Origin of the sequence: Allobosea sp. 47.2.35 (assembly GCF_024655635.1) — a bacterium.
In the GTDB taxonomy this organism is placed as follows: Bacteria; Pseudomonadota; Alphaproteobacteria; order Rhizobiales; family Beijerinckiaceae; genus Allobosea.
In genome coordinates, this window is the sequence record NZ_JANLGI010000021.1 from 1 (window position 1) to 57,118 (window position 57,118).

General features: G+C 66.6%; 46 protein-coding genes and 1 pseudogene. 29 read left to right on the forward strand and 18 right to left on the reverse strand.

The annotated features are described in order from the left end of the window. The 6 genes and pseudogenes from NUV79_RS21085 to NUV79_RS21110 all read right to left on the reverse strand — a co-directional run. Positions 1 to 372, reverse strand: a pseudogene (locus tag NUV79_RS21085) (hypothetical protein); the annotation flags it as partial. 226 nt (positions 373 to 598) lie between these two features. Continuing rightward, a complete protein-coding gene (locus NUV79_RS21090) occupies positions 599 to 1,765 on the reverse strand; it encodes an alpha/beta hydrolase (RefSeq protein ID WP_257735032.1) in 1,167 nt (388 codons plus the stop codon). Between the two features lie 638 nt (positions 1,766 to 2,403). Further along, positions 2,404 to 3,429 (reverse strand): amino acid ABC transporter substrate-binding protein, encoded by a 1,026-nt coding sequence (locus tag NUV79_RS21095; RefSeq protein WP_257735033.1) that lies wholly within the window; start codon positions 3,427 to 3,429, stop codon positions 2,404 to 2,406. A 35-nt stretch (positions 3,430 to 3,464) separates the two neighbouring features. After that, positions 3,465 to 4,088, reverse strand: a complete 624-nt coding sequence (locus NUV79_RS21100; RefSeq protein ID WP_374679307.1) for a L,D-transpeptidase — start codon at positions 4,086 to 4,088, stop codon at positions 3,465 to 3,467. A 14-nt stretch (positions 4,089 to 4,102) separates the two neighbouring features. Continuing rightward, positions 4,103 to 4,552: a hypothetical protein gene (locus tag NUV79_RS21105; protein WP_257735034.1), complete on the reverse strand. Its 450-nt coding sequence runs from the start codon at positions 4,550 to 4,552 to the stop codon at positions 4,103 to 4,105. A gap of 756 nt (positions 4,553 to 5,308) precedes the next feature. After that, positions 5,309 to 5,575: a YMGG-like glycine zipper-containing protein gene (locus tag NUV79_RS21110; protein WP_257735035.1), complete on the reverse strand. Its 267-nt coding sequence runs from the start codon at positions 5,573 to 5,575 to the stop codon at positions 5,309 to 5,311. Positions 5,576 to 6,345: 770 nt separating this feature from the next. Between NUV79_RS21110 and NUV79_RS21115 the strand changes: the two genes are divergently transcribed. The 3 genes from NUV79_RS21115 (at position 6,346) to NUV79_RS21125 (ending at position 9,637) form a co-directional block, all read left to right on the forward strand. Next, on the forward strand, positions 6,346 to 7,224 hold the full coding sequence (locus tag NUV79_RS21115) for a LysR substrate-binding domain-containing protein (RefSeq protein ID WP_257735036.1): 879 nt from the start codon (positions 6,346 to 6,348) through the stop codon (positions 7,222 to 7,224). A gap of 92 nt (positions 7,225 to 7,316) precedes the next feature. After that, positions 7,317 to 8,501 (forward strand): trans-sulfuration enzyme family protein, encoded by a 1,185-nt coding sequence (locus NUV79_RS21120; RefSeq protein ID WP_257735037.1) that lies wholly within the window; start codon positions 7,317 to 7,319, stop codon positions 8,499 to 8,501. 113 nt (positions 8,502 to 8,614) lie between these two features. After that, on the forward strand, positions 8,615 to 9,637 hold the full coding sequence (locus NUV79_RS21125) for an amino acid ABC transporter substrate-binding protein (RefSeq protein WP_257735038.1): 1,023 nt from the start codon (positions 8,615 to 8,617) through the stop codon (positions 9,635 to 9,637). A gap of 51 nt (positions 9,638 to 9,688) precedes the next feature. On the opposite strand, the gene NUV79_RS21130 is transcribed toward NUV79_RS21125, so the two are convergent. From NUV79_RS21130 to NUV79_RS21145, 4 genes are all read right to left on the reverse strand, one after another. After that, a complete protein-coding gene (locus NUV79_RS21130) occupies positions 9,689 to 11,278 on the reverse strand; it encodes a copper resistance CopC/CopD family protein (RefSeq protein ID WP_257735039.1) in 1,590 nt (529 codons plus the stop codon). Positions 11,279 to 11,325: 47 nt separating this feature from the next. Continuing rightward, a complete protein-coding gene (locus tag NUV79_RS21135; protein WP_257735040.1) occupies positions 11,326 to 11,838 on the reverse strand; it encodes a YcnI family copper-binding membrane protein in 513 nt (170 codons plus the stop codon). A 293-nt stretch (positions 11,839 to 12,131) separates the two neighbouring features. Continuing rightward, the gene (locus NUV79_RS21140) at positions 12,132 to 12,524 is read right to left on the reverse strand and encodes a hypothetical protein (RefSeq protein WP_257735041.1); all 393 of its coding nucleotides are present in this window, start codon (positions 12,522 to 12,524) and stop codon (positions 12,132 to 12,134) included. Between the two features lie 85 nt (positions 12,525 to 12,609). After that, complete coding sequence (locus NUV79_RS21145; protein WP_257735042.1) at positions 12,610 to 14,964, reverse strand: xanthine dehydrogenase family protein molybdopterin-binding subunit; 2,355 nt, start codon at positions 14,962 to 14,964, stop codon at positions 12,610 to 12,612. Positions 14,965 to 15,423: 459 nt separating this feature from the next. Between NUV79_RS21145 and NUV79_RS21150 the strand changes: the two genes are divergently transcribed. From NUV79_RS21150 to NUV79_RS21160, 3 genes are all read left to right on the forward strand, one after another. After that, positions 15,424 to 16,671 carry an MFS transporter gene (locus NUV79_RS21150; protein WP_257735043.1) on the forward strand — a complete coding sequence of 416 codons (1,248 nt, stop codon included), beginning with the start codon at positions 15,424 to 15,426 and terminating at the stop codon, positions 16,669 to 16,671. Positions 16,672 to 16,917: 246 nt separating this feature from the next. Beyond that, a complete protein-coding gene (locus NUV79_RS21155; RefSeq protein ID WP_257735044.1) occupies positions 16,918 to 18,057 on the forward strand; it encodes a GNAT family N-acetyltransferase in 1,140 nt (379 codons plus the stop codon). A gap of 10 nt (positions 18,058 to 18,067) precedes the next feature. Next, complete coding sequence (locus tag NUV79_RS21160) at positions 18,068 to 19,066, forward strand: glycosyltransferase family 2 protein (protein WP_257735045.1); 999 nt, start codon at positions 18,068 to 18,070, stop codon at positions 19,064 to 19,066. A 3-nt stretch (positions 19,067 to 19,069) separates the two neighbouring features. On the opposite strand, the gene NUV79_RS21165 is transcribed toward NUV79_RS21160, so the two are convergent. Then, complete coding sequence (locus tag NUV79_RS21165) at positions 19,070 to 20,332, reverse strand: lipopolysaccharide biosynthesis protein (protein WP_257735046.1); 1,263 nt, start codon at positions 20,330 to 20,332, stop codon at positions 19,070 to 19,072. Positions 20,333 to 20,596: 264 nt separating this feature from the next. Here NUV79_RS21165 and NUV79_RS21170 point away from each other — a divergent pair, with 264 nt between their 5' ends. The 8 genes from NUV79_RS21170 to NUV79_RS21205 are packed head-to-tail and all read left to right on the forward strand — an operon-like array spanning position 20,597 to position 29,818. Further along, positions 20,597 to 22,021 (forward strand): GumC family protein, encoded by a 1,425-nt coding sequence (locus NUV79_RS21170; protein ID WP_257735047.1) that lies wholly within the window; start codon positions 20,597 to 20,599, stop codon positions 22,019 to 22,021. Further along, complete coding sequence (locus NUV79_RS21175) at positions 22,018 to 23,337, forward strand: O-antigen ligase family protein (RefSeq protein WP_257735048.1); 1,320 nt, start codon at positions 22,018 to 22,020, stop codon at positions 23,335 to 23,337. The genes NUV79_RS21170 and NUV79_RS21175 overlap by 4 nt, the downstream gene beginning before the upstream one ends. Next, positions 23,330 to 24,145: a polysaccharide deacetylase family protein gene (locus NUV79_RS21180; protein WP_257735049.1), complete on the forward strand. Its 816-nt coding sequence runs from the start codon at positions 23,330 to 23,332 to the stop codon at positions 24,143 to 24,145. The genes NUV79_RS21175 and NUV79_RS21180 overlap by 8 nt, the downstream gene beginning before the upstream one ends. After that, the gene (locus tag NUV79_RS21185) at positions 24,142 to 25,368 is read left to right on the forward strand and encodes a glycosyltransferase family 4 protein (protein WP_257735050.1); all 1,227 of its coding nucleotides are present in this window, start codon (positions 24,142 to 24,144) and stop codon (positions 25,366 to 25,368) included. The genes NUV79_RS21180 and NUV79_RS21185 overlap by 4 nt, the downstream gene beginning before the upstream one ends. Further along, positions 25,368 to 26,579 carry a glycosyltransferase family 4 protein gene (locus NUV79_RS21190; RefSeq protein ID WP_257735051.1) on the forward strand — a complete coding sequence of 404 codons (1,212 nt, stop codon included), beginning with the start codon at positions 25,368 to 25,370 and terminating at the stop codon, positions 26,577 to 26,579. The genes NUV79_RS21185 and NUV79_RS21190 overlap by 1 nt, the downstream gene beginning before the upstream one ends. Positions 26,580 to 26,581: 2 nt before the next feature. Next, positions 26,582 to 27,487, forward strand: a complete 906-nt coding sequence (locus NUV79_RS21195) for a methyltransferase domain-containing protein (protein WP_257735052.1) — start codon at positions 26,582 to 26,584, stop codon at positions 27,485 to 27,487. Then, positions 27,484 to 28,725, forward strand: coding sequence for a glycoside hydrolase family 5 protein (locus NUV79_RS21200; RefSeq protein ID WP_257735053.1), 1,242 nt, complete (start codon positions 27,484 to 27,486; stop codon positions 28,723 to 28,725). Before NUV79_RS21195 ends, NUV79_RS21200 begins: the two co-directional genes overlap by 4 nt. 7 nt (positions 28,726 to 28,732) lie before the next feature. Further along, positions 28,733 to 29,818 (forward strand): acyltransferase family protein, encoded by a 1,086-nt coding sequence (locus tag NUV79_RS21205; RefSeq protein WP_257735054.1) that lies wholly within the window; start codon positions 28,733 to 28,735, stop codon positions 29,816 to 29,818. Here the strand turns inward: NUV79_RS21205 and NUV79_RS21210 are convergent. Further along, positions 29,788 to 31,440, reverse strand: a complete 1,653-nt coding sequence (locus tag NUV79_RS21210) for a glucan biosynthesis protein G (protein ID WP_257735055.1) — start codon at positions 31,438 to 31,440, stop codon at positions 29,788 to 29,790. The two genes, NUV79_RS21205 and NUV79_RS21210, sit on opposite strands and share 31 nt — an antisense overlap. Before the next feature lie 251 nt (positions 31,441 to 31,691). Between NUV79_RS21210 and bglX the strand changes: the two genes are divergently transcribed. Next, the gene (gene bglX, locus NUV79_RS21215; RefSeq protein ID WP_257735056.1) at positions 31,692 to 34,088 is read left to right on the forward strand and encodes a beta-glucosidase BglX; all 2,397 of its coding nucleotides are present in this window, start codon (positions 31,692 to 31,694) and stop codon (positions 34,086 to 34,088) included. 44 nt (positions 34,089 to 34,132) lie between these two features. Here bglX and NUV79_RS21220 read toward each other — a convergent pair whose 3' ends face one another. Further along, positions 34,133 to 34,579: a VOC family protein gene (locus tag NUV79_RS21220; protein WP_257735057.1), complete on the reverse strand. Its 447-nt coding sequence runs from the start codon at positions 34,577 to 34,579 to the stop codon at positions 34,133 to 34,135. A gap of 263 nt (positions 34,580 to 34,842) precedes the next feature. Here NUV79_RS21220 and NUV79_RS21225 point away from each other — a divergent pair, with 263 nt between their 5' ends. The 8 genes from NUV79_RS21225 (at position 34,843) to NUV79_RS21260 (ending at position 45,884) form a co-directional block, all read left to right on the forward strand. Beyond that, positions 34,843 to 36,441: an acyl-CoA carboxylase subunit beta gene (locus NUV79_RS21225; protein ID WP_257735058.1), complete on the forward strand. Its 1,599-nt coding sequence runs from the start codon at positions 34,843 to 34,845 to the stop codon at positions 36,439 to 36,441. Between the two features lie 5 nt (positions 36,442 to 36,446). After that, entirely contained in the window at positions 36,447 to 38,441 is a 1,995-nt protein-coding gene (locus tag NUV79_RS21230) for an acetyl/propionyl/methylcrotonyl-CoA carboxylase subunit alpha (RefSeq protein ID WP_257735059.1), read from the forward strand. 91 nt (positions 38,442 to 38,532) lie between these two features. Then, complete coding sequence (locus tag NUV79_RS21235) at positions 38,533 to 39,453, forward strand: GntR family transcriptional regulator (RefSeq protein WP_257735060.1); 921 nt, start codon at positions 38,533 to 38,535, stop codon at positions 39,451 to 39,453. Between the two features lie 105 nt (positions 39,454 to 39,558). Beyond that, positions 39,559 to 40,884: an omega-aminotransferase AptA gene (gene aptA / locus NUV79_RS21240; protein ID WP_465246827.1), complete on the forward strand. Its 1,326-nt coding sequence runs from the start codon at positions 39,559 to 39,561 to the stop codon at positions 40,882 to 40,884. A gap of 40 nt (positions 40,885 to 40,924) precedes the next feature. After that, positions 40,925 to 41,764, forward strand: coding sequence for an alpha/beta hydrolase (locus NUV79_RS21245; protein WP_257735061.1), 840 nt, complete (start codon positions 40,925 to 40,927; stop codon positions 41,762 to 41,764). Between the two features lie 69 nt (positions 41,765 to 41,833). Next, complete coding sequence (locus tag NUV79_RS21250; protein WP_257735062.1) at positions 41,834 to 43,387, forward strand: ABC transporter substrate-binding protein; 1,554 nt, start codon at positions 41,834 to 41,836, stop codon at positions 43,385 to 43,387. A 191-nt stretch (positions 43,388 to 43,578) separates the two neighbouring features. Next, positions 43,579 to 44,790 (forward strand): MFS transporter, encoded by a 1,212-nt coding sequence (locus tag NUV79_RS21255; RefSeq protein ID WP_257735063.1) that lies wholly within the window; start codon positions 43,579 to 43,581, stop codon positions 44,788 to 44,790. 146 nt (positions 44,791 to 44,936) lie between these two features. Then, complete coding sequence (locus NUV79_RS21260) at positions 44,937 to 45,884, forward strand: N-carbamoyl-D-amino-acid hydrolase (RefSeq protein WP_257735064.1); 948 nt, start codon at positions 44,937 to 44,939, stop codon at positions 45,882 to 45,884. Positions 45,885 to 45,903: 19 nt separating this feature from the next. Here the strand turns inward: NUV79_RS21260 and NUV79_RS21265 are convergent, their stop codons facing one another. From NUV79_RS21265 to NUV79_RS21285, 5 genes are all read right to left on the reverse strand, one after another. Next, complete coding sequence (locus tag NUV79_RS21265) at positions 45,904 to 46,578, reverse strand: amino acid ABC transporter permease (protein ID WP_257735065.1); 675 nt, start codon at positions 46,576 to 46,578, stop codon at positions 45,904 to 45,906. Then, positions 46,578 to 47,252 carry an amino acid ABC transporter permease gene (locus NUV79_RS21270; protein WP_257735066.1) on the reverse strand — a complete coding sequence of 225 codons (675 nt, stop codon included), beginning with the start codon at positions 47,250 to 47,252 and terminating at the stop codon, positions 46,578 to 46,580. Before NUV79_RS21270 ends, NUV79_RS21265 begins: the two co-directional genes overlap by 1 nt. Before the next feature lie 8 nt (positions 47,253 to 47,260). Beyond that, on the reverse strand, positions 47,261 to 48,010 hold the full coding sequence (locus tag NUV79_RS21275) for an amino acid ABC transporter ATP-binding protein (protein ID WP_257735067.1): 750 nt from the start codon (positions 48,008 to 48,010) through the stop codon (positions 47,261 to 47,263). Positions 48,011 to 48,024: 14 nt separating this feature from the next. Continuing rightward, positions 48,025 to 48,900, reverse strand: coding sequence for a substrate-binding periplasmic protein (locus NUV79_RS21280; protein ID WP_257735068.1), 876 nt, complete (start codon positions 48,898 to 48,900; stop codon positions 48,025 to 48,027). A 142-nt stretch (positions 48,901 to 49,042) separates the two neighbouring features. Further along, on the reverse strand, positions 49,043 to 49,969 hold the full coding sequence (locus NUV79_RS21285) for a LysR family transcriptional regulator (protein WP_257735069.1): 927 nt from the start codon (positions 49,967 to 49,969) through the stop codon (positions 49,043 to 49,045). A 114-nt stretch (positions 49,970 to 50,083) separates the two neighbouring features. Here NUV79_RS21285 and NUV79_RS21290 point away from each other — a divergent pair, with 114 nt between their 5' ends. The 6 genes from NUV79_RS21290 to NUV79_RS21315 all read left to right on the forward strand — a co-directional run bounded on the left by NUV79_RS21290 (position 50,084) and on the right by NUV79_RS21315 (position 56,851). Then, positions 50,084 to 51,181, forward strand: a complete 1,098-nt coding sequence (locus NUV79_RS21290) for a DUF917 domain-containing protein (protein WP_257735070.1) — start codon at positions 50,084 to 50,086, stop codon at positions 51,179 to 51,181. Between the two features lie 44 nt (positions 51,182 to 51,225). After that, complete coding sequence (locus NUV79_RS21295) at positions 51,226 to 52,575, forward strand: dihydroorotase (RefSeq protein ID WP_257735071.1); 1,350 nt, start codon at positions 51,226 to 51,228, stop codon at positions 52,573 to 52,575. A 5-nt stretch (positions 52,576 to 52,580) separates the two neighbouring features. After that, positions 52,581 to 53,825, forward strand: coding sequence for a Zn-dependent hydrolase (locus NUV79_RS21300; protein ID WP_257735072.1), 1,245 nt, complete (start codon positions 52,581 to 52,583; stop codon positions 53,823 to 53,825). 5 nt (positions 53,826 to 53,830) lie between these two features. Further along, positions 53,831 to 54,493, forward strand: a complete 663-nt coding sequence (locus NUV79_RS21305; protein ID WP_257735073.1) for a flavin reductase family protein — start codon at positions 53,831 to 53,833, stop codon at positions 54,491 to 54,493. After that, complete coding sequence (locus NUV79_RS21310) at positions 54,490 to 55,173, forward strand: aspartate/glutamate racemase family protein (protein ID WP_257735074.1); 684 nt, start codon at positions 54,490 to 54,492, stop codon at positions 55,171 to 55,173. The genes NUV79_RS21305 and NUV79_RS21310 overlap by 4 nt, the downstream gene beginning before the upstream one ends. A 1,360-nt stretch (positions 55,174 to 56,533) precedes the next feature. Next, positions 56,534 to 56,851, forward strand: a complete 318-nt coding sequence (locus tag NUV79_RS21315; protein WP_257735075.1) for a VanZ family protein — start codon at positions 56,534 to 56,536, stop codon at positions 56,849 to 56,851. Positions 56,852 to 57,118: the final 267 nt, after the last annotated feature.

The following is a 57,118-nucleotide window of genomic DNA, read 5'->3' on the forward strand; positions in this document are numbered from 1 at the left end:
AGGGGGGCTAGCCTTCAACGCGATAAGGGGGCTGCGCTTCAATGCGATTTGACAGAAGGGCAGCGCCAGGGACCGGAAGCTCAGATCCTCGCACGGCGTGCCATCTGCCATCATCGTCCGCGCCAGCACGACGCACCAGTGATCCAGATAGGATTTGGGACGGTGCCGCCACTGGCGGCCCGGCGCACCCGCGTAGACGACATGCGTCAGAACGAGTTCCCCCAGGTTCCAGGACGAAAACTCGGCGACGAATCCCGCAGATGCCTCCCCCGTCGGAAGAAGCTCAATCGTATCCTTGTGCAGGGAACGCCAGGCGTCGAACTGATCCTGCGTCCGTAGCCCTGCCGTGCGCAAATGCGGCACCGCAAACATATCGATGTTCCTTCTCACGCCGCCCCGAGAGAAAGCCGGTATCAGTGCCCGGGATCATGATGCATTTCGCGCAAAATGCGAAATGCAGGATCAGAGCCTAACACCTGACGAATTCGTACAAAATTGACCTATATCAAGCTATCCACAACAGACAGTAATCATCAAATTATACATTAAACTTGAATATACCCCCGATTATCGCTTCCAACCTCCAGCATCGTCAAGCCTATGGTGTTGTTGCAGTATCGAAGACCCGGATCGGCGCGGTGACCAGCATCGTCGCGGCCGAACCGATCACGCCTGCTGCCGCCACAGGAGCCGGAACGTCGGAATCGGTAATGACCTGCCCCTGCAGGAGCCGCCCGCCGATCAGGCGCACGGCATCGGGGCTCGCGGCGAAAAGGTCGTGGTTCAAGCGATCGCCGGCGTTGACCGCGGACAGATCGATCACCGTTATCCCGGCCTGGCCGGCGAACTGACGGCGGTACTCCTCCTGCGTCGGATCGATGCCGCCGAGCCGCGTCGCCCCGCGCGCGATGAAACGGGAGACTTGCAAGGCCCGGTCGTGCTGCGCCGTGAACAGCGTGATCTGCGGGCGCTTCGGCCCCATATCCTCGACCTGCCGGCGGAAGACACCGACATCGAGATCGGGTGACGCCAGGATGAGATTGCTGATCTTGCGCGGGACGCCGCCCTTCCGCAGCGCGATCTGCCTGACCGCCTCGACGGCGGGCCAGCTTCCCATCGAGTGAGCGAGGATCACCACCTCGCGGACCTCGGGGCCGGCAACGGCCACTTCGAGCAGATCCGCAAGATCGGACCGCGAATAGGAGGCGTTGTCGAAATCCCGACTGTAGTCGAGCAGATAGCCGCGCGAGGGCCAGGAGAAGAGGACCGGGGCAGCGTCGGCGTCGGCGTCATGCGCCAATTGCGCGAAGCGGAAGACCGCGCGGTCGAACGGCGTGTTGAAGCCATGAACGAAGACGAAGACGCGCTTCCCGCGCCCGCTGGTCGACCTGAACCAGCTGGCGAGCCCGGCTTTCGACACGGGTGTGGAGGCCGTCACGACGAAATCCCTGGCAGGATCGCCTGGAACCGATCGCGGCAGCTGGATGGTGCCGGGCTCGCGGCCCGGCGGAATCGAGACGACGATGTTCCTGAACGAAACCTGCTCACCCCGCTCGCCGGTGAAGAGAGTTCCGGGATCGTCGGATGGCGCGCGCGTCGTCGCCGCCAGCATGTTGACGCTGTTCGTGCCGGGAGCAGGAGCGACCGGCAACAGCAGCCCTTGCGGCGTCGAGGCGCAGGCCGCCAGCCCGGCCGCGAGCGCGGCCGGCAGGATCACCCGGGAGCGGAGCCACGCCGCGCCAAGCCGGCCGCCTATCGACGTCAAGAATCTCATGCGGGACGGACCGTAGGTAACCGCTCCGGTGCCGACAAGCTCAGGTTTGCTGCACCGCGATGCCGGATCGGATTTTGGGACAGAAGATCAAGAATTGAGATTCTCTGCCAATAACCCGCCCACCACAAGCCCCTCACGGCCCTTCCGCAAGGACTGGAACTCTAAAAAATGCAATCGGCCACGAACGAAGCGTTCAGCCGGAGGACGATCGGCGCTTGCGCAACGATGACAGACATGCCCAACGTATCGCACCGCCACGATGCGGCTTAAATAGCAAAACTATACTTAAGGTTGCAGATGGAACGCAGGGCATTTCTGACCGCACTCTTCGGCGGCATATTGATCGCCGCGACCGCCGAAGCCGCGCCGCGCGACGAGCGATCGATCGGGGCGGCAAGCGCGCTCGACGCGCTGGATGCCGAATTCACGCAAGGACCGCCGCAGCCAAGGGCACCCGGCGCGGCAACGCTTCCGGCCAGCCCACGCGATACAAGGCCGCGGCGAAAGAACTGGCATCGCTATCGCCAGCGCACCCGCCGGCCGCTCCCGCCGCCGCCCTGGCGTCGCGGGCGCTGAGGATCAGCCAGCGCCGCGCGTGAGAAAGCGCGGCGCTACTCCGCTCTCTCGCCCTATCGCAGCGGCGGGGCGTAGAGAACGCCGCCCATGCTCCAGAGCTGGTTGAGCCCGCGCGGAATGCCGAGCTTCGAGCCGGTGCCGAGATTACGCTCGTAGATTTCGGCGTAGTTCCCACCCGCCTTGACGGCGCGGACGGCCCAGTCGGCCTCCAGGCCGAGCGCCTTGCCGAAACCGCCTTCCGCACCGGTGAAGCGGCGTGCATCGGGCTTCTGGGACTTGAGGGCCTCGTCGAGATTACCTGCGGAAATCCCGAGTTCCTCGGCATTGACCAGCGCGAAATTCACCCATTTCACCAGCGTGAACCAGGGGAAATCGTCGCTGCGCACGACCGGTCCGAGCGGTTCCTTCGAGATCACGTCGGGCAGCACGATCGCCTCGGCAGGCGTCGCGAGCCTCAGCCGCTCGCCATGCAGAGCCGACTGGTCGCGGGTCAGCACATCGCATTGCCCGGACTGGAAGGCGGAAAGCGCCTCGGCCGCGCTCGGATAGACCTTCTCCTCATAGGTCATCGAATTGGCCTTGAAGAAATCCGCGAGATTAAGCTGCGTCGTGGTGCCGGCCTCGACGCAGATCTTCGCCTTGTCGAGCGACAGCGCCGTATCGACCTTGAGCGCACGCTTCGCCAGGAAACCCTGGCCGTCGTGATAGGTGATGCCGGCGAAGGCGAGGCCGAGTTCAGCTTCGCGGCCCAGCGTCCAGGTCGAGTTGCGCGCCAGCAGATCGACCTTGCCGCCCTTCAACGCATCGAAGCGCTGGCTCGCCGAGAGCGGGGTGAAGGCGACCTTGCCGGGATCGCCCAGCACGACCGCAGCCACCGCGCGGCAGAAATCGACATCGAAGCCGCGCCAGTTGCCTTGCGCATCCTTCTCGGAGAAGCCGATCACACCTTCGCTGACGCCGCATTGCAGCGTACCGCGCTGCTTGACGCTCTCGAGCGTGCCGGCGCCGGCGGGAAGGGCGAGGCCGAGGAGGGTCGCGAGACCGAGACCGCCGCGGCGAAACCAGGAAACCTTCGACATGTCTGTCCGTTCCTTCTGCGATTCAGCGGTAGCGGTTACAGCGTCGCCTTGTGGCGGATGACGACCTTAGTCCCGACGGGCACGCGGTCATAGAGATCGGCGATGTCGCCATTGGCGAGACGGAAGCAGCCCGACGAGATCGCCTGGCCGATCGTCTCGGGCTGGTTGGTGCCGTGGATGCGGAAGACCGTCGAGCCGAGATAGAGCGCGCGCGCGCCCATCGGGTTGCCCGGGCCGCCAGCCATGAAGCGCGGCAGATAGGGCTGGCGCTGCAGCATCTCCGGCGGCGGGCGCCAATCCGGCCACTCCGCCTTGCGGCTGACCTGGACCTGGCCAGACCAGGTGAAGCCCTCGCGGCCGACGCCGATGCCGTAGCGCAGGGCCCGTCCATTGCCCTGCACCACGTAGAGGAAGCGCTCGGCCGAATGGATCACCACCGTGCCCGGCGCCTCGTTCGAGCGGAACAGCACCATCTGGCGGGCATAGGGCCCATCGGTGATGGTGGCTTCCTCGGTCGAGACGCGGCCCGGCTCGTCGCCGATATCCATGGTCTCCTGGATCGCGGCGGGCGGGCGCGGCTGTGCCGCCGCCGGCATGACGAGAAGCGGCGCCAAGCCGAGGCTGGTGGCGAGCAGAACGGTGCGGATGCCGTGGTTCATCTCATCGCCTCCGGTCAGCCGCAGCGGCTGTAGATGAAGGTGCCGTAGCGGGCATTGGCATCGGGATCGACGAAGCGCGTCACGATCTCCTTCGGCTTCACCGAGAGCAACTCGCGATCCTGCGGATCGCCGGCCGGAGCCTCGAAGCCGAGATAGTTCTTGCCGCCGGGACCGGCCTTCAGCCTGAGCTCATAGAGCTTGGGGTCATCCGCGACATGCATCATCACCCCGTCACCGGGGCCTTTGGCGATCACATAAGGCTGCTTGCACTGGCCCCGCGCCTCGGCCTCCGTGCGCTTGCGGTCCTTCTCGGTATGGAAGGAGGCGACGCCCCAGCGCCCGACCAGGGCATCGCGCGAAATATTGGCCGGGGCCGGGGCAGATGCCCCCACCGCGCTGCCGCTGGCGACCGGTGGCAGGTTCTCCCCTCCGCCGCAGCCCGCAAGAAGAAGCGGCAGCGCCACGCTGCAGGCCACCGCACCGACGGACGGCCACCGAGCGCTGCGAGAACATGCGGGCTTGCTTTTCATCGTCCCTCCTTGCGGCCTGGTCTGCGTCGAGGACAGACCGATTGCCTGCGGCTGTTGCAACCACCTTCCCGCTGTCCACCGGAGCCAAGCGGAACGCCCGGCATGAGAGCCGCAAATCCGGAGCTGATCAACCCCGCTTTGGAGCGACACCCTCCGGTGCTCTCTCGCAGCGCTGAGATCACCTGAGGCCGCTCCCAGGCGGACCCCGGCGCTTTGCAGTCGATCGAACAGGCGCGGGAGGTCGTGCCGGCGAATGGAATGATGGGATGCCGGAGGCAGGCGTTGCGCTGGCCTCGCCGCAAACCATCAGGGCGATGCCGGCCGCTGCGCGGGCCGCCATCTGCGCCGTGAACGGCGCGGGTCCACGCGCGGCGGACGCTCCGGCCGGGCATGGGACTGCCGGCGGAGTTGCCGCTGGCGATTATAGTAGAGTTGCGGCCGCTGGCTGAATTCGACTTCGGCCCGGTCGAGAGCACCTGCCGTCTCGGTCGCCAAGGCCTCTCCATCCGCGGCCACCGCATGGCCGGGAGAGCTGGGCAGCAAGGCCGCCCCGGCCAACCCGAGAAACCCCGCCAGCACCGATCGCCTGCTCGTCATGCCATGCCCCTTCCGGTCCGGCGCATCACGGATCATGCGGCGGGGCGGCGTCGCTTCGCAACACCGCCCGACAGCTGAAACCGATATGCAGCCTCAGGGGCAGCGCGCCTCGAAGACGCGACCCTGCCGGTCACGGTAGAGGCAGTTATTGGGCGTGGTCGCCCGGCCGATCACGGCACCCGTGACACCACCCACCGCAGCGCCGATCGCCGCGCCGCGGCCGCCACCGGCAATGCCACCGACGATGGCCCCCGTGCCAGCGCCGATCGCGGCACCGCCGAGCGTCCGCTGGTCCGCCGAATTGGGGTTGCAGCCTGCTAGAGCCAGACCGATGGCGACGACGGCGAATTTCAACCGCATCTGTGACTTTTCCTCTCGAAGTCGACGCATTTCAGACCATGCCCGAGACCCGACCGACAACGAGACGTCATCGTCGCATTCGAGCACCTGAATCCAGCCGAGCCTAGGCCGCGGGGCCGGGAATGCATCCTCCGAGAATCCCAAAATATGTACTCGCAATCCCAAATGCAGCGCCCGTTTCGTTTTCAAGGCCAATCGACTTGACACAAGAAGAAACCAACCTCGTGATTGCGCCGATAAATCAAAATCAACTACCAACAAAATTGTATTGAGCAGCGGCACCTAAAATCAGATCCTGATTTTCTGCCGATCCGACACACGTCAGGAAATATTTCCATGGACAGGCGATCATTTCTGCTTGGCATGCTTGCCGCCGGATCGGGACTTGCCGGAGCATTGGCGAGTGGAGATGCAGCCGCAGCCCCAGCGGTTTGCTCTGCGGTACCGCCCTCCTGCCCGGACGAGATCGTGGCGGCGCTTCCTGACAACACCCAGGCGGACTGGTCACAGGTCCATCGCGGCCGGCATCGTCATGGCCCGCCGCACCATCGCCGCCGGCACGCACGCCGCCAGACGCGGGTTTGCCGCACGTTCCGCGATCGTTTCGGCCGGCGCGTCCGCCGTTGCCATTGGGTCTGGGTCTGAGCCGATCCTCGCGTCGGGCAGCCTGTCCCAGCGCCTTTGCCTGTTCGCCTTAGTCAATCGGACGGTCCGCTTTCCCGTGGGATGCGCTAGCATCACGCCGATTGCATGGACCGGACGCGCGAACCTTGAACAGCCGCCAGATCGAAGTCTTCGCCGCCGTTATGAAGGCCGGGACCGTGTCGCGCGCGGCCGAAATCCTGGGCGTCACCCAGCCCGGCGTCAGCCGACTGATCGCCGAGCTTGAGCGGTCTCTGGGCTTTGCCCTGTTCGACCGGGTGCGCAATCGCATCGTGCCCACGCCGGAAGGGCGAACCTTCTTCGCCGAGGTCGAGGCCAATTTCCGCGGCATGGACCGGCTGCGCGCCGGCGCCGCCCGCATCCGCGACTATGGCGCCGGGCAGTTGCGGGTCGCGACGCTGTCGGCGCTGAGCTCATCCATCGTCCCGAATGCCGTTCTGCGCTTCCGCAGCCTGCGCCCCGACGCAACCGTGACCCTGATGGTCCTGCCCTCCCGCGACGTGCGCGACGGCGTTGCCTCCGGCATCTACGATATCGGGCTTGCCGCCGATGAGATCGATGTCACCGGGGTCGTGCATCAGCCCTTCGTGCAGCCGCGCGCGCTCTGCGCCATGCCGCTCGGCCACCCGCTCGCCGAGCGCGAGAGCATCGGCCCGCATGATCTGTCCGGCGTCGATTTCGTCGCCTATGTCCCGGAGGATCGCGCCCGCCAGCGCTTCGACATGATCATGTCGGAGGCCGGGGCGCCGCCGCCCCGCGTCGTCGTCGAGACGATCTATGCTGCGACCGTCTGCGCGCTGGTCGCTCAAGGCGTCGGCGTCGGGCTCGTCAGCCCCTATGCGATCGCGGGCCATGACCAGAGCCGGATCGTGCTGCGCCCGTTCGAACCGGCCGTGCAGAGCCGCAGTTTCCTCATCCTGCCGCCGGATCGGCCGAAGTCGCAGCTGGTGCGGGACTTCATCGACTGCCTGATGGCCGCGCGCTGAGACCATAACAACCCGGCATCGAGCCATGCCTTTCGACTGATTGCCCCCTTTTGTCAGGTGCCTGAGGATTTCCCGAGCGAGGGAAACCCACCATGCATGACCTGACACTTTGCGTTCACCACCCGGCCGTCAACGAGGAGGGCTATGCCTCGCTCGCCGTGCCGACGCACCGCGCCTCGACCATCGTCTATCCCGATGGCGCGAGCTTCATGGCCCGTAAGTACCGCGGCTTCGACGGCTATACCTATGGGCTGCACGGCACCCCGACGACGCGCACGCTCGAAGCGCAACTGACGGTGCTGCACGATGGCGCCCGCACCGTGCTCGTGCCCTCCGGGCAGGCGGCGGTCACCATCGTCATGCTGTCGGTGCTGATGCCCGGCGACAAGGTGCTGATCCCCGACCATGTCTATCCGCCGGTACGCAGCTTCTGTGCCGAGTATCTCGAACCGCGCGGCATCGCCTATGGCGTCTACGATCCGCTGATCGGGGCCGGCATCTCCGATCTCATCGACGAGACGGTCAAACTGGTCTGGGTCGAGTCTCCCGGCTCGAACACGATGGAGGTGCAGGACGTTTCCGCCATCGCCGCGGCGGCCAAGGCCAAGGGCGCGCTCGTCGGCTGCGACAACACCTGGGCGACACCGCTGATCTTCAAGCCGCTGGAGCATGGCGCCGATTTCGCCTGCGAGGCGCTGACCAAATATGTCGGCGGCCATTCCGACCTGCTTCTGGGCTCGGTGACGGTCAGGGATATGGCGCTGCGCCAGAAGATGAAGGAGGTCCTGCGCGGCTTCGGCGTCGGCGTCTCACCGGACGAATGCCAGCTCGCGCTGCGCGGCATCGAGACCATGGGCTTGCGCGTCGCCCATATGGGCGGGGTCTCCGAGGATTTCGCCCGCCGGCTCGTCGATCATCCGATGGTCGAGCGCGTGCTGCATCCGGCCCTGCCCTCCAGCCCCGGCCACGCGATCTGGAAGCGCGACATGGGCCGCTCGTCCGGCCTGTTCAGCCTCGTGCTGAAGCCTGTCGATGACGACACCATGAGCGCGGCCCTGAGCGCGCTCCGCGTCTTCGCGATCGGCGCCTCCTGGGGCGGCACGCGCAGCCTCGTCGCGCCGCAGGCGATCGCGCCGGACCGGACCGCCACTGCCTGGACCGCGAAAGGTCCGCTGCTGCGCATCAGCATCGGGCTCGAGGAGCCGAACGAACTCTGGGCCGATCTAAGCCGATTGCTGTCGGTGCTCGGGCAAGCCTCCGCAAGCAAGGCCGCCTGACGAGAAGCAGCGTCAAGACTGCAACGACGAGGTCACGGCGCGACGCCCGCGCCGTGACCGGAGGATTTGCCCGAAGACGGCCTCCGAACCACAAAAAGCGAAGGGGAATGACCATGAAGACGCTCTTCACCGGGCTGGGCGCAGCCCTCACGGCGGCCTGCCTCGCGGCGCAGCCCGCGGCCGCCGACACGCTCAAGACGATCCGCGACCGCGGCAAGATCATCTGCGGCACCAGCACCGGCGTCGCCGGTTTCTCGACTCAGGATGCCAATGGCCGCTGGCAGGGCTTCGATATCGATATCTGCCGCGCGCTCGCGGTCGTGATCTTCAACGACACGGAGAAAGCCTCGTTCGTGCCGCTGACCTCGAAGGATCGCCTGATCGCGTTGCAAGCCGGCGAGGTCGACGTGCTGCCCCGTACGACGACCTGGACGCTGGCGCGCAATTCCGGCCAGGGCGTCACCTTCACCGGCGTGAACTACTATGACGGCCAGGGCTTCATGGTGCCGAAGAAGCTCGGTGTCGCCAGTGCTAGCAAGCTCGACGGCGCCTCGATCTGCGTCGCGCAGGGCACGACGAGCGAGCTCAACCTCGCCGATTATTTCCGCCGCACGAAGATGAAATACGAGGTCGCGGCCTTCGGCACCTCGGAGGATGCTCTGAAGGCGTATGAGTCCGGGCGCTGCGACGCCTATACGACCGACGTGTCCGCCCTCTCGGCCAATCTGCTGAAGTTTCGCGACCCGGGCGAGCATCTGGTGCTGCCCGAGGTGATCTCGAAGGAGCCGCTCGGCCCCTGGGTGCGCAGCGGCGACGATACCTGGTTCAACCTGGTGCGCTGGACGCTGTTCGCCCTGATCAATGCCGAGGAGCTCGGCGTGACCAAGGCCAATGTCCGGGAGCTGGCGGAAACTTCGGCCAATCCCGAGATCCGCCGCTTCCTCGGCAAGGACGGGAAATATGGCGAAGCGCTCGGCGTCTCCAATGACTGGACTATCAGGATCATCGCCGCCGTCGGCAATTATGGTGAGAGCTTCGAGCGCAATCTCGGCATGAATTCGCCGATGAAGCTCCAGCGTGGTCCGAACGCACTCTGGACGGAAGGCGGACTGCAATACTCGCCCCCGTTCCGCTAAGCGATCCGGCGCAGTGAAAAGCGGGCGAGGCTGCCTCGCCTGCTCTTCACCTCAAGGGCGGATCACGACGACATCCTTGATCCGCCGCATCTCGAAATCCGAGATCAGGATTTCGAGCTCGACCTCCCAGCGACCGGCCACCGGCAAGGTCAGGGCGTCGATCCGCCAGATGCCGTCCTGCCCCAGCCGCGCCCGGCGCTCGATCGGCTCGATGCCGGCCGCAGCGTTGCTGAAGCCGAGGTTCAGTTCCTTCGCCGGCAAGGGGCCGAATTCACCATTCATCAGGACGATCTCGACCGCGACAGGCCCTGCCCGGCCGGGCGTGACCGTGACATCCGCCATCGCCTGCAAGGTGTGGATATGGACGGCAGCCGGCTGCGCCTGCGCCGCCAGGATCGCCCGCGGCGGCGGCGTGAAGCGCCAGAGCGCCGCCGTGCCGAGGATCACGACCAGCGCCGCCAGCTCGACGGCGATGATGCGGGTCATGACGCGCGCAGCCGGGAGCTCGCCGGCCTCGACCTGCCGCGTCAGGCGCCAGCGGTTGAAGCCCGCCAGCAGGAAGACGAAGCCGACGAGTGCGAGCTTGGCGAGAAGGACCCGGCCATAGGCCGTCGCGAGCAGCGCGGCCGGCGTCTCAACCTGCACCCAGGCCAGGACCGCGCCGCTGAGCAGAAGCGCGGCGACGACGAACGCGATGCCGGAGGAGAAGCGCCGCAACGCGCCTCTTCCCGCCTCGCTCCGTAAAGTCAGCGCGAGCGGGAACAATGCCCCGACCCAGGCGGCGATCGCGCTCGCATGCAGGAACACGGCCGGGCGCATCAGCCATTGCGGAGACGCGGCGCTGGCATGGCCACTGCTCGCGAGTGCGAGGCCGACGAACAGCACCGAGAGGAGGCCGACTCTGCTCGCTCCCGTTGCCGGTCGGCGGATGCCGACGAAGGCCAACGCCAGGGCGATGGCCGCAAGAATGACGGTCCAGAGATAGCTGGTCGCCGCAGCGGCTTTCCAGATAGCCGGTTGGAAGAGGGCACCAAGCGAAGCCCCGAGCGCGTCGAGCCCCTGAGCACCGAGTGCGACCGGCAAGCTGAGCATGCCGATACTTGCCATCGCCGTTGCGAAAACTCTGGCCCCACCGCCGAGCGGCCCGACCCATGCCCGGCTCGCCGCCGCTCCGCAGCCAAGGAACAAGCCGAGATAGAGCCCGAAGCGGCTTAGCCAGACCAGAAACCGGACCGACCTGTCGGCTTGCTCGCCGAGATCGGGCGCCGCGCCGCCGGGCGCGCCGACCGCGAAGACCAGTGCGCCGCCGACGGGGTGGCCGTCCTCAGAGACCACGCGCCAGCTCAGTGCATAGGTGCCGTTGGCAAGCGCGGCGGGAAGCTCGATCGCAACGGTACGGTCCTTCAGGGCGAAGCGGCCGAGAACCTGCGATCCGCCATCCGGCCCGACGAGCCGCAGCGCCAAAGGCGAGACAGGCTCGCTAAAGACGAGATTGATCTGCTGCGGAGCAGCGGCGAGCACGCTGCCATCGGCCGGCGTCGCGCTGTTCAGCGCGGCATGGCTCCAGCCGAGGCGAGGCGCTCCGGCGCAGGCCAGCAGGACGAGAACGAACAGCACGCAACGGTTCAATCGGATCGACATGGCGCATCCTCGTGGTGGAGCGCCGGAGCGCTCCACCACTGACGGGGTCACTTGGCGGGCGTGAGCTTCACGCCGGGAGCGGGGAACTTGTAATCGTCCGCGACCTTGCCGGTGGCGGGGATCTCGATCCAGCGCTCGGCGGCGCCGCCCTCGCATTCCTGCACGACCGGAACGTAAAGCGTGGTGTCGGCCTTCAGATCCTTGGTGAGATAGCCGCGCAGCACGAACTCGTCATAGTGCTCGTCGAGCAGCTTGCCGCCGCTCCAGACCACTTCCTTCACACCCTCAGCGGTCGGCGTGCCGTAATAGTCATAGGACTTCTCGTACTTCCCCTTGACCGTTTCGAGGGTCCAGCCGGGCTTCGGCATCGGCTTCACCGCGATGACCCCCTCCGGAATCTGGACGCGAACCTTCGTGGTCGCAGCGCCCTTGCAGCCATGCGGCACGCGCAGCACCGCCTTGTAGGTCGCGCCCACGGGGGCCGACTGGTTTTCGAGTGTGACATGGGCCAGCGCCGGGCCGGCCGCGACGAGACCCGCGAGGGCGAGAAGATACTTCATGACATATATCCTTGGTGAGGAAAGCCGCTCACGCGGCGGGGATGCGACAGGCGGACGGCCTGCCGAATGGGAGAGCGGGCGAGAGTGGAAGCCGGTTGCGGCCGAGGCCCTGACAGGGCCGATCAGCGCAACGCCGACGGCGCATGCGCCGCCCGCGAAGCGAGCCTGGTGATGGGATGGCATGGCACCGGGTTCCGCGCCGTCACGGCGTCGGATCGGCTCAGAGAGCCCTCACGACGGCCGGCGGCAGGCTGAAGACAGCCGTCGCAGACGCCGTGGCGCCGGACGGCGGCTCAGGCGAGAGCGGGCGGTGCGCGCGGGTTGCCGGGCGAGTGGTCGGAAAGGAAGCCAACGGGCCGGTCGAGACGGCGGGCAAAGGCGACGACATCGGCCGGCCGCTGCGACAGGATCTGGAAATCGGACTGGACCGGATCAGCCCCGGCGAGCATCGGGCAGCCGGCCGTGCAGCAGCTCATGCCGGCATGGTTCTGCGCCTTGTCGTGATCGCCGCCGGCGCTTGCTTCCCCGCTCGGCGCGCAATGGGTCAGCGCGAGCGTCCGGTCGAGCGAGAGCGCGTTGGCATAGCTGCCTGCCGCAAAGCCGGCGAACAGCGCCTGGACCACGAGCAGATAGGCCGCGAGAATCGCGACCCAGGACCTGCCACGTGATGATGCGCGTTGCTGCACGAGAACTCTCCCGCACCATGCATAGCCTGCGAAGCGGGATCGCGGAAGCGACAGAAGGTCACAAGGCCAGACGATCCCATGCGGGTCAGGCCTTCGCGTGAATGGCCTTCCAGATCGCCAACGGCGTCGCCGGCATGTCGATATGGCGCACGCCATGAGGCGAGAGGGCATCGACGACCGCGTTCATCACGGATGGCAGCGAGCCGGCGCAGCCGGCCTCGCCGCAGCCCTTGGCGCCGACCGGGTTGGTGCGGGTCGGCACACCCTCGCTGATGAAGGTGAAGAAGGGCACATCCGCGGCGCGCGGCATCGCGTAGTCCATGTAGGAGCCGGTCAGGAGCTGGCCGTTCTCGTCATAGGAGGTCATCTCGCAGAGCGCCTGGCCGATGCCCTGCACGACGCCGCCATGGAGCTGCCCCTCGACGATCATCGGGTTCACCAGGACCCCGAAATCATTGACCATGACATAGCTGGCGATCTCGACATGGCCGGTATCGGAATCAATCTCGACCTCGGCGATATGGCAGCCATTCGGATAGGCCGATGGCGCGGCCTTGAAGACGTGATCGACATCGAGCGTTTGCGGTAGATCCTCCGGCAGCGACGCGCCCATCTGCAGCTTCCGGGCGAGTTCCATGATACCGATCGAGCGGTCGGTTCCGGCGATGGCGAAGCGCCCATCGGTGAACTCGATATCGGCGGCGGCGGCCTCCAGGAAATGGGCACTGAGCAGCTTGCCCTTCTCGATGACACGCTCGCTCGCCTCGATGATCGCCGAGCCGCTCGCCATGATCGATTTCGAGCCGCCGGTGCCGCCGCCCGCAATCAGGCGGTCACTGTCGCCCTGCACCAGCCTGATCCTGTCGAAGGGCACGCCGAGCTGGCTGGTCAGGACCTGGGCAAAAGGCGTCCAGTGCCCTTGCCCGTAGTCGAGGGTGCCCGTGACGATGGTGACGGTTCCGTCCGGCTCGAAATGGATGCCGCCCATCTCGTTGCTCGGCGGGGCGGTGACCTCGAGATAGCAGCCGATGCCGCGGCCGCGCAGCTTGCCGGCCTTGTGGCTGACGCGTTCGCGCGCCCGATAGCCCTTCCAGTCGGCCGCCTCCAGCGCACGGGCGAAGAGCGCCGGGAAGTCGCCGCTGTCATAGACCGTGCCGATCGGGGTCTGCCATGGCAATTGCCCGGGCCCGATCAGGTTGCGTTGCCGGATGACGGCGCGGTCGATCCCCATCTCACGGGCGGCAGTGTCGATCAGCCGCTCCATGAAATAGTTGCCCTCGGGGCGCCCGGCCCCGCGATAGGCCGCAATCGGCACGGTGTTGGTGACGGCACAGCGCGTCTGCACCTCGACCAGCGGCGTGCGGTACATGCCGACACTGTTCTTGCCGATGTTCAGCGTCGCCATCAGCGGGCCGGGCGACGTGAGATAGCCGCCCATATTGCCGAAGCCGGTGAAGCGCGTCGCGAGGAAACGGCCGCGCGCATCGAGGGCCAGCTCCGCGTCGAACATCATGTCGCGGCCGTGATGGTCGGAGACGAAGCTTTCGGAGCGCTGGTCGGCCCATTTCACCGGCTTCTTCAGGAGGCGCGCCGCGTGGAGCAGCACGACATATTCCGGGAACACGGCCGACTTCATGCCGAAGGACCCGCCGACATGGCCAGTGATGAGGTGCATCCGCTCCTGCGGCACGCCCATCGCCGCCGCGAGGTTGTTGCGCATGCCGAAGGCGCCCTGGCTCGGCGCATGGAGCGTGTAGCGCTTCGTCTTGCGGTCATAGGTGCCGACCGCCGCACGCGGCTCGATCGGGTTCACGATGATGCGGTTGTTGACGATCCGCACCTTCGCGACATGAGCCGCCCCGGCAAAGGCGGCAGCGACCTTGCCGGCATCGCCGAAATGGTAGTCGAGGATCAGATTGCCCGGGACGTCGTCGAAGAGCTGGGGCGCATCGGGGGCGAGCGCCGCCTCGGCGGAGGTGACCGCGGGCAGGATGTCGATATCGAGCGAGACCGCCTCGGCGGCATCGCGCGCCTGCTGCACTGTCCGGGCGACGACCATGGCGACGGGATCACCGACGAAGCGCACCTTGTCCGCCGTCAGCGCGTGGCGGATCGGCTTCCTCATCGCGGACCCGTCGCGGTTCGGCAGGTCCACCGCGCATTTCAGCGCGCCATAGCCCTGCCCTTCGAGGTCCCCGGCCGTGTAGATCGCGACGACGCCCTTCATCGCCCGCGCGTCGGCCGTGTCGATGCCGCGAATAATGCCATGCGCGTGCGGGCTGCGGACGAAGACGGCATAGAGCTGGCCGTCCAGCGAGAGATCGTCGGTATAGCGCCCCTCGCCGCGCACGAGGGTCGCATCCTCCTTGCGGGGGAGCGACTGGCCGATGCCGGCGGCGCGTCCGGCCAGATGGTCAGGCTTGGAAACATGCATGTTCATCGCAAGGCACCACAGTCGAGTGAAGGCCGGAGCGGTGATCCCAGGCGGATCGACAAAAAGCGCTTCGACCTTTCGCGGGCGGCGTCCGGCTTTCAGAAGCCACCCGGCTGTGGACGATCATAGGCATCCCGGAGCCCATTGGCGCCTGTTTCGTTGGCATGGCTCCATTGCGAACGACACGGCAACCGGTGCAGCGCAGTGCCGCCGGGCAGAATGCGGGCCTCCCACGCAATCATCCAGAACGTGAATGGAGAGCATCCAGAGATTTAATTTCATGAAGGTCGGAGTGACCCATATTCTGGTCGAAAAGGCGCTTCGCCGGCTCCCACCCTGCCGCGAACGTGTCCGAGGCCATTGCCCATTTGCCGCGACGGTCGAACGACGGCAGGGGTCCCGACGGAGCAGAACCCAGCCATGCGGACACCGGATCGGCCGGGGGGCGAAGGTGGGCATTGGGACATGGCTGTTCGTCCGGCCGGACTCGGCGGCCGGATCGCCTCGTCCCTGATCCGCTTCCCGAACTACCGGCGACTGTGGATCTCGAATCTCTTCTTCTTCGCCGGGCTCTGGACGCAGACGCTGGTCCTGGGCTGGCTGGTCTTCGATATCACCCGCTCGGAATTCTCGGTCGCGCTGTTCACGGCGGCCCGCCTCACGCCCCTGATGCTCGGCCCGCTCAGCGGCGTGCTGTCCGACCGCTTCGACCGCCTCCGGCTGCTGCTGATCGCGGCGGGCTGGGCCTTCGCCACGATGGCGACCATCGCGACGCTCGTCTCGCTCGGGATGATCACCTATTGGGGGCTGGTCGTCGGCGGCTTCTGCATCGGCATGGCGCAATCGCCGTCCCAGCCGGCGCGCTACGCGCTCGTCTCCGAACTCGTCGAACGCGACAGCCTCAGCAATGCCAACGCGCTCAATTCGATCGTCATGAACATGACGCAGATCGTCGGCCCGGCGCTCGGCGGAGCGATGATCGCGGCCTTCGGTCCGGCGGTGGCGCTCTGGGTCTCAGCCTTCTGGTACCTGTTCTCGTTCCTCGCGCTCTGGCGCCTGCGCGGCGCCGGGCGGCCCAGCGTCCGCCATTCCGGAGAAACGCTGCTGGGCTCGCTCACGGGCGGCATGAAAGCGGTTTTCTCAAGCCGCCTCGCCAGCGCCGTGCTGCTGACCACCCTGATATCGAACATCCTGATCTGGCCTCTCCAGGCCGCCTTCATGCCGGTCTTCGCCAAGGTTCATCTCGGTCTCGACGCCCAAGGGCTGGGTTGGCTCCTGACCTGCACCGGGATCGGCGGGCTGGCCGGATCGCTCGCGATCGCGGCACTCGGCGATTTCCGCTTCAAGGGCGGCATCTTCCTCCTGGGCACCGCGAGCTGCGGGCTGCTATGGGCCGCCTTCGCGCTCTCGACCTGGCCGCCCCTCTCCTTCGCGATCATCGCGGCCATGGGCGTCTGCGCGGCGCCCTTCGTGGTGATGCAGACCACGCTCCTGCTGATGATGACCGAGCCGCAGGTCCAGGGACGGGTGATGGGCTTGCAGGAACTCACCATCGGGGTCATGCCGCTGGCGACCGTTATCCTCGGGGCAGCAGCCGAACGCTTCGGTGTCGCGACCGTCGCGCTCTTCGACGGCCTCCTGCTCGCGGCGCTCGTCGCCCTCCTGGCGATGCGGGTGCCGGAACTGCTGCGCTATAGCGGCAGAGCGGCCTAAGCGCTGCAGACCGCACCCCGGTTGCGGCGGCTGAAACACACCATATGGCGAACGCGTCCAATATTTACGCATCTCTCATCATTTAAACCTATAGGTTGCATATCGCAGGATAACCTTCTTCGCCCGAGCCGATCCCCCTGCTCTTCCCAGGCACCGACGCCGGGCGCGACGAGGTAGACAGATGACTGGCCACCGAGCCCCCGCCTCGACCCCGCGCCGCGCCCTGGCCGTGAAAGTCGTGGCCTGATGTCGCTGATCGAACCGGACATGCAAATCGAGGCACGGCCTGCGCAGCGAGGAGCGGTCAGGCCGGCCCGGCCTTCCGATATTCCGGCGATCGCCCGGCTGTTCCTGAAGATATTCAGGAGCGCCGACAGGCCGGCCGGGACTGACCTTCAAAACTACCTGCGCACACTGCTGCTGGCCTCCCCGTCCTATAGCGAGACCTCGGGCACGCAGGTCTATGAACAGCGGGACGGACGGATCCGCAGCGCGCTCCTGGCCGTGCCGATGCGTTTCGTCGCCTGCGGCAACATCGTGCCCGGGCGGCTGCTCGGCGTCTTCATGACCGATGCCGACCGGGAGGCGGTGGGCGCGGCGCAGCTCATCCTGGCCCTGCGGCCGAGACGAGCCGATTTCGCCTTCTGCGACAGCGCCTCGCCGACGAGCTGCAACCATCTCCTCGCCATCGGCGGCAAGCCGATCACCTTGCAGAATCTTGAATGGGCTCGCAGCTTCCGGCCTCTCGGCGCCCTCGCCGGGCGTTTCAATACGCGCTTCCTGCGCGGCAGGTTTCCCAGCCTGCCGGTTCTCGCGCATCCGTTCGACAGCCTGCTGCGCCGGCTGCTACCGCAGCCGGACGCGCGGGAGCAAGGCGGGACGCGCATCGCCGAGATGCCGGTTTCCACCTTCCTCGTTCAGGCGCCGCGGCTGATCGCCCATTACGCTGTGCGGCCACTCTGGACGGAGGAGGAACTCTCCTGGCTGGTGTCGCTTGCCGCAGAGAACACGCGGCTCGGCGCCTTCACGATCCGCTCCGTCCTCGACCGCAACCACGCGATCATCGGCTGCTTCGTCTATTTCGCGGCGCCGGGACGGACCGCGCATGTGCTGAACGTGCTGTCTCTGCCGGGGCAGGAGACGGCCGTGCTCGACGCGATGTTCCGCCATCTCGACGAGACCGGCCATGTCGAGGCGCGCGGCCGGGCGCAGCCCGCCCTGATGGCCGGGCTCTCGCTGCAGCGCTGGCTCGTCTTCCGGCACCGGGCCTTCACCGTCGCGCTGACGCGAATCCCCGAGATCAACGATGCGATCGCGCGCGGCGACATCTATCTCGGCGGCCTCGCCGGCGAGGACTGGAGCCGGCTCCTGACCGATTTCGATTGAGGCGGACACGATGATGGTCTCGGTCATCCTCAAGGCGCTGAACGAGGAAGCGCGGATCGGCGCCGCCATCGAGAGCGTCCAGGCCGCGCTCGAGGGCATCGGCGGCGAGATCATCGTCGCCGATGGCGGCTCACGCGACCGCACGCTCGCCATCGCCGCGACCTATCCGATCCGGATCGTCCAGCTCGCGGCGACGATCGCTCCGAGCTGCGGGATCGGCCCCCAGCTCGGCTTCCAGTACAGCCGCGCGCCCTTCATCTGCCTGATGGACGGCGACATGCTGCTCGATCCCGGTTTCCTGCCCGAGGCGCTCGCCTTCCTCGCCAGCCATCCGCGTGCGGGCGGCGTGACTGGCCATGTCGAGGAGATGAACGACACGAGCCTCGAATATGTCCGGCGCGGACGCCGCGTCTCACCGGAAAACCGCACGGGCACGATCGACCGCATGAATGGCGGCGGCCTCTATCGGCGCGCGGCTATCGAGCAGGCCGGCTATCTCTCGGATCGCAACCTGCACGGCTACGAGGAATTCGATCTCGGCGTGCGCTTGCGGAGCCATGGCTGGACGCTGCATCGCCTCGACCGCCGCTTCGTCCGCCATTTCGGCCACGCGCTCAATGCCTACACGCTGCTCATGCGACGCTGGAAATCCGGCTACCTGCGCGGAATCGGGGAATTGCTGCGTGGGGCGCTCGGCCAGCCGCGCTGGCGCCAGCTCCTCCGGGAATTGCCGGAGCTGAGGCTCTGGACCGGCGTCTATGCCCTGCTCGCCGTAATGATCGTATTGCCCTTCGCGATGCCGCGCCCGCTGGCCGGGCTCGCGGTCGATGCCGCCCTGATCGCCGGTATCGTGGGCGCGATGAGCCTGCGGCAGCGCAGCCTGTCGCTCGGACTCTATGCGGTCGTCGCCTGGTTCTTCCACGCAGCCGCCCTGCCCCTCGGCTTCCTTCAGGCGCGCAGGGCTCCGGACGCGTGGATCGAGAGCCGGATCGTCAAGGACGCGCCGTAGCGTTCAGCCTGCCCCGGTTGCCTGCCTGGCACTGTGCCGCGCGAGCCGAAGCAGCACGAGCCAGGCGATGATGACGATCGCGCCGTCGATCAGATAGAGCGCGATGAAGGTACCGACCGGGGCGGCGAGCCAGGTCGCGACCGCGATGAGGACGCTGCCCAGCAGATTGGCGCCATTCAGGATCCAGGCCCGCGCATCCTGCCGCCCGGAGGCGCCGAGCAGGTCGATCGCGGCGGCCCAGGCGCCGACGAGAACGACAGTGCCCGACAGGCAGCGCACGAAAAACGACAGCTCCTGATATTGCCGACCGAACAGTGCCGGAAGCGCCGGTGCGAGCAGGAAGAGCGCAAGGCCAGTGACGGCGCCGAGCGCCAATGCCGCGACGAGTGCCCGCCTCGCCAAGGGCAATGCGCGATGCAGGCCATCGCGGCTCTCACGCGCCAGACGCGGATAGAGCAGCCGGTTCAGGGCATCGATGACGAGATAGCCGGAATCCACAATCCGGCGGGCGATGCCATAGCTGCCGACGGTCGCAAGCGGGGCGAACAGGCCGATCACCAGCAGGTCGACATTCGCGCGGACCGCCCGGATCACGAATTGCGAGCTAAACAGGATGCCGGGCTTCAGCTCCTCGCGCAGCATCACGAAGCGCGGCCGGCCGAGTGGGCTGAGCCAGGCGGCGCCGATCGCAGCGTAGAGAAGGTTCCCCGCGCATTGCCAGAGCGCCCATTCGGCCAGGGTCTCGACCCGGAAGACCAGGCAGGCGAGCGCTGCGGCCGCCATGCGTGCCAGGGCGAAGCCGATGACGGCACGGTTGGCGTCGTGAAACCGGCCGAGGCCGAGGAAGACGGTCTCGACGAGCAGGATCACCCTGACCACGACGACATTGCCGAACAACAGCAGCGCCAGGGTGACGGCACCGACGGAGGGGCCGGAACCGATCCGCAGCCAGGCCGACAGGCCGGCGACGCCAACGATGACGAGAGCTGCTCCGGTGGCAGCGATCAGCAGGAGGTTGTGGCCGAGCAAGCCGGCATAGCGACAGGGCTCGCGCGAGACCCCGCGCAGCAGGCAGTCGGAGGCACCGAGGCCGCAAAGCTGCACCGCAATGGCGGTTACGGCCGAGACCTGCACGAAAAGACCGAACTCGCTCGGCCCGAGGGCGCGCGCCAAGATGGCGAAGGTCACGAGTTGCGAGAGCGCCCCCAGCGCCAGCGAACCGCTCGACAGCAGATAGCTGACGAGGGCCGGAAGAGCGCGCCGCAATCTCCCGCTTCGAGCCAATCCCGGCATCCTCTGCGCACCCGCAAGTTAAGGTTAACGTTTAATTGAAAACCCTACCTAAGGTTGTATTTTTCTACCACAGAAGGATTAATTCAATCTGAAGATGACATTTTGCGAGTAACGCCAGCCCGGGTGACAGATGCTCAAGATTGCCGCCGCCAGCCATTATCACGCCTCCGGCGCGCCGCCCGGGCCGACGCCGGCCAGGCACGAAGCCACCCCCCACGCTCACTGACGCAGATCGCCATGTACGTCACCACCGAAACCGGCCCGATACCGGGCGGGAACGATGCCCCTTACCGACATGTCGTCGGCAGGGCTCTCCCGCCGGCCCATGCGATCAGCCCCACACGGGTGCTGGGATGGCTCATGGGTGGCTGGCCGTGGCTGATCGTGGCGGCTCTCGGCGGCGCCGTCGCGGCCGTTGCTGCCGGCCAGCTCGTCACGCCGCGTTTCACCGCGACGACGGAGCTGACGATCGCGCCGTCCAATCTGCTGATCACCCCGAACGATCTCTACGTGACCAATATCCAGAGCGACAGCCAGATCCTCGACGTCGAGAGCAAGATGCGGATGATCTCGTCCGGCAACGTGCTGCGGCGGGTCGTCGAGGCGCTCGATCTCGGGACCGATCCCGAATTCGCGCCCAGCCCGTGGCTCCCGGACTTCCTGCGGTCGGCCGAGCAGCCCGCCGATGCGGCCGGCATCGCCCGCATCATCGCCCGGCGCGTCACGGTGACCCGGCAGGAGCGCTCCTATGTCGTCTCCGTCTCGGCCTGGGCGAGCGATGCCGCGCTGTCGTCCCGGCTTGCCAACGCCATCGCCGAAACCTTCCGCGCCGAGATTGTGCGGGCCGATGCCGAGCGCGTGGCGCGGGCGTCGCAAGGGCTCTCCTCGCGGCTTGGCGAGATCAGGGCGGCCGCGACCGAGGCTGAAGACCGGGTCGAAACCTTCCGCCGGACCCACGGCCTGCAGCAGGGCCTCTCGAAGCAGCCGCTGAGCTCGGAAGCACTGGAGCGGATGAGCGCCAAGCTGACCGACGCCAAGGCGCGGCTGGCCGAGGCGGAGGCTCGCCATAGCGAAGTCTCGCGCTCGGTCTCGGTGCAAGGCGTGCAGGGCGGCGCCGTGCAGTCGCAGACGCTCGCCGGGTTGCTCGCCGACGAGGCGGGCCTGCGCCGGCAGGTCGCAGTGCTCTCCAAGACGCTCGGCCCGCGCCACCCCTCCCTGACGAACGTGCTCGCCGAGGCCGATGCGCTGGCCAAGGCGATCAAGTCCGAGACCGAGCGCCTGCGCCGCGCCGCCCGCATCGAGCTCGATCAGGCGAGGCGCGCGCTCGATACGCTGACCGGCGAGACGAAGGCCCTGCGCGGCAGCGTCTCAGTCGACGACCAGGCGCTGGTCAAGCTGCGCGAGCTCGAGCGTGAGGCCAGTGCCAGGACGGCACTTTACCAGACCTTCCTGACGCGGGCCGGCGAGATCGCGCAGCGCCAGCAGATCGACGCCACGGATGTGCGCGTGATCACGCCAGCCACCGCTCCCTCGCGACCCAACTGGCCACCCCGCCCGCTCGTCGCGGCCGCGGCCGGCCTGATGCTCGGCCTGCTGCTCGCGGCGAGCCTGCTCACGGGGCTCGGCTATCTCCGCGCCACCCGCAGGAGTGCGACGCCATGATGGATCATACGCAACCGCGCGCCACCGCCGGCATCGCGGCGCCGACGCTCTTCATGGCGACGCTTCTGTTCTACCTGGTCACGCTGACGCCGTTCATCGACCTTTCGGCTACAGCCACCGGCGATGCGGCCACGGCCAAGTCGAACACGCTCAACCAGATCGTCTATCTCGGCCTGACGGCGGCGCTGTGGCTGACCGTGCTGCGATCGAGCGCGCGCCATCTCGTCGCCCGGCCGCGCGGCATCCTGATCGTGATGCTGATCTGGTTCGCATTCGTCTCGGCCGTCTCGACACAGCCCGACCTCGCGCTGAAGCGCGTCTTCCTGGCGATGCTGACGATCGTGAACGGCAGCATCCTGCTTCTGCTGCCGCGCTCCGAGCGCCAGTTCGCGGGCATCCTCACGCTCTGCTGCCTCGGCGCGCTCGCACTCGCCTATCTCGGCGTGGCGCTGATGCCTCGTGTCGCGATCCATCAGGCCAGCGAAATCCGCGAGCCGATGAATGCCGGCCTCTGGCGCGGCCATTTCGCCCACAAGAACGTCGCCGCCGCGGCGATGGTGGTGATCAGCTTCGTCGGGCTTTATCTCTTCGGCACCAGCCGGCGCATCGTCGGCGGCGTCATGGTCGTGCTGGCGGCCGCGTTCCTCGCGAAAACCGGGGGCAAGTCCGCGATCGCGGCCCTGCCGGGCATCCTCGCCCTCGCCTGGGCCTTCGAACGCTGGCGCGCCTTGCGTATCCCGATGGTCCTGCTCGGGATCGCAGCCTTCAACATCCTGACGATCGGCTGCGCGATGTCCCCGACCATGCGCGACCTCGTTGCCCAGCTCGGCATCGACCCGACTTTCACCAATCGTATCGACATCTGGAGGATCGGCGCCACCGCCGTGCTCGACAAGCCGCTGACCGGCCACGGCTTCCAGCTGTTCTGGCAGACAGACGCGATGGTCCACAAGGGCGGCGCGGCGGCCGGCTGGGCCTTTGCCGCCTTCAACGGCCACAACGCCTATCTCGACATGGCGATCACCACGGGTATCCCCGGGCTCGTCCTGACGCTCGTCCTCCTCGTCTGGCTGCCGCTGCGTGCCATCGACCGGGCGGAGGTGACGACCAACGACCCCGCCCTCACCCGGCTCTTCGTGCGGATCTGGCTCTACGGAATCCTCGCGGCCTGCGTCGAGAGCCTGTTCTTCCAGTCGGGCAGCCTGATCTGGTTCATGCTGGTCGTCGCGACCTTCGGCCTGCACCTCCAGGCCAGCGCGCATGAGATCCGCGAACCGGCTCGCCATCCCCCCAGCGTGGAGCCGGCCCATGCCTGACCCGGCCTCCGCCGCAGACACGCCGGAGTACCCGGCCCGTCTGCCCGCTTCGATCGATCGCTTCGCCGGGCGCCTGGAAAACCGGCTGATCCGGGCCATGCCCCGGCTGGTCATGCCGGTCCCGACACAAGAGCCGATCGTGTCCTTCACCTTCGACGACGTGCCTGCTTCCGCCCTCGACGTCGGAGCGGCGATCCTTGAAGCGAACGGCGTCCGCGGCACGTTCTACATTTCCGGGGGCCTGGAAGGGCGGATCGAACCCGGCCGCAGCCTGATCGACCGGGCCGGCTGCCGGGAGCTCGCGGCACGCGGCCACGAACTCGGCTGCCACAGCTTTTCCCATCACGACCTGCGCCATGTCGACGGTGACGCCCTGTCCGCCGACCTCGCCCGCAACGCGGCCTATCTCGACGCCGTCGACCCACGAACCGCGCGCCGAAACTTCGCCTATCCCTACAATAGCGGATCCTTTAGCAAGCGTGCCCTGCTCGACCGCAGGTTCCGCAGCTGCCGGGCCGGCGGCGAGGGGATCAATCGCGGCCCGACGGACCCGGCCTTCCTGCGGGCCATCGAGATCCGGCAACCGCAGCAGCATGTACTCGGCCTGCCGCGCTGGATCGATGCGCTGGTCGCTGATCCCGGCTGGCTGATCTTCTTCACGCATGACGTCTCGCCGCAGCCGACGCCCTATGGCTGCACGCCGCCCAGCTTCCACCTGCTCGTCGGCTACGCGGTCGCGCGCGGCTGCCGGGTGCTGACGGTCGATGCCGCACTCGACCACATGGGTCTGAGAGGGGCGGAGCGATGACGCAGATTCGGCGGCTGCTGGCCATCAACAACTACTTCTATCGACGCGGCGGCGCAGAGAGCGTCTTCCTCGATCATATCGGCCTGTTCGCCGCCGCCGGCTGGGACGTGGTGCCCTTCGCTATGCAGCACCCGGCCAACCTGCCGAGCCCGTGGTCCGGCTATTTCGTCTCCGAAATCGAATATGGCGCAGCCGGCGGGCCGCTTACCAAGGCCCGGCAGGCCGCAAAGGTCATTTTTTCGCAGGAAGCCCGCCGCAACATCCGCAACCTGATCGGGCAGGCCCGGCCGACCGTGGCGCATGCCCATAATGTCTACCACCATATCTCGCCTTCGATCTTCGGCGCGCTGAAGGACGAGGGCGTGCCGCTGGTGATGACCGCGCATGACCTGAAGATCGCCTGCCCGGCTTACAAGATGCTGAGCGGCGGCCGCGTCTGCGAGCGCTGCCGGGGCGGGCGCATCCACAACGTCCTGCTGCATCGCTGCGTGAAGGATTCGGTTGCGGTCAGCGGGCTGGTGCTGATGGAGACGCTGGTCCATCGCAGCCTCGGCCTCTATCGCGACACGCTCGACCGCGTGATCGCGCCAAGCCGCTTCTATCGCGACAAGCTGATCGCCTGGGGCTGGGATGCGGACCGCATCGTCCATATCCCCAACTGCATCGATGCGAGCGAGTACATGCCCGCGGCCGACGAGGGCGGCTATTTCGTCTATGCCGGGCGGCTTGCGCCGGAGAAGGGGCTGGCCACGCTCCTGCGCGCTGCGGCGCTTGCGCGCCAGAAACTGGTGCTGGCCGGCAGCGGCCCGGAAGAGGAACGCCTGCGCCGGCTCGCCCAGGACATCGGCGCCGATGTCAGCTTTGTCGGTCATCTCGACAAGCCGGCTCTGCAGCGCCTGATCGGCGGGGCGATCGCGCTGGTCCTGCCATCCGAATGGTACGAAAACGCTCCCGTCAGCGTCCTCGAGGCTTATGCGCTCGGGCGCCCGGTCATCGGCACGCGGATCGGCGGCATTCCCGAACTGGTCATAGAAGGCGAGACCGGCCTGCTGGTCGAGCCCGGCAACGCCGCCGGCCTCGCCGAAGCCCTCGCCGCCATGGCGAGCCTCCCCGCTTCCGCACGCGCCACGATGGGCGCGAGCAGCCGCGACTGGGTTCTGCGCGAGTTCTCACCCGACCAATACCGCGAACGCACCCTCAACCTGTACGAGGCGATCTGCTGATGTACACCCTGGTCCCGCCCCTCCCCGCCACGCTGCCCGAGAGAAAGGTCGTCTTCGTCGGCCTGCGCGGCATCCCCGACATCCAGGGCGGGGTCGAGACGCATGTCGCGTCGATCTCGACACGGCTGGCGGAGCGCGGCTGGCAAGTCGAGGTGATTGGACGCGCGCCCTATCTTCCGTCGCAGAAACCCTATGTCTGGAAGGGCGTCACCGTCACGCCGGTCTGGGCCCCGCGCTCGCGCAGCTTCGAGGCATTGCTGCATACGACTCTGGGCCTCTTCGTCGCGGCACGGGACAATGCCGATCTCGTGCATATCCATGCGATCGGGCCGGCCCTTCTGACCCCGCTCGCGCGTCTGCTCGGCCTGCATGTCGTGGTGACGCATCACGGCTTCGACTACGAGCGCCAGAAATGGGGCCCGGTCGCCCGGTCGATCCTGCGAACCGGCGAGGCCATGGGCATGCTGTTCTCACATGCGAATATCGGCGTGTCCAAGGCGATCGTCGATACCGTCCGCCGCAAGTTCAGCGTCAGCGCGACCTTCATCCCGAACGGTGTCGAAAAGCCGCTCGCGGAGCTGGGCACCTCCTATCTCGATCGCATCCAAGTCAGGCCGCGGCGCTACATCCTCTGCGTCGGCAGGATCGTCGAGGAGAAGCGGCATCTCGACCTGATCGAGGCCTTCGCGCGCCTCGCCGACCCTGATCTCAGACTCGTCATTGCTGGTGCAGCCGATCATGCCGGCCCCTATCAGCGCGCAGTCAAGACGGCGGCCGCCGCGACGGCCGGCGTGGTGATGGCAGGCTTCCAGCGCGGCGAGGCGCTGTTCCAGCTCTACCGGCACGCTGCCCTGTTCGTCCTGCCATCGAGTCATGAAGGCATGCCGATGGTGCTGCTCGAGGCACTGAGCTACGGCGTGCCCTGCCTGGCGAGCGATATCGACGCCAATCTCGCACTCGATCTCGGAGAGGGCAGTTATTTCCCGCTGGGCGCCGTCGACCAACTCGCGGAGGCGATCCGCTCGAAGCTCACCACGCCCGACGCGGTCGAGGGCGCCGAACGCGCAGCCCGAATCCTCGATTCCTTCGGCTGGGGGGCGATCGTCGACCGCACCATGGATGTCTACGAGAGCGCCCTCCACGACTGGCGGCCGGGCAGCGTCCATCATGGCGGCGCCGGCTTCGGGAAACGCGTCGAGTTCGGAGGCTGACGATGAAGCTGGCGCTACGAAACCTCGAAATGACCGTGCTCGGCCTCGGCTTCCTCGGCCTGGCCTGGGGCAAGAACAAGCTCAAGGGCTACACCACGCCGAACGACGTGGCGAAATCGGACGCAGAGGGGCAGATCGCCTATCTGCTCGACATCTTCGCTTCGCTGCGCCGCTTCATGCCGCCGGATTTCGACCTGCGCGGGCGGGACGTGCTGGAGCTCAGCCCCGGGGCATCGCGCGGCAACGGCGTGCTTTTCCTCGCGCTCGGTGCCCGGTCCTATCACGCGATCGATGTCTTCGACCTTGCTGCCGGGGAAGACCCCGCATTTTACGAGCGACTGCTCGCGCGCTTCCCGGAAGGTTCCGCAGCCGACCGGGAACGCGCGCTGTCCATCGTCCGCGCGCCAGTCTGCCGCGAGTTCGGCTATGCTGTCGGGCGCGACTTCGACATTCCGCGCCTGGCCGAGGGGCGATCGTTCGACCTGATCGTCAGCTGCGCGGCCTTCGAGCATTACGACAACCCGGCCGCCGCCATCGCAGCCATGACGCAGGTCGCACGGACCGGCTGCGAAGCGGTCCATATCATCGACCTGCAAACCCATTCGCGCTGGATCCGCGAGCAGGACCCGAACAACATCTATCGCTATCCCGAAGCGCTCTACCGGCTGTTCGCCTTTCCCGGACAGCCTAACCGCCAGCGCCCGGCAGGCTATGTCAGCGATTTCGAAGGCGCAGGCTGGGACGATGTCCTCTTCGTGCCGTCGCGGACGATCGAGCCCGCCCTGCGTGAAGCTTCGCTCCGCGGACTGGCCGCCCCGTTCGGGGGGCTGGACGGTATGACGATCCTCGATGGCGCCCTGACGGCACGCTATCCCGGCAGGGCGGTCATCTCAGGGGTCTCTTCATGACGAGCCGCCGCTCCATGCTTGCCGGCATGGCCAGCCTCGCGGCATCCGCCGTTGCCGGCAGGGGGCAAGCCGCAAGTCAATCCGACAGCGATATCCCGCAGTTCCGCCGCGGCATCGGCGTCTCGCATGCGCTGGGCTGGGCCGAGGTTGCCGCCGACGACTCCTATGGCGAGGCGCCCTTCTCGGCCCCGCGCTTCCGCTTCGACGCTGCGCAGCGACGGGCGATACGCGCCGCCGGCTTCGATTTCGTGCGCCTGGCCGTCGATGTCGGGCCTTTCCTGGCTTTCCAGGGCGCGGCTCGCGACCGGCTCGACGCGCTTCTCATAGGCACGGTACGCAACCTGCTCGATGCCGATCTCGGCGTGATCGTCGATCTGCATCCGAGTGCCATGAACCCGGCCTACCGGCCGACGGCCCTGACAGCGGGCGTGGACACACAGAAATTCCGGGCCGTGCTCGCCTTTCAGTTGAGGCTGGCCGGCCTGCTCGGGCTACTGGCCGAGGACCGGTCGCTTACCGGCATGCCGAGGCTCGCCTTCGAACTGATGAACGAGCCGGAAGTGCCGCAACCGGTCTGGCAGTCCATGCTCCAAGCCAGCTACAAGGCCGCCCGCATGGGCTCTGCGAGGCTGCCGCTCGTGCTAGGCTGCGGATCGATGAATGCGGCGGCGGCGCTGACGGCAATCGATATGCGCCCGTTCGCGGGCGATAATCGCCTGATCTATACCTATCACGACTACGCGCCCTGGCAGTTCACGCATCAGGGCGTGCGCGGCAGCCCGGCCCATGCGCTGGATGCGATCCCCTATCCGGCCCCGCCCTCGGCCGCTGCGATGATCGCGGCAACCCAACGACGCATCGCCAACCTCGATCTCTCTGGCGCCGCACTGGCCGAGGCCCGGAAGGCGAAACGGACCCTCGCACGCTATGCCGGATTCGACCGGGCCGCTCTCGAACGGACCTTCCGGGAGGTGAGCGCCTGGCGGATCGCGCAGCGCCTGCCTGCTCACGCCATCCTGCTCGGCGAGTTCGGCGTGCACAGGACGCCTTACCTCGACACGCCGGAGGGGGCCGCCTCTCGCGAAACCTGGCTGCGCGACATGCGCCAACTCGCCGAGGCGCATGGCTTCGCCTGGTCTGCCTGGACCTATGCGGGAACCGGCGGCTTCGCGCTCGCCGAGAACGAGACCGGGCCGGGCTTCGACGCAGTGACGCTCCGCGCGCTCGGCCTGCGATGAGGCCGACATGACGCACCAGCGCTATGCCCATCTCGACGGATTGCGGGCGATCGCGGCGCTCGGTGTGATGGTCGAGCACCTGTTCGGCGACCTCATCCGGCAGGCCCCCTCAGCGACGGGACCGATGAGCGTCGTCGCTCGATCGGTCTCCGAGAACCTGAGCCTCGGCCGGTTCGGCGTGGCGCTGTTCTTCCTGATCAGCGGTTTCGTCGTGCCCTTCAGCATCGCCGGCGAGACGCCGCTCAGGCATTTCGCGATCTCGCGGCTGTTCCGGCTCTATCCCGCGTTCTGGCTGGCGCTCGTCCTGCTCATGCTGACCGGTGGTTTGCCCCCTGCGGCCACCATGCTCGCCAACCTGACCATGGCGCCGCCGCTCTTCGGCCAGCCCTGGCTTTCGCCGATCTACTGGACCCTGTTCGTCGAACTCGTCTTCTACGGCCTCGCCGCATTGCTGTTCGCAACGGGGCTCCTGCGCCATATCGGCGCCCTGCTTGTTCTCAGCCTGGGCCTCATCGCCGCGACTGCCCTGCCCGTTCAGATGCGCGTGCAGGGCATCGCCGAACTCCCAGTCCAGTATCTCGGCATGCACCTGTCCTTCCTGCTCCTCGGGCTCCTGCTACGGCTGTGCCTGGTTGAACGGAGACCCGGCGCAGGCCTTGCGGCGCTCGCTCTCGGCCTTGCGCAGCTGGCCTCTCTGCTGGTGGTGGCACCGTTCTCGCTGGCGCGCGGCGACAATTTCGTCATGGAGGGGCTGACGCCCGTACTAGGCGCCTACGTCGCGGCCTTCGCGTTTTTCCTCGCCGCCATCCGGCTGGAGCGGCCGCGCTCTGGCCTGCTCGCCCGCATCGGGCTGATCAGCTATTCGCTGTATCTGTTCCACGGGATCGTAAACGCCACAGTCCATCGCGCCCTGCCGCTGAACGGGGGGATCGGCGATATCGGGACGATGCTGCTTTGCGTGGCGCTGACGCTCGCGCTGTCCTGGCTCGTCTACCGATGTGTCGAGCGCCCGCTGATCAGGCTCGGGCGCGCGTTGTCGGCGGGGCGCAGAGGCCCCGCTACCTATTCCATCGCCTTGAAGCGGTTGAGATAGGTTTCCTTGTTCGTCGCCGCCTGCGAGGCCGGCAGCCTGAACTTCCAGGTCTCGGTCAGCGTCCGGTCGCCGAGCTTCAGCAGCGCCGTGAGGTCGGAGGAGACCGCCGGGTTCTTGATCTTGATCCGGTAGCTCAGGCGCCAGCCCTGGATCGCCGGATTGGGCTGCAACTCGGTGCCGATGATCTCGACATTATCGTTGGCGCCAACCACGGCCGTCGGCCGGGCATCCTTCGGCAGCTTGCGCAGCGAGGGCCCCTTGAAATCGACGAGGAAGGCGAGCGTGCCGTCCCCGGCGCGGATCAGGTTGGACTGATAGAACTCGCCGCTCGAACGCATCGTCTGCCAGACATGCGAGATGTCGCCCTTCATCAGGGCCGGTTCGTCCATCGTCCAGTGCATGCGGTAGTCGAAGCGCATCGGCTCGCCGAAGGGCGGCCTCACATCCGGCACCCAGAGCGTGACGATGTTGTCGTTGGTCTCGTCGGCGGTCGGGATCTCGACGAGGCGGACATTGCCCTTGCCCCAGTCGTTGGTCGGCTCGATCCAGGCGCTCGGACGCAGGTCGTAGCGATCCTTCAGGTCCTCGTAGCGCGAGAAATCGCGCCCGCGCTGGAGCAGGCCGAAGCCCTTCGGATTCTCCGCCGCGATGTCGCTGATCGTGACCATCGACGGGTTGACCAGCGGGCGCCAGATCCACTCGCCATCACCCCGGCGCACGGAAAGCCCATTGGAATCGTGGATCGCGGGGCGGAAATTCGGCGTCGGCGACGGCTGCTGCGGGCCGAACAGGAACATGCTGGTCAGGGGCGCGATGCCGATCGTCGTCGGCGACGCGTCCCGCCGCAGGAAGACCCGCGACTTGACGCTGAGCACGGCGTCGGCGCCCGGCGTCAGCGTGAACTCGTAGGCGCCGGAGGCCCGCACCGAATCCATCAGCGCGTAGAACGTCAGGTGCTTGTCCTTCGGCTTGGGGCGGCGCAGCCAGAACTCGCGGAAGTTGGGAAACTCCTCGGCGATCGGCAGGCCGGTATCGATCGCCAGCCCGCGCCCGGAGAGGCCATAGATCTGGTTCTTGCCGATGACGCGGAAATAGCTTGCCCCGAGCACGCTCATGATCTCGTCGAGCTTGCCGGCCTGGTTGATCGGATAGACCACCCGGAAGCCGGCCCAGCCGAGCTTGCTTGTCGCCTCGCGGTCGAAATGCAGGTCGGCGAAGTCGAAGCGCCCGGAATCGTAAGGAATTTCGTGGGCAGCACCGTCGACGATCTCGCTGATCTTCACCGGCGTGTTGAACTGCATGCCCTGATGGTAGAAGGCGAGCTTGAACGGGGTCTTGTGCTCCATCCAGGCGAAGCGGTCGCGCTTCGGCTGCATCTTCTGGTAGTCGGCGAACTGCATCTTGCTGAAGACGTCGGGCAGGTTGCTGACCGGCGCGACATAGGGCGCCTCAGCCAGCGCCCTGGCCCTGGCGACCACGTCGTCGAGCCCGAATGTCGGACGCTGCTGCGCGAAAGCCGACGGCCCGGAGACAGCCGCCACGGCGAGCATGCCGAGCGCCAGCCCGAGACGCGCGAGACCGGGCCCGCGGCGGGCCTGTCCGCACCGGTCCAGCAGCCGCATCAGCATGGGTCGGGCTGAAGAGGAAGATCGGGCCATGAGCGGGGCCCCGTCGGCGGAACGGGTCGACAAGTTCACACTAGCTCCTTAAAGGTGGGCGTCGGCGGGGCGGAGCGCTCGTCCTCTGTTGACGGCGGCGCGACCCAGGCACACATGCCCATCATCGCGACGAGGGTCAAGGAATGAGCGCGGTTCTTTCCGAACCGCTCCCGCGCTCCCCGTCACCCCCGACAACCTGAGTGAACGAAATCAGCATGGATCATCAGAAGGCTGCGCCGGTCGTCGAAGGACTGGAGACGGTGTCCCCTGAGGAGGCCGCTGCCGGTCTCTCCCGCCGGCAGGCGCTCGGTGCCATGGCCTCGGCCGCCTTCGTGGCCGGGATGGCGGCTCTTCCCGCAGCGGCCAAGCCGAAACAGGCCCGCGCCGCCGATCCGGCAGCCAAAAAGAAGGCCTTCGTCGACAAGCTGATCGCGCAGATGACGGTAGACGAGAAGGTCGGCCAATTGCGCCTGATCAGCATCGGCCCCGAGATGCCGCATGCGCAGCTCATGGACGAGGTCGCGGCCGGGCGCATCGCCGGCTCGTTCAACACCGTGGTCCGGCGCGATAATCGGCCGCTCCAGGAGGCCGCCGTCAAGCGCTCGCGCCTGAAGATCCCGCTCTTCTTCGCCTATGACGTGGTCCACGGCCACCGCACCACCTTCCCGATCCCGCTCGGCCTGGCGTCGAGCTTCGACATGACCGTGATCGAGCGGATGGCCCGCGTCTCGGCGGTCGAGGCCTGCAATGACGGCGTCGACATGACCTTCGCGCCGATGGTCGACATCAGCCACGATCCGCGCTGGGGCCGCACCTCCGAGGGCTTCGGCGAAGACCCGTTCCTCGTCAGCGAATGCGCGCGGGCGAGCGTCCGCGGCTTCCAGGGCACCTCACCCGACCAGCCCGACACCATCATGGCCGCGGTCAAGCATTTCGCGCTCTATGGCGCGGTCGAAGGCGGGCGCGACTACAACACCGTCGACATGAGCCTGCTGCGCATGCATCAGGTCTATCTGCCGCCCTATCGCGCGGCGATCGAGGCCGGGGCCGGCGGCGTCATGGTCGCGCTCAATTCGATCAACGGCGTTCCCGCCACCTCCAATATCTGGCTGCTGCAGGACCTCTTGCGCAAGCAATGGGGCTTCAAGGGCGTCACGGTCAGCGACCATGGCGCGATCACGGAACTGACGCGCCACGGCGTCGCCCGCGACAACCGCGAAGCCGCCAAGCTCGCGATCCGGGCCGGCATCGACCTCAGCATGGCCGACCAGGTCTACCTCGCCGAGGTGCCCGGCCTGATCGCCTCCGGCGAGATCAAGATGGCCGAGCTCGACGCCTGCGTGCGCGAGGTGCTGGGCGCCAAATACGACATGGGCCTCTTCGCCAACCCGTTCCTGCGCATGGGCAAGCAGGAGGACGATCCCGTCGATGTGCGCTCGAACGACCGCCTGCATCGCGAGCCCGCCCGCGAGATCGCGCGCGACTCGATCGTCCTGCTGGAGAACCGCAACCAGACGCTGCCGCTGAAGAAGCAGGGCACGATCGCGCTCGTCGGGCCGCTGGCCGATTCAGGGCTCGACATTCTCGGCAGCTGGTCGGCCCAGGGCGTCGCCGAACAGGCCGTCACGGTCAAGGCCGGCATCGAGAAGGCGATCGGCGACAAGGCCAAGCTCCTGATCGCCCGCGGTGCCAATGTGCTCGATGACCAGAAGGTCGTCGACTACCTGAACTATCTCAACTGGGACAAGCCTGAGGTCATCCAGGACTCGCGCCCGCTCGACGTGATGATCGAGGAGGCTGTCGCCGTCGCCAACCAGTCCGACGTGGTGATCGCTGTCGTCGGCGAGGTCCGCGGCATGTCTCATGAGTCATCCAGCCGCGTCACGATCGAGATGCCGGGCTCGCAGCGCAAGCTGCTGCAGGCGCTGAAGGCGACCGGAAAGCCGCTTGTCGTCGTGCTGATGAACGGCCGCCCGCTCGCGATCGGCTGGGAAAAGGACAATGCCGACGCGCTGCTGGAGACCTGGTATGCCGGCACCGAGGGCGGCAACGCCATCGCCGATATCCTGTTCGGCGACCACAACCCCGCCGCCAAGCTGCCGATCAGCTTCCCGCGCTCGGCCGGCCAGATTCCGACCTATTACAACGCGCTGCGGATCGGGCGCCCCTTCACGCCGGGCAAGCCCGGCAACTACACCTCGCAATATTTCGAGGAGGAGCAGGGCGCGCTCTATCCGTTCGGCTTCGGCCTGAGCTTCAGCAGGTTCACCCTGACCGACCTCAAGCTCTCGGCCGCCCGCATCAAGCGTGGCGAGAAGCTGACCGCCGAGGCGACGCTGACCAATACCGGCAGCTTCGCGGGCGCCAATGTGGTACAGCTCTACATCGCCGACCCCTACGCCTCGATCGCGCGGCCGATCAAGGAGCTGAAGGGCTTCCAGAAGGTTATGCTGAAGCCAGGCGAAAGCCGCGTGGTGCGCTTCGAGATCGGCCCGGACCAGCTGAAATTCATCAACGGGGACCTCAAGGAGGTGCTCGAGAGCGGCCAGTTCGACGTGCAGCTCGGCCTCGATTCCCGCGACGTGCTGCAGCAGTCCTTCCATCTCGCGTGAGCGAACCGCCCCGCGGCTTCCGCGGGGCGCACCTGACAGCCTGATCAGCCCTGCGACGGCTTCCAGTCCGCCGCGGGGATGGTGTTGATCATCCAGGGAATGCCGAACTTGTCGGTGAGCGAGCCGAAGCCGGGCGACCAGAAGGTCTCGCCGAACGGCATGCCGGCCCGCCCGCCCTCGGACAGCTGATCGTACCAGCGCTGGCCTTCAGCCTTGTCATTGGTGTGCAGGGTGACGTCGAAGCCGTTTTTGGGCTTGTCGACATTCGGGGCCCAGGCCGTGTCCATATCGGCGCCCATCAGGGCCTGATCGCCGACCTCCAGCCAGCAATGCATCAGCCAGGTCTTGTACTTCTCGTCGGTGATCGGCATGTCCGGCGGCGCGTCGCCATAAGGCATGGCGGCCGTGATCTTGCCGCCGAGGACCTTGGCATAGAACTCGAATGCCGCCCGGCATTCACCGCGGAAACTCAGGCTGGTCACGATCTTCATGGTCGTCTCCATTGTGGCGGGAGCGTCGGCGCCCCTCGAATGGCTTGATATCAAGATATCGACACACGCGTGTCAGCATGACGAATGCCGGCGGCGGTCGAACGTTCCCCGCCTCCACGCACCCTCACCTGAATCCTGCCTGCCGTCACGCCCACCGCGTCGCCATCATCAACGCCCCTTGCCTAACTGCCTACCGGCAGGTAGGTAAATGACATCACTCCACTGGCGAACCAGCCGCGGGAGGCCGAGGAGGCGCCACACGCATGCCGGTCATCGAAAGCAGGATCGGCTCCGGGGCCGAACAACAGCAGAAGCGGGCGGCCTACGGGGCGCTGATCCAGACCTTGCGGGAGCGCCACGCGCGCGTGCTGGCCGGCGGTGGCGAGAAACTCAGGGCGCGCCATCGCGAGCGCGGCAAGATCCCGGTGCGCGAGCGCATCGACCTGCTGGTCGATCCGTTGTCACCCTTCCTCGAACTCTCGCCGCTCGCGGCCTGGGAGCTCCATGGCAACGAGGTGCCGGGCGCCGGGATCGTCACCGGCATCGGCGTCGTCGCGGGCACGCCCTGCATGATCATCGCCAATGACGCGACGGTGAAGGGCGGTTCCTTCTTCCACGAGACGGTCAAGAAGCACCTGCGAGCTCAGGAGATCGCCTTCGAGAACCGCCTTGCTTGCGTCTATCTGGTCGATTGCGGCGGCGCCTTCCTGCCGGAGCAGGACCGCGTCTTCCCCGACCGCGACCATTTCGGCGGGGCCTTCCTGCAGCAATGCCGGATGTCGGCGGCCGGCCTGCCGCAGATCTCGGCGGTGTTCGGCGGCTGCACGGCGGGCGGCGCCTATATCCCGGCGCTGTCCGACGAGGTCGTGATGGTGCGCGGCACGGGCCGCATCCATCTCGGCGGTCCGCCGATCGTGAAGGCTGCGATCAACGAGATCGTCGATGGCGAGACACTGGGCGGCGCCGAGATGCATACGCAGGTCTCCGGCGTCAGCGATTACCTCGCCGAGGACGAGTTCGAGGCGATCGCCAAGCTCCGCGACATTGTTGGGGCGTTGAACTGGCCGGCGCCGCCGCGCATTCCGGCGCGTGGTGTCACGCCGCCGCTCTACGATCCCGCCGAGATCGAGGCGATCGTCGGCACCGACCTGAAGCAGCCTTTCGACGTGCGCGAGGTCATCGCCCGCATAGTCGATGGCAGCGTCTTCGATGCCTTCAAGCCGGATTTCGGCGCGACGCTGGTCACAGGCTTCGCCCATATCCACGGCCAGCCGGTCGGCATCATCGCCAATAACGGCGTGCTTTTCTCCGACAGCGCGCTCAAGGGCGCGCATTTCATCGAGCTCTGCGACCAGCGCCGCATCCCCCTGCTGTTCCTGCAGAACATCACCGGCTTCATGGTCGGCACCGAGGCCGAGCGCGGCGGCATCGCCAAGCACTCGGCCAAACTGGTCTATGCCGTCTCGAATGCACGCGTGCCACGCTACACCGTGATCATCGGCGGCTCCTACGGCGCCGGGAATTACGGCATGTGCGGGCGGGGCTTCCAGCCGCGCTTCCTCTTCGCCTGGCCGAATGCACGGATCGCGACGATGTCGCCCGATGTCGCGGCGACCGTGGTGACCGAACTCCGCCGGTCGAGCCTGACGCGCGGCAATGCGAATGAGGCCGATATCGAAAAACTCGACCGCGAGACGCGCCGCCAGTTCGAGGAGCAGAGCACCCCCTACTACGCGACGGCCCGGCTCTGGGACGATGGCATCATCGAGCCGGCCCAGACCCGCGACGTGCTGGGCCTGTGCCTCTCGCTCGCCGCGCGCGAGATCGACCTGCCCGGGCATCGCCCCGTCTACCGGATGTGACCCCGATGATCGGCTCTCTTCTCATCGCCAATCGCGGCGAAATCGCCGTGCGGATCATACGGACCTGCAGGCGGCTGGGCATCCGCACCGTCGCCGTCTTCTCCGATGCCGATCGCGACGCGCAGCATGTCGCCTTTGCCGACGAGGCCGTGCGCATCGGCCCCGCCGCCGCGCGCGACAGCTATCTGCGGGCGGAAGCGATCATGGAAGCCGCCGCGCGCAGCGGCGCCGAGGCGATCCACCCCGGCTACGGCTTCCTCTCCGAAAAGCCCGACCTGCCGCTGCTCTGCGGGCAGGCTGGGCGCATCTTCGTCGGCCCTTCCGCCGCCTGCATCACCGCGATGGGGCCGAAGATCGGCTCGAAGCTGATCGCCGAGAAGGCGGGCGTGCCGAGCGTGCCGGGCTATGCCGGCGAGGACCAGTCGAATGCGGCGCTCTCCGATGCGGCGGCGCGGATCGGCTATCCCGTGATGATCAAGGCCTCGGCCGGCGGCGGCGGCAAGGGCATGCGCCGCGTTTTCGCGGCCGCGGAGCTGGTGCCGGCGCTGGAGATGGCGCGCGCCGAAGCGCAGGCCGCCTTCGGCGATCCGGCGCTGCTGATCGAAAAGCTGGTGATGCGTCCGCGCCATCTCGAAGTGCAGGTGGCCGGCGACAAGCACGGCAATGTCGTGCATCTGTTCGAGCGCGACTGCTCGGTCCAGCGCAACAACCAGAAGGTTCTGGAGGAAGCGCCTGCGCCCAATCTCGCGCCGGCGATCCGCAGCAAGCTGCTGGAGCGCGGCGTCGCGCTGGCAAAGGCTATCGGCTACGACAATCTCGGCACCGTCGAGTTCATCCTGGAGGACGGCTTCGACGAGCCCTGGTTCCTCGAAATGAACACGCGTCTGCAGGTCGAGCATCCCGTGACGGAAGCGATTACCGGCTACGACCTCGTCGAATGGCAGATCCGGATCGCAGCCGGCGAGAGGCTGCCCGCCTTGCAGCCTGATATCCGCGAGAGCGGTCACGCGATCGAGGCCCGCATCACGGCCGAGCGTGCCGACCAGGGTTTTCGGCCGGACACAGGGCGGATCGAGGGCTATGCCGAGCCGGCGTCGATCCGCGTCGACAGCGGCGTGCGCGCCGGGTCCGAGGTGACGCTGTTCTATGACTCGCTGCTCGCCAAGGCGATCGCAGTCGGGCCGGATCGCGCCACCGCCTGCGCGAGGCTGGCGGCAGGCTTGCGCGATTTCGCCATTCTCGGCCCCGCGACCACCCTGCCCTTCCTGATCGATGCGGTCGAGCATCCGCTTTTCGCTCAAGGGCAGGCAACCACGCGCTTCATCGAGGATGCCTTCCCCGATGGCTGGACCGCCACGCGGCCAAGTCAGAGGCTGGCGCGCGCCGTCGCCGCTTTGCTCTGGCTGGAGGGTCAGAAGGCAGCGCACCCGAGCGTCGATGCCTGGAACAGCCTCGCGGGATTCCGCCTGCTGGCGCCGGCCGGCGGCATGGCGACGAGCCGGCTGATCGTGAAGGAAGAGGACGGGGCGACGAAGCTGGAGGTCCAACTCATGCCTGACGGCCGGCGCGTTGTCCTCGACTCGGACGGCGAGATCGAGCTGGCCCTGCGTGTGGGCGCCGACGGATTCGAACTCACCTTCGAAGATCGGCTCCTGCGCGGCAGCCATGCCACGACAGGCGAGCGCGTCCGGCTGACGCTCGACGGCGAGAGCTTCGATATCGGGATCGGCAGCGAAGCGCGCCCGGCTGCGGCAGCCGGTGGCGCTGGAGCGGGCTCCGGTGCGGTGCTGGCACCGATGCCGGGCGTGGTCGCCGAAGTCCGCGTCGCGCCGGGCGACAGGGTCGAGGCCGGTCAGGTCGTCGTCGTGCTGGAATCGATGAAGCTGTTCACCTCGCTTGTGGCCGGCATCGACGGCATGGTGGCCGACATCGCCTGCCAGCCCGGCGAGACGGTGCAGGCCGGCAAGAGGCTGGTGCTGATCGAGCCGTCCTCCACCTGACAACCGGCGGAATTGCCCTCGGCCCCCGGCATGGTAAGAAAGGTGTCTTTTTTCACCTCTTAGGACCACCCGCCGTGAGCCTGTTGCCGAGATGACGGACGCCTCCCGTTCCGAAAGGGCTGGCGCCAAGCCTAGCGGGCTGCATCTGTCGCTGGCGCGGCGCATCGCGGCACTCGCCGCCGAGCGGCGCTGGCCAGCCGGCTTCCACCTGCGCGAGATGGAGATCGCCCGGGAATTCGAGGTCTCGCGCACGCCGGTGCGCGCCGCGCTCGGCGTCCTTGCCGGCCGGGGCCTCGTCGAGAACCGTACCAACCAGGGCTTCTTCCTGTCGCGCGACGGCGCCGAGCTGGAAACGGCGGAGCGCTCGCTGCCGGCGGCGCAGGAAGACGACGTGCTGCAGGCGATCCTGCGCGACCGCGAGGCCGGCCGGCTGCCCGAGCAATTGATCGAGACCGACCTGCTCGAAGCCTATGGAATCGGCCGCAGCGGCTTGCGCAAGGTTCTGCTCCGGCTCGCGGAGGATGGGCTGGTCAAGCGCCGGCGCGGCCATGGCTGGAGCTTCGTGCCTTCGCTCGCCTCGTCGCAGGCACGCGAGGAGAGCTACCGCTTTCGCCTGATCATCGAATGCATGGGCTTGCAGGAGCCCGGCTTCCGCGTCGACAGGCAGCAGTTCGCGCGCAGTCGGGCAGCGCATGAGGCCTTCATCGCCGACCTGCATCGCTCACCCTCGGTCGAGCGCTTCTTCGCGATCAATGCCGGCTTCCATGCCATGCTTGCGGCCTGCTCCGGCAACCGTTTCCTGCTCCAGGCGATGGAAGCGCAGAACGCGCTGCGACGGCTGACGGAATATGCCGATTACGGCGAACTCGATGCCGATGCCCTGCTCAAATCCTGCCGCGAGCACCTCGCGATTCTCGATGCGCTCGAACAGGGCGACATCAACTGGGCGGTGATCCTGATGCGCCAGCACCTGACCCGCCCCGCGCGAGAGGCGGCCTCTCCCGCGGAATAATACCCGTCGCTGCCACGCCTTTCCCGTTGCTTCCGCACGCTCGCTTGACATTGTATTTTTTCTGCAAATAATTCATTTCATCATCACCCAGCAGCGAGACCGACCGTGCCCGCCACCGCCGCCCGCCCCAATGATCTCGATGCGCATTGGATGCCCTTCACCGCGAACCGCCGCTTCAAGAGCGCGCCGCGGCTCTTCGTCGGGGCGGAAGGCAATTACTATCTCTCGTCGGACGGGCGCCGTATCCTCGACGGCATGGCCGGGCTGTGGTGCGTCAATGCCGGCCACGGCCATCCGCGCATCCGCGAGGCGATCAAGGCGCAGGCCGACGGGCTCGACTACGTCTCCTGTTTCCAGATGGGGCATCCCGACGCCTTCACGCTGGCGAACCGCATGGTCGCGATGCTGCCCGATGGCCTCGACCATGTCCTGTTCTCGAATTCCGGTTCGGAAGCCGTCGATACCGCCCTGAAGGTCGCACTAGCCTATCATCGCCAGCGTGGCGAAGGCGGCCGCTACCGCCTGATCGGGCGGGCACGCGGTTATCACGGCATGGGCTTCGGCGGCCTGTCGGTCGCCGGCATCAGCCGCCACCGCCGCGATTTCGGGCCACTTCTGCCCGGCGCCGCGCATCTGCCGCATACGCTCGACCTCGCGCGCAACGCCTTCTCGCGCGGCGAGCCGGAGCATGGCGTCGAGCTGGCCGACGATCTGGAGCGGCTCGTCCAGATCCACGACGCCTCGACCATCGCCGCCGTGATCGTCGAGCCCGTCGCCGGCTCCACCGGCGTGCTGCCGCCCCCGAAGGGCTATCTCAAGCGCCTGCGCGAGATCTGCGACAGGCACGGCATCCTCCTGATCTTCGACGAGGTGATCTCGGGCTTCGGGCGGCTGGGCGCCTCCTGCGCGTCGGAAGCCTTCGGCGTCACGCCTGACATGATCACCTGCGCCAAGGGCCTGACCAACGGCGCCGTGCCGATGGGCGCGACCGTCGTCGGCAAGCATATCTACGACGCCTTCATGACCGGGCCGGAATCCGCGATCGAGCTGTTCCACGGCTTCACCTATTCCGGCCATCCGCTGGCCTGCGCCGCCGGGCTCGCGACCTTGCAGGTCTATGAGGAGGAAGGGCTGTTCGATCGGACCCGCAAGATCGCGGGTCACTGGGAGCAGGCCGCGCATGCGCTGAAGGGCGCGCCGCATGTGATCGACATCCGCAATATCGGCCTCGTCGCCGCGATCGAGTTTGCGCCGCGCCCCGGCGGCCCCGGCCAGCGCAGCGCCGAATGCGCGGAGGCCTGCTACGAGGACGGTGTGCTCGTCCGGGCCGGCGCCGATCTGATCGTGCTGTCCCCGCCGCTGACGATCGAGCCCGACGAGATCGACCGGATCTTCGCCAGCATCCGCAAGGCGCTCGACACGATCGCCTGAACCATCAGGCCAGCCAACGGCTCATTGAAGAGAGGGCGGAATGCGCAAGGGGCACGGCGAGACCATCTCCTACTACCTGATGGGCCGCACGGCGATTTCCGCCTGCCGGGCCGACCAGCGCTTCTCCTATTGCTGCTACCTGCCCGAAAGCTACGAGGAGACCGGCACGCAGCGCTATCCGCTTGCCGTTCTCGTCCATGGCAGCCTGCGCGACGCGACGAACCTGCGCGACCAGTTCATCGATTTCGCCGAGGCCAATCAATGCGTGCTGCTGGCACCGCTCTTCCCCTGCGGGATCGAGGAACCCGGCGACACCCATAACTACAAGCGCATCCTCTATCGCGGCATCCGCTACGACGAGATCCTGCTCGCGATGATCGACGAGGTCGCCGGCCTCTATCGGCTGGAGACCGACAAGCTCTTGATGCACGGCTTCTCGGGCGGCGGCCAGTTCGTGCACCGCTTCTTCTATCTCTATCCCGAACGGCTTTCCGCCGTGTCGATCGGCGCGCCCGGCGTGGTGACGCTGCCCGATCCGGACAAGCCGTGGTGGCGCGGCACCGGCGACATGAAGGAGATCTTCGGGCGCGAGCCCAACCTCGCAGCGATGCGCGAGGTCGCCGTGCAGATGGTCGTCGGCGGCGACGATATCGAGACCTGGGACGTGACCGTCTCGCCGAAATCCCCGAACTGGATGGAGGGGATCAACGATACCGGTGCGACGCGGGTCGAGCGCCTGCGCTCTCTCGAAGCCGCCTTCCTGGAGCGCGGCCTCGCCGTGCGCTTCGATGTCGTGCCCGGCGTCGAGCATATCGGCTACCTCGTTCATCCCCCGGTGAAGGAGTTCTTCGCCGAAGTGCTGCGCCGCAGACGGGAATAGCGGCGGCAAGACCGACGTTTTCTGCGGAGACACCGGAAAGCCGGGCCCGCGCGTTGAAGGAGGAGAGACATGAAGCTTGGATGGCTCGCGGCCGTCGCCGCATTCGCTTGCCTCACGCCCGCCGCAGCACAGGAGCCGAAACCCGGCGGCGAATTGCGGGTCGCGATCTCCGGGGACATCACCAGCAGCGAACCCGGTGTGCGCCGCAGCGGCGATGCCGATACGGTGCTGCACCATGTCGTCGAGGCGCTGGTCGCCTATCGCGAGGACCTCAGCATCGCGCCGATGCTGGCCGAGAGCTACGCGATGTCGCCGGACGGGCGCAGCTACACCTTCAAACTGCGCGACGGCATCACCTTCCATAACGGCGCGCCGATGACATCCGCCGACGTCAAATGGAGCTGGGATCGCATGCTCGACCCGGCGACGCGCTGGCAGTGCCGCGCCTGGTACGACGGCACGCAGGACATGAAGGTCGAGGCGATCGAGACGCCCGATCCGAAGACCGTGGTGTTCCGGCTGGCGGCTCCGTCGGCGCTGTTCCTGCACTACGTCGCCAATATCCAGTGCATGACGGCGATCCTGCATCGCGATTCCGTCAATGCCAGCGGCGAATGGGTGAAGCCGATCGGTACCGGGCCCTTCGCCTTCACCGAATGGCGCAAGAACAGCTTCATCCTGCTGAATAAATTCGCCGGCTACAAATCACGAACAGAGCCGACGAGCGGCTATGCCGGAGCGCGCAAGGTCTATGTCGATCAGGTTCGCTGGATGGTCGTTCCCGACGACGCGACCCGGCGCGCCGGATTGCAGGCGCGGCAGATCGACTGGATCATCACCGACGTCGCGGATATCGCCGAACTGCGCGCGGCCAAGGGCATCAAGGTCGCGACGGCGCAGGGGCTGAGCTGGAATGTCCTGCTGATCCAGAACCGCGATCCACTTCTCGCCGATCCCCGAATCCGCAAGGCGCTGGCCCATGCGATCGACCTGAAGACGCTGGTCGAGAACCGGACGGATGGGCTGGGCAAGCCCAATCCCTCGGCGATCCCGACGACCAGCGGCAGCCACACCGCCGTGCATGACCAGGGCTACAAATACGACCCCGATCTCGCCCGCAAGCTGCTGAAGGAGGCCGGCTATGACGGACGGCCGATCAAGCTGCAGACCTCGCAGAAGCTGGTCCATCTCTACGACACTGCCATCATCCTGCAGGCGATGCTCAAGCAGGTCGGATTCAACGTCGAGCTCGACATGCTGGAATGGGCGACGCAGCTCGACCGCTACAGCAAGGGCAATTTCCAGCTCCAGTCCTTCCGCTTCACCGCGCGGTTCGAACCGTCGCTGAATTACAAGACCTTCGTCGGCTCGAAGGACGCCGACGCCGACAGCCAGTGGGAGGACAAGCGGGCGATCGAACTGCTGCTGGCCTCGGCGACCGAACTCGACCCCGCCAAAAGGCAGGCGATGTTCGACGAGATGCACCAGCGCATGATCGAGCAAGCGCCGATCATCAGCCTCTACAACACCCCGCTCGTCGAAGCCTCGACCGACCGCATTGCCGGCGTCGAACTCACCAACTCCGGCAAGACGCGCGCCTGGGGTGTCTGGGTCGCGAAGTAGGGAAAGCCGGCCGCATTCCTGACAAAGAGGCTGCGTCGGGAGTCCGCATGCTCCCGACGCAGCCCCGCCAGCCCATCAATCCATCTCGACCCCACGCGGCCCTTGCCGGATGAACGTGTCCGACGCCGCCGTTCTCACCTGCTCAGCCTCAGAAGCAGGACAGGCGCGGCGACGGGATCGGGGGAACCGCCTTGAAGCTGCCTTTGTGGCGAAGCGCGCTCAGCGCCACGCTCCTCGTCCAGGTTGTGAGCTCTTTTGCCGGCGCCGCCATCCCGCTCCTCGGCCCGCTCCTGACGCTGCGCTGGGGCCTCGCGCCCGAAAGCATCGGCTATGTCTCGGCGGTAGTCTCGGTCGGCATCTGCTGGTTCCTCGCCTGCGGCAATCCGATGCTGGATCATCACGGGCCGGTCCGGGCGCTGCAGATCGGCCTTGCCTTCGTCGCGGCCGGGCTTCTGCTGCTGTCGCAGCCCTTCGCGGTGATCGGCCTTGCCGGCGCGCTGCTTGTGGGGCTTGGGCTCGCGCCCAACACGCCTGCCGGCAGCCAGATCCTGATGCGCACGGCACCCGCCGATCACCGGACGCTCGTGTTCTCGATCAAGCAGGCCGGCGTTCCGCTGGGCGGCGCCATCGCCGGCTTTGCCGTGGCGCCGATGGTTCTGGGTTTCGGTTTCACCGGCGCGATCTGGGCCGTGGTCGCGGTCGTCCTGATCAGTGCGCTGGCCGTGCAGCCCTTCCGCAGGAGTCTCGATGCCGAGAAAGGAACGCAGAACCGGGCCTGGGCGCGGATGTTCCTGTCGCCCTCCTCGCTGTCGCGCTCGGCACGGGTGCTGAGCTCGCATGCCTCTTTGCCGATGCTGACGGCGCTTGGCGTCTCCTTCTCGATCACGCAGGCCTGCATCACCGCCTTCACCGCGACCTATATGGTGACGCGGCATGGCCGGACGCTGGCGGAAGCCGGCCATCTCGTCGCGACCTTGCTCGTCGCCAGCACCTTCGCGCGCATCTTCTTCGGCTGGCTGGCGGACCGGATGGGCGGCGGGCTGCATCTGCTCTGCCTGCTGGCCGTGGCGGCTGGCTCCGCCATCGCCCTGCTGATCGGCACGGCCGGCACCAGCCCCTGGCTGATCTATCTCTGCATGGCGCTGGTCGGGGCGACCTCGATGGGCTGGAACGGTGTCCACATGGCGGAGCTGGCGCGCGTGTCGCCGCCAGCCCTTATCGGCGACGTGACCTCGGGCGCGAGCCTGTTCGGCTTCGTCGGCTCGATCTGCGGGCCATTGGTCTTCGCGGTGATCGCAAACCGGACGGGCTCTTTCGACTGGCCGTTCCTGATGGTCGCCGGCCAGCTCGCGGTGTCCGGCGCCTTCGCGCTCTGGTATCTCCGGCGCCGCCCGTCGCTCTGACGCCACCCCGGATAACATCAGGTTATGCCTGATCCCGAATAAAGCATGAGAACAATGGCGGCAGGGCCTCTAGAGCTTGTCGGTGGAGAAGGCTCCGCAGCCGTTCCCAGAGAGAACTGATCACAGGCCCCATCAGGACATTGCCGATGCCTCGCCTCATCACCGTCGCCGCCGCACAACTGGGCCCGATCCAGCGAGCCGACAGCCGCAAAGAGGTCGTCGCGCGGATGATCGCGCTGCTCGAAAAGGCAAAGGCGCAGAGCGCGACATTCGTGGTGTTTCCAGAGCTCGCGCTCACCACCTTCTTCCCGCGCTGGTACCATGAGGACCGCGCCGAGGCGGACCAGTGGTTCGAGCGCAGCATGCCCGGACCGGAGACGCAGGCGCTGTTCGATCGGGCGCGCGAACTCGGCCTCGCCATGAGCTTCGGTTATGCCGAGCTGACGCCCGAGGGCCGGCATTTCAACAGCTCGATCCTGGTCGACCGCAGCGGCCGGATCGTCGCCAAGTACCGCAAGATCCACCTGCCCGGCCATGTCGAGTTCGACAGCGAGCGGACGCACCAGCATCTCGAGAAGCGCTATTTCGAGCCGGGCGATCTCGGCTTCCCGGTCTGGGAATTCGAGGGCGGGCTCTTCGGCATGGCGATCTGCAACGACCGGCGCTGGCCCGAGACCTATCGCGTCATGGGCCTGCAGGGCGTCGAGATGGTCGTGCTCGGCTACAACACGCCCTCAGCCAACTCGCAGTCGCCCAACGAGACGGCGGCCGACCGGCTGTTCCACCATCGCCTCTCGGTGCAGGCCGGCGCCTACCAGAATTCGACCTGGGTCGTGGCCGTCGCCAAGGCCGGCACGGAAGACGGACACCATCTCTTCGGCGGCACGCTGATCGCGGCGCCGGACGGCAAGATCGTCGGCGAACTCACTCATGAGGCGGACGACGTGCTCGTCCATCCCTGCGATCTCGACGAGACCCGCTTCGGCAAGGCGACGATCTTCGATTTCGCCAGGCATCGCCGCATCGAGCATTACGGCCTGATCACCGCACGCACCGGCGTCGGGGCCCCGCTCGGCAAGCCGGAGAGCGCCTGAGCGCGCTAGCGCAGCGCGCTCAGGCCGCTGACATGGCCGTGCGGTTCTGCAGGCGCGAGACCAGCCGCACGAAGGGCCAGAACATCAGGAAGTAGACGATCGCCGCCGCGATCAAGGGCGTCGGGTTGTAGAGCAGGCCCTGCGCCAGCTGGGCCGAGCGCAGCAGTTCCTGCAGCGCGACGGCCGAGGCGATCGAGGTCTGCTTCACCAGCTCGACCGTGTTGCTGATCAGGTCCGGCAGGACGTTGCGGGTGCCTTGCGGCACCACGACATGGATCATGCTCTGGCACCAGCTCAAGCCAGTCGAGCGGGCCGCCTCGCGCTGGCCCCTCGGCACGGATTCGATGCCGGCGCGGAAGATCTCAGCGAAATAGCTGGAGCCGTTCAGCGTCAGCGCCAGCACGGCGGCGGTGAACTCGTTCAGCTTCAGGCCGAGGAAAGGCAGGCCGAAGAAGATGAAGATCAGCAGCACCAGCGGCGGGATGGCACGCATCACATCGACATAGGCGATGAGCAGGAAGCGCAGCAGCCGGTTCGGCACGTCCTGCGCCATGGCGATGGCGACGCCTGAGAGCACCGCGAGCGGCACCGCAACCGCCGCCAGCGCCAGCGTCATCCAGAAGCCCTGCAGCAGCAGCGGCCAGACCTGCTTGATCACATCGATGTTGAAGAAGGTCGTAACGAGATCGTCCATCATGACCTCGGATGCGCATAGGCACGTTCGAGCCAGCGCGTGAAGCGCACGAAGGGCAGGAACAGGACGAGGAAGAGCAGCGCGCCGACGGTCAGCGCGGTCGGGTTGGCAACGTTGGACTGAATGCTGGAGGTGACATTGAGCAGTTCGGGCACCGCGACGACCGAGCCCAAGGTCGTGCCCTTGCTGATGCCGATGGCGCGATTGGTCAAAGGCGGGATCGAGATGCGCACCACTTGCGGCAGGATGATGTAGGCCAGCGTCTTGGTGAAGGAGAGCCCCGTCGAGCGGCCGGCCTCCCACTGCCCCTTCGGCACGGCATTGATGCCGGCCCAGAAGATCTCCTCGGCAAAGGCCGAGAGCACGATCGCCAGCGCCAGCACGGTCGCGGTCATCGGCTCCAGCACCAGCCCGAAATAGGGCAGCGCGAAATAGGCCAGCACGATCAGGACGAGCTGCGGGATCGCGCGGAAAAAGTCGATATAGAAGATGATCAGCCAGTTCAGCGGGCGGATACCGTAGAGCCTCAGGATCGCGAGCGCGAGGCCGAGCGGAATGCCGATCAGGATCGTCAGGACCGACATCTGCACGGTGATCAGGAAGCCGCGCAGGATGTCCGGCCAATAGGCCGCCATCAGCGAGAAATCGAAGAAATAACGGACGATCTGGTCCATCGGCGCCGTCAGCCGTGCGATCGCATGACGAAGTCGCGGATGCGCTGGTGCTGCGGGTTGACCAGGATCTCCTGCGGCGTGCCCTCGGCCAGGATCGCGCCATGATCCATGAAGACGACGCGGTCGGCGACATCGCGCGCGAACTTCATCTCATGGGTCACCACGATCATGGTCATGCCCATCTCCTTGGTGCGAACCATGACGTTGAGCACCTCGCCGACGAGTTCGGGATCGAGCGCCGAGGTCGGCTCGTCGAAGAGCATGACCTGCGGCTCCAGCGCCATGGCGCGAGCGATGCCGACGCGCTGCTGCTGGCCGCCGGAAAGCTCGGCCGGATAGGCATCGGCCTTATGGGCGAGGCCGACGACCTCGAGATGGCGACGGGCTTTCTGCTCCGCCTCCTCCTTGCTCAGGCCGACGACCTTGCGCAGCGCCAGCGAAACATTCCCCAGCGCCGTCTTGTGCGGGTAGAGATGGATGCCCTGGAAGACCATGCCGATACCGCGGCGCAAGCGGTCGAGATCGACCTTGGGGCCAGTGACCTCTTGTCCACCAACGCGGATTACGCCCGCCGTCGGCTCCTCCAGCCGGTTGATGCAGCGCAGGCAGGTGCTCTTGCCCGAGCCGGAGGAGCCGACGATCACGACGGCCTCGCCCTTGCCAACCTTGAGATCGATGCCGCTGAGAACCTCGACCTGGCCGAAGCTCTTGCGCAGCCCCTCAATCGACACGATCGTCTCAGGTGATGCCGCCGCCATCGCGGGCGCCGAACTCACTTGCAGGCGGCCTTGTGCGGCGTCGCGTCATAGCCCTCGAAGTCCGGCGCACCGATGCCTGGATAGACCTTGCTGCTGGAGGAATCGGCGGCCGGCTTCACGCCGAACCATTTCTCGTGGATCGTCGCCAGCGTGCCGTCGGTCTTGATGCATTCCAACGCCGCCTCGACCTTGGCGCGGAAAGCCGCATCCTCCTTGCGGAAGGCGAGGCCGAAATTGCGGCCACCATCGAGGACATAGGCGACTTCCGCCATCGGGGTCTGCGTCGAGACATAGCGCGTGACCGGCGTGTCGGCGACATTGGCGAAGGCGCGCCCGATCATCACCGCCTGCACGGCGTCGGCATTCTTGTTGTAGCGCTGAATCGTGTAGCCATACTTGGCCTCGTTATCGGTCAGCCACTTGTCGGAAATCGAGCCGTTGTTGACGGCGATGGCCTTGCCCTTCAGCTCCTCCAGATTGGCGATCTTGGCGCCCTTCTTGACGAGGAAGCCGAGGCCCGTCGGCATATAGGGCTCGCTGAACAGCATCTGCGCGGCGCGCTCGGTCGTGATGTTGGTCGGCGCCGGGATCATCTCGTAGCGCTTCGAAAACAGGCCGGCGAAGATCGCCGAGAAGTTGGAATCCGTGACCTCGACGCCGGGGCGGCCGAGCTGCTTCGCCAGCGCGACCGACATGTCATAGGTGAAACCGGTGGTCTCGCCGGCCGGCGTCTTGAAGCAGAACGGCGCGAAGCCGAGATCGCAGGCGACCTTCAGGTTCTCGCCCTGCGGATGGTCGGCATCCTGCGCCATGGCCGGCATGACAATCAGCGCCGAGAGAACGGCGCCTGCGGCGATGGCACGCGTCAGCTTGATCGAGTCGATCTTCATGATTCCCGCTCCCGTTGTCGTGGTGGTTACGCCGCGATGCCGCACCCCTCTCATGCAACAATCCGGCCATGCCCAAGGGGAGCCTAACAGCGCGGAATCATGCCCAGCCAATCATTTGTTGTCGGGTGCCCATAACCTGATGTTAAGCGCTGTCGCCGCCGTCCCCGCCCTGCCCGGCCGGCGGAGAGGGCACCAGCCCGCGCAATATCTCGACGAAGGCATTCGCGGTGCGCGAGAGGGGTTCGAAGCGCGGCGTCAGCAGGTGGGCGCGCACCCGCGTCTTCGGCGCGAGCGGGCGCGAGACCAGCTCCGGCCAGGTTCGCCCGCGCAGCACGAACTCGTCGACGACGGCGACGCCCGCCCCCGCCCGCACCATGGCGCAGGCGACCGGCGTGAAGCGCACGACCGTGCTGATCCTGAGCGGAGCCGATTTCAGCGCCAGCGCCCGGCCGACGATGTCGCCATAAGGCGTCTGCGGCCCGAAGCCGATCAGCGGATAAGGCACGAGATCGGCCGGGCGGACCACCCGCAACCGCGCCAGCGGATGGTCGCGGGGCATGATCACCATGAGCCGCCCCTCGGCGAGCACCTCCGTGTCGAGCGTCGGTTCGTCGACCGGTAGGATCGAGACGCCGAGATCGGCACGGCCGGCCACGACCTTGGCGACGACCTCCAGCAGGGTGAGAACCTCGAATTCGACGCGCAGGTCGGGAAAGCGCGCGCGCAAGCGGGCGATGGCGTCGGGCACCAGTGCCTGGCCGACGCTCGGGCTCGCGACGATCCGCACCGACCCCGTGCCCCGCTCGCGCAATTCGTCGGCAAGTTCATTGACCCTGACCACGCCCTGATGGACCTGATCGACCTCCTGGAACAGGCGCCGCGCTTCCGGCGTCGGCTGCACGCGGCCGCGCACGCGCTCGAACAGGCGTAGCGCCAACCGGTCCTCGGTATAGGCGAGCAGGCGGCTGATGGCGGGCTGCGAGACCGAGAGCAGGCGCGCCGCGCCGCTGATCGAGCCGGTGATCATGATCGCCCGGAACACTTCGATCTGCCGGAGATTGAGCCGCATGGGGATAACATCCGATTATGGTCGGCTGCATAATAAGCATGATCCATTTCACGCCTAGCGCTCTAAGCTCGGCTGCGCCGGGACCGACCGGCTGACATGGAACGAGGCCGGCCGATGAGACGCTTCCTGACGATTGGGGATGTCGAGGCCGCCGTCGCCGGCGGGTCGGTCTTCGCGGCGGGTGGAGGCGGCTGGGCCGACCATGGCCGCATGCTCGGCACGGCCGCGGTCAATACCGGCCGGCCCGAACTCGTCACCATGGACGAGATTCCCGACGACGCGATCATCGCCACGGCTGCCGCCATCGGCGCCCCCGGCGGCACGACCGAATGGGAGATGTGGGGCATAGACTACGTCAAGGCCGTGCAATTGCTGCAGGAGGCGCTGGGCAAGCCGATCTATGGCCTGATCATCGGCCAGAACGGCATGTCGAGCACGCTGAACGCCTGGCTGCCGAGCGCGATCCTCGGCGTGAAGGTGGTCGATGCCGTCGGCGACATCCGCGCCCATCCCACCGGGGACATGGGCTCGATCGGCCTCGCCAACAGCCCGGAAGCGACGATCCAGGTCGCGGTCGGCGGCAACCGCTCCAAGAACCAGTATATCGAACTGGTGACGCGCGGCGCGACCGCAAAGGTCTCGCCGATCCTGCGCACGGCCTCCGACATGTCGGGCGGCTTCATCGCCTCCTGCCGCAACCCGGTTTCAGCCGCTTATGTCCGCAAGAACGCGGCGCTCGGCGGCATCTCGATGGCACTGGCTTTGGGCGAGCGCATCCTCGCCGCCAAGCCGAAGGGCGGCAGCGCCGTGATTGATGCGATCTGCGACGAGACCGGCGGCTCGATCATCGCGCGCGGCACCGTCGCGAAGAAGGACGTGCGCTACACCAACGAGGCCTTCGACATCGGCACGATCCAGATCGGTACCGGGGCCACCGCCCGCGTCATCCATGTCATGAACGAATACATGGCGGTGACCGATCTCGACGGCGCCCGCCATGCCTGCTTCCCGGACGTGATCACCACGCTCGACAGCGACGGCCAGCCGGTCAGCTCCGGCCATGTCCGCGAGGGCATGGAGCTTTCGGTGCTGCGCGTGCCCAAGAGCAAAATCCCGCTCAGCTCCAGCGTGACCGACCCCAGCGTCTACCCGATCGTCGAGAAAGCGCTCGGCATGAACTTCACCGAGTATGCGCTCGGCCGCGAAGGCTGAACGCATTCCCCGCCGACCCCGCAGGATCAACCGGATACCCCACCATGAGCGATTTCGATCTCGTCCTTCGCGGCAATATCGTGCTGGCCGACCGGATCATCGAGGACGGCTACGTCGCCGTCAGCGGCGGCAAGGTCGGCAAGGTCGGCCAAGGCACGCCGCCCTCAGCCCGAGAGACACAGGATTTCCGCGGCCAGTGGATCATTCCCGGCGTGATCGACGGGCAGGTCCATTCCGGCAGCCAGGCCAATCACGAGGGCATCGGCATGTGCTCGCGGGCGGCGGCGGCCGGTGGCGTCACCGTGATGGTCGACATGCCCTATGACGAGCCGGAGCCCGTCACTAGCGCCAAGCTCTTCAACGAGAAGGTCGCGGTGGTCGAGCGCGATGCCCATGTCGATGTCGCGCTCTACGCCACGATCACCGTCGAGAACGGCCTGCATGCCATTCCGGGCCTCGTCGAGGCCGGCGCCTGCGCCTTCAAGTTCTCGACCTTCGAGGCCAACCCGACGCGCTTCCCGCGCATCGGCGACGACACGCTCTACGAGGCCTTCAAGCTGATCGAGCCGACCGGCCTGCTCTGCGGCGTCCATAACCAGGACCAGGAGATGACAAGGCGCAACATCGCCCGGCTGATTGAGGCGGGCGATACCGGGCCGGACGCCTTCCTGCGCGCCCATCCTCCGCTGGTCGAGAACCTCGCCACCGCCCGCATCTACGAGATCGGGGCCGAGACGGGCGCACGGGCGCACGCAGTCCACGTCTCGACCTCACGCGGCTTCGAGATCTGCAACATGTACAAGCAGGCCGGCTACAAGGCGACGGCCGAGAGCTGCGTGCAGTATTTCATGCTCAATGCCGAGGAGCACGGCCCGCGCTTCGGCGCCAAGATCAAGCACTACCCGCCGATCCGCCCGAAGGCCGAGAGTGACCTGCTCTGGAGCCATCTCGCCGCCGGCCATTGCGACTTCATCTCGTCGGACCACGTCTCCTGGGGGCTGGAGAAGAAGGGCGACCCGATGATCTTCAAGAACACCTCGGGCGGGCCGGGCATCGAGACCCTGCTGCCGGCGCTCTGGACCGGCTGCGAGGAGCACGGTCTGTCGCCGACCATCGTGGTGAAGCAGCTCTGCGAGGGGCCGGCCAAGGCCTTCCTGCTCGCCGACAAGGGGCGGCTCGAAGCCGGCGCCGATGCCGACATCACCGTGCTGGAGCCCGGCCGCTTCATCCATGATCCCAGCAAAAGCTTGTCGGCGGTGAAATGGAGCTCGATGGAGGGCCGCGAATTCCGCGTCCGCGTCGCCGCCACCTATGTGCGCGGCCAGCTCGCCTGGGACGGCAAGGAGATCCGCAACAAGGCTGGCGACGGCCGCTTCCTGCGGCCGGCGGCCTGAGCGCCATGTCGATCGATCAGGACCGGCTCTGGCGCCGCATAGAGGCGCTCTCCGCCATCACCGACCCGGAGCGCCCGTGGACGCGCCGCTCCTTCACCCCGCGCTTCCTCGAAGGGCGGGAATGGCTCGCGGCGGCGTTCCGCGAGGCCGGGCTGGAAACGGAGCTCGATGCGGCCGGCAACCTGATCGGCCGGCTTGCCGGCGCCGATCCGAGCCTGAAGCCGATCCTGATCGGCTCGCATTCCGACACCGTGCCCTCGGGCGGGCGCTATGATGGCATCCTCGGCGTTCTCGCCGCATTGGAAGTCGCGCAGAGCTTCAGCGAGCGCGGCGACCGGCTGCGCCACACGCTGGAGGTCGTCGATTTCCTGGCGGAGGAGCCAAGCGAGTTCGGCCTCTCCTGCATCGGCAGCCGCGCGCTCGCAGGCACCTTGAGCGAGGAGCATCTCGCGCTGCCCCGCCCCGACGGCATGACCTTGCGCGAAGGCATCGCGTTCGTCGGCGGACAGCCGAATGAGCTGGCCTCCGTCCAGCGGCCGGCAGACGGCATCGCGGCCTATGTCGAGGTCCATATCGAGCAGGGCCGCGTGCTGGAGAACGAGCGCATCCCGATCGGCATCGTCACCGACATCGTCGGCATCCGCCGCGAGCGCATCATCGTCACCGGCCGGGCCGACCATGCCGGCGCGACGCCGATGCCGCTGCGGGCCGATGCGCTTGTCGGCGCGGCGAAGCTGATCGAGACCGCCTACAAGCGCGCGCTCGCGACTTCGCGCGACAACCAGCCGCTCGTCGCCACCTTCGGGCGCATCGAGGTCAGCCCGAACGCGGCGAACGCCGTGCCGGGCGAGGCCGTGCTGACGCTCGAAGTCCGCTCCGGCAACGAGGCAGCGGTCAAGGCCTTCGGCGAGACGCTGGTGCGCGATCTGCGGCCTGCTTTGGAAGAATTGCGTCTTACGATCGCGGTCGAGCCGATCAGCCATGTCGCGCCCACGGCCTGCGCGCCAGAGGTCCGCGCGGCCATAGCCAATGCCTCGGCCGCGCTCGGGCTCGCCACGCGCGACCTGCCGAGCGGCGCCGGGCATGACGGCGTCCATATCGCCTTTATCGGACCGGTCGGCATGATCTTCGTGCCCTGCCTTGAGGGCCGCAGTCATGCGCCGGAGGAATCGATCACACCGGATCAGGCCGGCGACGGCGCCCGCGTGCTGGCCGAGACGGTGCGCCTGCTCGACGCGCAATTGGGCTGAGCGCGATGGACTGGGCCGCGAGCGATCTCGGGGAGCGCGATCTCTACAAGCTCCTCGTCAACACGGTGCTGCCCCGGCCGATCGCACTCGTCACCACGGTCGACAAGAAGGGCCGCGCCAATGCCGCGCCCTTCAGCTTCTTCAACGTGTTCAGTCATGCGCCACCACTGGTCGTGCTCGGCATCGAGGGCCGCAGCGGCACCGAACCGCTGAAGGACACGATGCGCAATATCCGCGAGACCGGCGGCTTCGTCGTCAATCTCGTCGATCGGGCGATGGTCGCGGCGATGCAGGTCTGCGCCATCGACTTCCCGTCCGAGATCGACGAGATCGCGGCGGCTGGGCTCGATACCGTCGCGAGCGTCAAGGTCGGAGCGCCCCGGCTCGCCGCCTCGCCCGTCCAGCTCGAATGCCGCGAGACGGTGTCGCTCTCGTTCGGCACCAAGCACCGCAATCTCGTCATCGGCGAGATCGTCCATCTCCATATCCGCGACGGCATCGTCGACGAGCGTCTGCATGTCGATATCGACAAACTCGATCTCGTCGGCCGCCTGCATGGCTCCGACTGGTATATCGGGCTCGGCGACCGCTTCCAGGAACCGCGCCAGACATTGGACGGCTGGCGCGAGCGGACACGGTCCACCATCCCTGAAGGAGAGATGTCGTGAGCGGCACGATCTACGTCATCAACCCGAACTCGACCGAGCGCGTGACCCGCGAGATCGACATCGCCGTCGCGCCGCTGCGCATGGAGGGCGGCCCCGCCATCGAATGCCTGACGCTGGCGGACGGGCCGCCCGGCATCCAGTCGCAGCGCGATGTCGACGGGCTGATCCCTGCCCTGCTCAAGCGGGCAGCGGGCCTCGAAAACGAGGCTGCAGCCTTCGTCGTCGCCTGCTTTTCCGATCCCGGCATGCACGCCTTGCGCGAGCAGAGTACGAAGCCGGTGCTCGGCATCGCGGAATGCGGCGTGCTGACGGCGCTGACGCTCGGCCAGCGCTTCGGCATCGTTGCGATGCTGCAGAATTCGATTGCGCGCCATCTGCGCTATCTCGGCGCCATGGGCATGATGAGCCGCTTCGCCGGCGACCTGCCGGTCAACCTCACCATCGCCGAGATGGCCGATGACGACCTCACGCTCGGCCGCATGATCGCCGTCGGCAAAACCCTGCGCGACACGCATCATGCCGACGTGCTAGTGATGGGCTGCGCCGGCATGGCGCGCTTCCGCGATGCGCTCGAGCGGGAACTGGGACTGCCTATCGTCGAGCCGACGCAAGCAGCGGTGACGATGGCGATCGGGCGCGTCAGGCTGGGCTGGACGGCTGCCCTTTTTGATGAAGGCTGAGACATGTCCTCCGGACATGTCGAGGAACGCACCGTTCGAAAAGAAGGGCTCATGCCGTGGGCGGAGAATCCACTAACTCGCCCAACAACAAGCCCTCCTGCCCGGGATTATCGACTAAAGAGAGCCATCGGTAGAACGAAGGCTACCAACAGCAGTCCGACCAGTGCAGCACGCGTCCAAACGCTGAAAATTCGAGTGCCCGCGAGCATTCCTTCCCCCTCCGCATGCCTAAATAAGAGGTGACCATACGTCAGATGGAATCTCAATAACCTGCGCTAGATGTTCACAGCAAACATTTGAGGGCCGCCCGATCGCACCGTAGTATTTTTCGCGGCGGCTCAACTTTGGGACGCCTCGCTCATTGAAGCCTTGAAAAACACCACTTAAAAAGCGTGTTTCACAGCGGAATCTTGTCGCGGCCAGCTACCTATCGGCATCATCTCCGCGCAGAATTACGACACGAATCGAATGTGACGCATGTGTAGCGTTGATTGATTGGGTCGCGGATGCCCTCAATGAGGCGAATGAACTGGCGGCCCGCCAGCGTGCGAGATCATCAATGCGATCTCCTACGTTGTCCACCGGGAGGCGCAGCTTGGCGCTCTTCGCTTAGTGGCCCGCCACCCAAGGCCATGACTTTTCGCGGCTTGCGGCCCGCTAGTTATTTCCTGTATTTATCAGACGCGCAGTTATCTTGTCGTCACCAAGCGCGACAACACCCTTGACCGGGCAAGGAGTGCCGAGCATCACGTCCGCTGAGAAAAAAGGCCAACGCGCGCGTGGCTTTATGCAGCTAGAGCGGCGCTAGAAATCACTGAGGATGAAGATGGGATACGGCGCGATAGTCGCGATCGCGTTCATCAGCTCGCTTGGACCCGAAGCCCCCGGCTGGCTTTAGTGGCGAGTCCCAGCCTAAGCGATAACGAAGCAGTGGTGAGGCAGAAAACCAACTGACCGCGCCAAATGGATGGTTAACGTAGAGTTAATTTTGTGCTAGCCGTAACGGCATGATAGCGCAGATTTTAGATCCCCGTGCCGCCTGGGCCGTCACAATGGCAATCGTAGCCATCACTCTTGGCGTGTGCGCCTTGATTGGCTGGCGGAATGAGCGCCGGCTCAATCCCTCGACAGACGAAGCTGCAGCTTCAGTTGCTACTCGCAAGATGCCGACACCCCAGCGCCAACCCCGAAGCTTTGCGGCCACCCCCGGGAATATGAACAAGCCTTGGGCGTAATCGATAATCTCGTCTAAGTAATTGCCTTTAAATTTCCTAGTTTAAGACTCTTGTGGTTATGGATGCGAAGCGTTTTTATAAGAGATCAATCACGGAAGATGGCTCTAGCCGCCGGCTGGATCGTGTTGGCGATCATCATCTGGGCGTCTGTCTCTTCAATTGATAAACGACCGGATTCCGGACTTAGCGTTAATTTGGAGCGAGAACTGGCTTTCGCGCTGCTTGGCATGTTCTTCGCGATCGCCGCTAGAATGCCTATCCTGATCGTCTTCCTGTACATGCTCGCATTCACAGCAAGCCTCGAAACGCTACAGGAGTATGTACCCGGGCGCCACGGTCGCGTGGAGGATTTCATTGTGAAATCCCTTGGCTTAGCGGTTGGAATGACGATAGGCGTGATGATCAAGGCTTGGGCCGACCGGGCGCGTGGAGCCCTACCCTGATCGGCGCGCCAATACACTTCCGGCTCGCAATCAAAGAGCTCGAGAAATATCGCGATGCAGATCAAGGCGTGACTGCAGTCCTTGCCGCTGACTGAGAAGTATCGGCAAGGCCGTCGGCGCAGAGTTCTCCACAGTCACCATGTTTTGCCATGGATCTCGGCATACGATCTGCTACGGAAAGATTTAAAAGCACGCGGGGTAGCGTCGTGGATTGATCCGCCCCCGCCGAGAGGTCCAAGGCGATTGTTAGTGGACGGTTGGCCTCGA

Excerpts from the sequence above, each read along its gene's own strand:
- NUV79_RS21260 (WP_257735064.1), top strand. The coding sequence starts at position 44,937 with ATGCCTCGCCTCATCACCGTCGCCGCCGCACAACTGGGCCCGATCCAG.
- NUV79_RS21150 (WP_257735043.1), top strand. The coding sequence starts at position 15,424 with ATGGCTGTTCGTCCGGCCGGACTCGGCGGCCGGATCGCCTCGTCCCTG.
- NUV79_RS21120 (WP_257735037.1), top strand. The coding sequence starts at position 7,317 with ATGCATGACCTGACACTTTGCGTTCACCACCCGGCCGTCAACGAGGAG.
- NUV79_RS21280 (WP_257735068.1), bottom strand. The coding sequence starts at position 48,900 with ATGAAGATCGACTCGATCAAGCTGACGCGTGCCATCGCCGCAGGCGCC.
- NUV79_RS21265 (WP_257735065.1), bottom strand. The coding sequence starts at position 46,578 with ATGGACGATCTCGTTACGACCTTCTTCAACATCGATGTGATCAAGCAG.
- NUV79_RS21285 (WP_257735069.1), bottom strand. The coding sequence starts at position 49,969 with ATGCGGCTCAATCTCCGGCAGATCGAAGTGTTCCGGGCGATCATGATC.
- NUV79_RS21125 (WP_257735038.1), top strand. The coding sequence starts at position 8,615 with ATGAAGACGCTCTTCACCGGGCTGGGCGCAGCCCTCACGGCGGCCTGC.
- NUV79_RS21190 (WP_257735051.1), top strand. The coding sequence starts at position 25,368 with ATGTACACCCTGGTCCCGCCCCTCCCCGCCACGCTGCCCGAGAGAAAG.
- NUV79_RS21145 (WP_257735042.1), bottom strand. The coding sequence starts at position 14,964 with ATGAACATGCATGTTTCCAAGCCTGACCATCTGGCCGGACGCGCCGCC.
- NUV79_RS21095 (WP_257735033.1), bottom strand. The coding sequence starts at position 3,429 with ATGTCGAAGGTTTCCTGGTTTCGCCGCGGCGGTCTCGGTCTCGCGACC.
- NUV79_RS21205 (WP_257735054.1), top strand. The coding sequence starts at position 28,733 with ATGACGCACCAGCGCTATGCCCATCTCGACGGATTGCGGGCGATCGCG.
- NUV79_RS21225 (WP_257735058.1), top strand. The coding sequence starts at position 34,843 with ATGCCGGTCATCGAAAGCAGGATCGGCTCCGGGGCCGAACAACAGCAG.
- NUV79_RS21230 (WP_257735059.1), top strand. The coding sequence starts at position 36,447 with ATGATCGGCTCTCTTCTCATCGCCAATCGCGGCGAAATCGCCGTGCGG.
- NUV79_RS21290 (WP_257735070.1), top strand. The coding sequence starts at position 50,084 with ATGAGACGCTTCCTGACGATTGGGGATGTCGAGGCCGCCGTCGCCGGC.
- NUV79_RS21250 (WP_257735062.1), top strand. The coding sequence starts at position 41,834 with ATGAAGCTTGGATGGCTCGCGGCCGTCGCCGCATTCGCTTGCCTCACG.
- NUV79_RS21305 (WP_257735073.1), top strand. The coding sequence starts at position 53,831 with ATGGACTGGGCCGCGAGCGATCTCGGGGAGCGCGATCTCTACAAGCTC.
- NUV79_RS21155 (WP_257735044.1), top strand. The coding sequence starts at position 16,918 with ATGTCGCTGATCGAACCGGACATGCAAATCGAGGCACGGCCTGCGCAG.
- bglX (WP_257735056.1), top strand. The coding sequence starts at position 31,692 with ATGGATCATCAGAAGGCTGCGCCGGTCGTCGAAGGACTGGAGACGGTG.
- NUV79_RS21100 (WP_374679307.1), bottom strand. The coding sequence starts at position 4,088 with ATGAACCACGGCATCCGCACCGTTCTGCTCGCCACCAGCCTCGGCTTG.
- NUV79_RS21270 (WP_257735066.1), bottom strand. The coding sequence starts at position 47,252 with ATGGACCAGATCGTCCGTTATTTCTTCGATTTCTCGCTGATGGCGGCC.
- NUV79_RS21135 (WP_257735040.1), bottom strand. The coding sequence starts at position 11,838 with ATGAAGTATCTTCTCGCCCTCGCGGGTCTCGTCGCGGCCGGCCCGGCG.
- NUV79_RS21200 (WP_257735053.1), top strand. The coding sequence starts at position 27,484 with ATGACGAGCCGCCGCTCCATGCTTGCCGGCATGGCCAGCCTCGCGGCA.
- NUV79_RS21170 (WP_257735047.1), top strand. The coding sequence starts at position 20,597 with ATGTACGTCACCACCGAAACCGGCCCGATACCGGGCGGGAACGATGCC.
- NUV79_RS21220 (WP_257735057.1), bottom strand. The coding sequence starts at position 34,579 with ATGAAGATCGTGACCAGCCTGAGTTTCCGCGGTGAATGCCGGGCGGCA.
- NUV79_RS21130 (WP_257735039.1), bottom strand. The coding sequence starts at position 11,278 with ATGTCGATCCGATTGAACCGTTGCGTGCTGTTCGTTCTCGTCCTGCTG.
- NUV79_RS21235 (WP_257735060.1), top strand. The coding sequence starts at position 38,533 with ATGACGGACGCCTCCCGTTCCGAAAGGGCTGGCGCCAAGCCTAGCGGG.
- NUV79_RS21110 (WP_257735035.1), bottom strand. The coding sequence starts at position 5,575 with ATGCGGTTGAAATTCGCCGTCGTCGCCATCGGTCTGGCTCTAGCAGGC.
- NUV79_RS21160 (WP_257735045.1), top strand. The coding sequence starts at position 18,068 with ATGATGGTCTCGGTCATCCTCAAGGCGCTGAACGAGGAAGCGCGGATC.
- NUV79_RS21275 (WP_257735067.1), bottom strand. The coding sequence starts at position 48,010 with ATGGCGGCGGCATCACCTGAGACGATCGTGTCGATTGAGGGGCTGCGC.
- NUV79_RS21210 (WP_257735055.1), bottom strand. The coding sequence starts at position 31,440 with ATGCGGCTGCTGGACCGGTGCGGACAGGCCCGCCGCGGGCCCGGTCTC.
- NUV79_RS21195 (WP_257735052.1), top strand. The coding sequence starts at position 26,582 with ATGAAGCTGGCGCTACGAAACCTCGAAATGACCGTGCTCGGCCTCGGC.
- NUV79_RS21300 (WP_257735072.1), top strand. The coding sequence starts at position 52,581 with ATGTCGATCGATCAGGACCGGCTCTGGCGCCGCATAGAGGCGCTCTCC.
- NUV79_RS21175 (WP_257735048.1), top strand. The coding sequence starts at position 22,018 with ATGATGGATCATACGCAACCGCGCGCCACCGCCGGCATCGCGGCGCCG.
- NUV79_RS21245 (WP_257735061.1), top strand. The coding sequence starts at position 40,925 with ATGCGCAAGGGGCACGGCGAGACCATCTCCTACTACCTGATGGGCCGC.
- NUV79_RS21185 (WP_257735050.1), top strand. The coding sequence starts at position 24,142 with ATGACGCAGATTCGGCGGCTGCTGGCCATCAACAACTACTTCTATCGA.
- NUV79_RS21295 (WP_257735071.1), top strand. The coding sequence starts at position 51,226 with ATGAGCGATTTCGATCTCGTCCTTCGCGGCAATATCGTGCTGGCCGAC.
- NUV79_RS21180 (WP_257735049.1), top strand. The coding sequence starts at position 23,330 with ATGCCTGACCCGGCCTCCGCCGCAGACACGCCGGAGTACCCGGCCCGT.